Source organism: Nocardia sp. CA-120079, assembly GCF_050955745.1.
Lineage (GTDB): Bacteria > Actinomycetota > Actinomycetes > Mycobacteriales > Mycobacteriaceae > Nocardia.
On the sequence record NZ_CP192088.1, the window covers coordinates 2,866,554 to 2,921,108 of the forward strand.

The 54,555-nt window shown below is 66.1% G+C and carries 63 protein-coding genes and 1 pseudogene (2 of these 64 running past the window's edge); 36 read left to right on the forward strand and 28 right to left on the reverse strand.

The genetic code is table 11. From position 1 onward, the window contains the following. The 3 genes in view from ACQPYR_RS12870 to ACQPYR_RS12880 are tightly spaced (at most 21 nt apart) and all read right to left on the reverse strand, a layout consistent with a single transcriptional unit that may run on beyond the window. On the reverse strand, nt 1–834 hold the 5' portion of the coding sequence (locus tag ACQPYR_RS12870) for an NAD(P)-dependent oxidoreductase (protein ID WP_433631572.1). It extends 57 nt beyond the left edge of the window; the window shows 834 of its 891 coding nt (coding positions 1–834); the start codon lies at nt 832–834; the stop codon falls past the left edge of the window. Further along, nucleotides 827–1,222: a 4-carboxymuconolactone decarboxylase gene (pcaC, locus tag ACQPYR_RS12875; protein ID WP_433631575.1), complete on the reverse strand. Its 396-nt coding sequence runs from the start codon at nt 1,220–1,222 to the stop codon at nt 827–829. Before pcaC ends, ACQPYR_RS12870 begins: the two co-directional genes overlap by 8 nt. A 21-nt stretch (nt 1,223–1,243) precedes the next feature. Then, complete coding sequence (locus tag ACQPYR_RS12880) at nt 1,244–2,077, reverse strand: SDR family oxidoreductase (RefSeq protein ID WP_433631578.1); 834 nt, start codon at nt 2,075–2,077, stop codon at nt 1,244–1,246. Between the two features lie 87 nt (nt 2,078–2,164). Between ACQPYR_RS12880 and ACQPYR_RS12885 the strand changes: the two genes are divergently transcribed. The 5 genes and pseudogenes from ACQPYR_RS12885 (at nt 2,165) to ACQPYR_RS12905 (ending at nt 7,496) form a co-directional block, all read left to right on the forward strand. Further along, on the forward strand, nt 2,165–3,742 hold the full coding sequence (locus tag ACQPYR_RS12885; protein ID WP_433631581.1) for a methylmalonyl-CoA mutase family protein: 1,578 nt from the start codon (nt 2,165–2,167) through the stop codon (nt 3,740–3,742). Continuing rightward, a pseudogene (locus ACQPYR_RS12890) lies at nt 3,742–4,119 on the forward strand (cobalamin B12-binding domain-containing protein); the annotation flags it as partial. The gene ACQPYR_RS12885 and the pseudogene ACQPYR_RS12890, both read left to right, overlap by 1 nt. Before the next feature lie 199 nt (nt 4,120–4,318). Beyond that, nucleotides 4,319–5,275: an LLM class F420-dependent oxidoreductase gene (locus tag ACQPYR_RS12895; RefSeq protein ID WP_433631584.1), complete on the forward strand. Its 957-nt coding sequence runs from the start codon at nt 4,319–4,321 to the stop codon at nt 5,273–5,275. A 195-nt stretch (nt 5,276–5,470) separates the two neighbouring features. Beyond that, nucleotides 5,471–6,517, forward strand: coding sequence for a CaiB/BaiF CoA transferase family protein (locus ACQPYR_RS12900; protein WP_433635114.1), 1,047 nt, complete (start codon nt 5,471–5,473; stop codon nt 6,515–6,517). Between the two features lie 166 nt (nt 6,518–6,683). Beyond that, a complete protein-coding gene (locus ACQPYR_RS12905; protein ID WP_433631587.1) occupies nt 6,684–7,496 on the forward strand; it encodes an alpha/beta fold hydrolase in 813 nt (270 codons plus the stop codon). Between the two features lie 85 nt (nt 7,497–7,581). Here ACQPYR_RS12905 and ACQPYR_RS12910 read toward each other — a convergent pair whose 3' ends face one another. Then, nucleotides 7,582–8,646 (reverse strand): 2Fe-2S iron-sulfur cluster-binding protein, encoded by a 1,065-nt coding sequence (locus ACQPYR_RS12910; protein ID WP_433631590.1) that lies wholly within the window; start codon nt 8,644–8,646, stop codon nt 7,582–7,584. Between the two features lie 76 nt (nt 8,647–8,722). On the opposite strand from ACQPYR_RS12910, the gene ACQPYR_RS12915 reads away from it, so the two are divergent. The 4 genes from ACQPYR_RS12915 to ACQPYR_RS12930 are packed head-to-tail and all read left to right on the forward strand — an operon-like array spanning nt 8,723 to nt 12,892. Beyond that, complete coding sequence (locus ACQPYR_RS12915) at nt 8,723–10,171, forward strand: class I adenylate-forming enzyme family protein (protein WP_433631593.1); 1,449 nt, start codon at nt 8,723–8,725, stop codon at nt 10,169–10,171. Continuing rightward, the gene (locus ACQPYR_RS12920) at nt 10,149–11,051 is read left to right on the forward strand and encodes an acyl-CoA dehydrogenase family protein (protein WP_433631596.1); all 903 of its coding nucleotides are present in this window, start codon (nt 10,149–10,151) and stop codon (nt 11,049–11,051) included. Before ACQPYR_RS12915 ends, ACQPYR_RS12920 begins: the two co-directional genes overlap by 23 nt. Continuing rightward, nucleotides 11,038–12,126, forward strand: coding sequence for an acyl-CoA dehydrogenase family protein (locus tag ACQPYR_RS12925; RefSeq protein WP_433631599.1), 1,089 nt, complete (start codon nt 11,038–11,040; stop codon nt 12,124–12,126). The genes ACQPYR_RS12920 and ACQPYR_RS12925 overlap by 14 nt, the downstream gene beginning before the upstream one ends. Before the next feature lies 1 nt (nt 12,127). After that, on the forward strand, nt 12,128–12,892 hold the full coding sequence (locus tag ACQPYR_RS12930; RefSeq protein WP_433631602.1) for an enoyl-CoA hydratase/isomerase family protein: 765 nt from the start codon (nt 12,128–12,130) through the stop codon (nt 12,890–12,892). 21 nt (nt 12,893–12,913) lie between these two features. On the opposite strand, the gene ACQPYR_RS12935 is transcribed toward ACQPYR_RS12930, so the two are convergent. From ACQPYR_RS12935 to ACQPYR_RS12950, 4 genes are all read right to left on the reverse strand, one after another. Continuing rightward, nucleotides 12,914–13,972 (reverse strand): threonine aldolase family protein, encoded by a 1,059-nt coding sequence (locus ACQPYR_RS12935; protein ID WP_433631605.1) that lies wholly within the window; start codon nt 13,970–13,972, stop codon nt 12,914–12,916. Continuing rightward, nucleotides 13,969–14,364, reverse strand: a complete 396-nt coding sequence (locus ACQPYR_RS12940) for an ectoine synthase (RefSeq protein ID WP_433631608.1) — start codon at nt 14,362–14,364, stop codon at nt 13,969–13,971. The genes ACQPYR_RS12935 and ACQPYR_RS12940 overlap by 4 nt, the downstream gene beginning before the upstream one ends. Nucleotides 14,365–14,695: 331 nt before the next feature. After that, nucleotides 14,696–15,097 (reverse strand): SgcJ/EcaC family oxidoreductase, encoded by a 402-nt coding sequence (locus tag ACQPYR_RS12945; RefSeq protein ID WP_433631610.1) that lies wholly within the window; start codon nt 15,095–15,097, stop codon nt 14,696–14,698. A gap of 223 nt (nt 15,098–15,320) precedes the next feature. Continuing rightward, complete coding sequence (locus ACQPYR_RS12950; protein WP_433631613.1) at nt 15,321–16,529, reverse strand: erythromycin esterase family protein; 1,209 nt, start codon at nt 16,527–16,529, stop codon at nt 15,321–15,323. Between the two features lie 110 nt (nt 16,530–16,639). On the opposite strand from ACQPYR_RS12950, the gene ACQPYR_RS12955 reads away from it, so the two are divergent. After that, nucleotides 16,640–17,335: a TioE family transcriptional regulator gene (locus ACQPYR_RS12955; RefSeq protein WP_433631615.1), complete on the forward strand. Its 696-nt coding sequence runs from the start codon at nt 16,640–16,642 to the stop codon at nt 17,333–17,335. Between the two features lie 253 nt (nt 17,336–17,588). Here the strand turns inward: ACQPYR_RS12955 and ACQPYR_RS12960 are convergent, their stop codons facing one another. Next, on the reverse strand, nt 17,589–18,008 hold the full coding sequence (locus ACQPYR_RS12960; RefSeq protein WP_433631618.1) for a group I truncated hemoglobin: 420 nt from the start codon (nt 18,006–18,008) through the stop codon (nt 17,589–17,591). A gap of 298 nt (nt 18,009–18,306) precedes the next feature. Between ACQPYR_RS12960 and ACQPYR_RS12965 the strand changes: the two genes are divergently transcribed. Continuing rightward, complete coding sequence (locus ACQPYR_RS12965) at nt 18,307–18,567, forward strand: 2Fe-2S iron-sulfur cluster-binding protein (RefSeq protein WP_433635115.1); 261 nt, start codon at nt 18,307–18,309, stop codon at nt 18,565–18,567. 77 nt (nt 18,568–18,644) lie between these two features. On the opposite strand, the gene ACQPYR_RS12970 is transcribed toward ACQPYR_RS12965, so the two are convergent. Both ACQPYR_RS12970 and ACQPYR_RS12975 read right to left on the reverse strand, forming a co-directional pair. After that, the gene (locus ACQPYR_RS12970; protein WP_433631621.1) at nt 18,645–19,394 is read right to left on the reverse strand and encodes an SDR family NAD(P)-dependent oxidoreductase; all 750 of its coding nucleotides are present in this window, start codon (nt 19,392–19,394) and stop codon (nt 18,645–18,647) included. 20 nt (nt 19,395–19,414) lie between these two features. Beyond that, nucleotides 19,415–20,179 carry an SDR family NAD(P)-dependent oxidoreductase gene (locus ACQPYR_RS12975; protein ID WP_433631624.1) on the reverse strand — a complete coding sequence of 255 codons (765 nt, stop codon included), beginning with the start codon at nt 20,177–20,179 and terminating at the stop codon, nt 19,415–19,417. A gap of 53 nt (nt 20,180–20,232) precedes the next feature. Between ACQPYR_RS12975 and ACQPYR_RS12980 the strand changes: the two genes are divergently transcribed. The 6 genes from ACQPYR_RS12980 to ACQPYR_RS13005 are packed head-to-tail and all read left to right on the forward strand — an operon-like array spanning nt 20,233 to nt 26,166. Then, nucleotides 20,233–21,660, forward strand: coding sequence for a class I adenylate-forming enzyme family protein (locus ACQPYR_RS12980; protein ID WP_433631627.1), 1,428 nt, complete (start codon nt 20,233–20,235; stop codon nt 21,658–21,660). Further along, a complete protein-coding gene (locus tag ACQPYR_RS12985; RefSeq protein WP_433631630.1) occupies nt 21,653–22,798 on the forward strand; it encodes a thiolase family protein in 1,146 nt (381 codons plus the stop codon). Before ACQPYR_RS12980 ends, ACQPYR_RS12985 begins: the two co-directional genes overlap by 8 nt. Nucleotides 22,799–22,801: 3 nt before the next feature. Further along, entirely contained in the window at nt 22,802–23,716 is a 915-nt protein-coding gene (locus ACQPYR_RS12990) for an ArgK/MeaB family GTPase (protein WP_433631632.1), read from the forward strand. 11 nt (nt 23,717–23,727) lie between these two features. Continuing rightward, nucleotides 23,728–24,144 (forward strand): Zn-ribbon domain-containing OB-fold protein, encoded by a 417-nt coding sequence (locus tag ACQPYR_RS12995; RefSeq protein ID WP_433631635.1) that lies wholly within the window; start codon nt 23,728–23,730, stop codon nt 24,142–24,144. 30 nt (nt 24,145–24,174) lie between these two features. Beyond that, complete coding sequence (locus tag ACQPYR_RS13000) at nt 24,175–25,317, forward strand: thiolase family protein (RefSeq protein ID WP_433631638.1); 1,143 nt, start codon at nt 24,175–24,177, stop codon at nt 25,315–25,317. Between the two features lie 42 nt (nt 25,318–25,359). After that, a complete protein-coding gene (locus ACQPYR_RS13005; protein ID WP_433631641.1) occupies nt 25,360–26,166 on the forward strand; it encodes an SDR family NAD(P)-dependent oxidoreductase in 807 nt (268 codons plus the stop codon). Nucleotides 26,167–26,430: 264 nt separating this feature from the next. On the opposite strand, the gene ACQPYR_RS13010 is transcribed toward ACQPYR_RS13005, so the two are convergent. From ACQPYR_RS13010 to ACQPYR_RS13020, 3 genes are read right to left on the reverse strand one after another with little or no spacing between them, the layout of a single operon-like run. After that, a complete protein-coding gene (locus ACQPYR_RS13010) occupies nt 26,431–27,495 on the reverse strand; it encodes an NAD(P)H-dependent amine dehydrogenase family protein (RefSeq protein WP_433631644.1) in 1,065 nt (354 codons plus the stop codon). 19 nt (nt 27,496–27,514) lie between these two features. Next, nucleotides 27,515–28,333, reverse strand: a complete 819-nt coding sequence (locus ACQPYR_RS13015; protein ID WP_433631646.1) for an acyl-CoA thioesterase — start codon at nt 28,331–28,333, stop codon at nt 27,515–27,517. 45 nt (nt 28,334–28,378) lie between these two features. Continuing rightward, on the reverse strand, nt 28,379–29,032 hold the full coding sequence (locus tag ACQPYR_RS13020; protein WP_397048751.1) for a TetR/AcrR family transcriptional regulator: 654 nt from the start codon (nt 29,030–29,032) through the stop codon (nt 28,379–28,381). Between the two features lie 177 nt (nt 29,033–29,209). On the opposite strand from ACQPYR_RS13020, the gene ACQPYR_RS13025 reads away from it, so the two are divergent. From ACQPYR_RS13025 to ACQPYR_RS13045, 5 genes are all read left to right on the forward strand, one after another. Beyond that, complete coding sequence (locus tag ACQPYR_RS13025; protein ID WP_433631649.1) at nt 29,210–30,208, forward strand: acyl-CoA dehydrogenase family protein; 999 nt, start codon at nt 29,210–29,212, stop codon at nt 30,206–30,208. Continuing rightward, the gene (locus tag ACQPYR_RS13030) at nt 30,192–31,367 is read left to right on the forward strand and encodes an acyl-CoA dehydrogenase family protein (protein ID WP_433631652.1); all 1,176 of its coding nucleotides are present in this window, start codon (nt 30,192–30,194) and stop codon (nt 31,365–31,367) included. Before ACQPYR_RS13025 ends, ACQPYR_RS13030 begins: the two co-directional genes overlap by 17 nt. 11 nt (nt 31,368–31,378) lie before the next feature. Beyond that, nucleotides 31,379–32,161 carry an enoyl-CoA hydratase gene (locus ACQPYR_RS13035; RefSeq protein ID WP_433631654.1) on the forward strand — a complete coding sequence of 261 codons (783 nt, stop codon included), beginning with the start codon at nt 31,379–31,381 and terminating at the stop codon, nt 32,159–32,161. 195 nt (nt 32,162–32,356) lie between these two features. Beyond that, nucleotides 32,357–33,712 carry a cytochrome P450 gene (locus ACQPYR_RS13040; protein WP_433631657.1) on the forward strand — a complete coding sequence of 452 codons (1,356 nt, stop codon included), beginning with the start codon at nt 32,357–32,359 and terminating at the stop codon, nt 33,710–33,712. Between the two features lie 91 nt (nt 33,713–33,803). Beyond that, complete coding sequence (locus ACQPYR_RS13045) at nt 33,804–34,028, forward strand: hypothetical protein (RefSeq protein WP_433631659.1); 225 nt, start codon at nt 33,804–33,806, stop codon at nt 34,026–34,028. Nucleotides 34,029–34,179: 151 nt separating this feature from the next. Here ACQPYR_RS13045 and ACQPYR_RS13050 read toward each other — a convergent pair whose 3' ends face one another. The 4 genes from ACQPYR_RS13050 to ACQPYR_RS13065 are packed head-to-tail and all read right to left on the reverse strand — an operon-like array spanning nt 34,180 to nt 35,800. Next, nucleotides 34,180–34,959, reverse strand: coding sequence for a polysaccharide lyase family 7 protein (locus ACQPYR_RS13050; protein WP_433631662.1), 780 nt, complete (start codon nt 34,957–34,959; stop codon nt 34,180–34,182). Further along, a complete protein-coding gene (locus ACQPYR_RS13055) occupies nt 34,956–35,132 on the reverse strand; it encodes a hypothetical protein (protein WP_433631664.1) in 177 nt (58 codons plus the stop codon). Before ACQPYR_RS13055 ends, ACQPYR_RS13050 begins: the two co-directional genes overlap by 4 nt. Before the next feature lie 42 nt (nt 35,133–35,174). Beyond that, nucleotides 35,175–35,513, reverse strand: a complete 339-nt coding sequence (locus ACQPYR_RS13060; RefSeq protein WP_433631667.1) for a hypothetical protein — start codon at nt 35,511–35,513, stop codon at nt 35,175–35,177. After that, nucleotides 35,510–35,800, reverse strand: coding sequence for a hypothetical protein (locus ACQPYR_RS13065; RefSeq protein ID WP_433631669.1), 291 nt, complete (start codon nt 35,798–35,800; stop codon nt 35,510–35,512). The genes ACQPYR_RS13060 and ACQPYR_RS13065 overlap by 4 nt, the downstream gene beginning before the upstream one ends. Nucleotides 35,801–36,014: 214 nt before the next feature. Between ACQPYR_RS13065 and ACQPYR_RS13070 the strand changes: the two genes are divergently transcribed. The 3 genes from ACQPYR_RS13070 to ACQPYR_RS13080 are packed head-to-tail and all read left to right on the forward strand — an operon-like array spanning nt 36,015 to nt 37,697. Further along, on the forward strand, nt 36,015–36,353 hold the full coding sequence (locus tag ACQPYR_RS13070; protein WP_433631672.1) for a hypothetical protein: 339 nt from the start codon (nt 36,015–36,017) through the stop codon (nt 36,351–36,353). A 43-nt stretch (nt 36,354–36,396) separates the two neighbouring features. Continuing rightward, nucleotides 36,397–36,855 carry a DUF6879 family protein gene (locus ACQPYR_RS13075; RefSeq protein ID WP_433635116.1) on the forward strand — a complete coding sequence of 153 codons (459 nt, stop codon included), beginning with the start codon at nt 36,397–36,399 and terminating at the stop codon, nt 36,853–36,855. After that, on the forward strand, nt 36,852–37,697 hold the full coding sequence (locus tag ACQPYR_RS13080; protein WP_433631674.1) for a helix-turn-helix domain-containing protein: 846 nt from the start codon (nt 36,852–36,854) through the stop codon (nt 37,695–37,697). Before ACQPYR_RS13075 ends, ACQPYR_RS13080 begins: the two co-directional genes overlap by 4 nt. Nucleotides 37,698–37,707: 10 nt before the next feature. On the opposite strand, the gene ACQPYR_RS13085 is transcribed toward ACQPYR_RS13080, so the two are convergent. The 9 genes from ACQPYR_RS13085 to ACQPYR_RS13125 form a co-directional block, all read right to left on the reverse strand. Continuing rightward, nucleotides 37,708–38,004, reverse strand: coding sequence for a hypothetical protein (locus ACQPYR_RS13085; protein ID WP_433631677.1), 297 nt, complete (start codon nt 38,002–38,004; stop codon nt 37,708–37,710). Between the two features lie 30 nt (nt 38,005–38,034). Next, nucleotides 38,035–38,769, reverse strand: coding sequence for an acyl-CoA dehydrogenase family protein (locus ACQPYR_RS13090; RefSeq protein WP_433635117.1), 735 nt, complete (start codon nt 38,767–38,769; stop codon nt 38,035–38,037). Between the two features lie 66 nt (nt 38,770–38,835). Beyond that, entirely contained in the window at nt 38,836–39,924 is a 1,089-nt protein-coding gene (locus ACQPYR_RS13095; RefSeq protein ID WP_433635118.1) for an acyl-CoA dehydrogenase family protein, read from the reverse strand. Nucleotides 39,925–39,926: 2 nt separating this feature from the next. Continuing rightward, nucleotides 39,927–40,343: a nuclear transport factor 2 family protein gene (locus ACQPYR_RS13100; RefSeq protein WP_040700292.1), complete on the reverse strand. Its 417-nt coding sequence runs from the start codon at nt 40,341–40,343 to the stop codon at nt 39,927–39,929. Beyond that, nucleotides 40,330–41,547, reverse strand: a complete 1,218-nt coding sequence (locus tag ACQPYR_RS13105; RefSeq protein WP_433631681.1) for an amidohydrolase family protein — start codon at nt 41,545–41,547, stop codon at nt 40,330–40,332. The genes ACQPYR_RS13100 and ACQPYR_RS13105 overlap by 14 nt, the downstream gene beginning before the upstream one ends. 3 nt (nt 41,548–41,550) lie before the next feature. Continuing rightward, entirely contained in the window at nt 41,551–41,892 is a 342-nt protein-coding gene (locus ACQPYR_RS13110; RefSeq protein ID WP_433631683.1) for a hypothetical protein, read from the reverse strand. Further along, entirely contained in the window at nt 41,876–43,144 is a 1,269-nt protein-coding gene (locus tag ACQPYR_RS13115; RefSeq protein WP_433631685.1) for an aromatic ring-hydroxylating oxygenase subunit alpha, read from the reverse strand. Before ACQPYR_RS13115 ends, ACQPYR_RS13110 begins: the two co-directional genes overlap by 17 nt. Nucleotides 43,145–43,149: 5 nt before the next feature. Continuing rightward, on the reverse strand, nt 43,150–43,680 hold the full coding sequence (locus ACQPYR_RS13120; protein WP_433631687.1) for a carboxymuconolactone decarboxylase family protein: 531 nt from the start codon (nt 43,678–43,680) through the stop codon (nt 43,150–43,152). 71 nt (nt 43,681–43,751) lie between these two features. Further along, complete coding sequence (locus tag ACQPYR_RS13125; protein WP_433631689.1) at nt 43,752–44,222, reverse strand: pyridoxamine 5'-phosphate oxidase family protein; 471 nt, start codon at nt 44,220–44,222, stop codon at nt 43,752–43,754. Nucleotides 44,223–44,361: 139 nt separating this feature from the next. Between ACQPYR_RS13125 and ACQPYR_RS13130 the strand changes: the two genes are divergently transcribed. From ACQPYR_RS13130 to ACQPYR_RS13180, 11 genes are all read left to right on the forward strand, one after another. After that, the gene (locus ACQPYR_RS13130) at nt 44,362–44,670 is read left to right on the forward strand and encodes a hypothetical protein (RefSeq protein WP_433631692.1); all 309 of its coding nucleotides are present in this window, start codon (nt 44,362–44,364) and stop codon (nt 44,668–44,670) included. A gap of 40 nt (nt 44,671–44,710) precedes the next feature. Further along, nucleotides 44,711–45,877: an acyl-CoA dehydrogenase family protein gene (locus tag ACQPYR_RS13135; RefSeq protein ID WP_433631695.1), complete on the forward strand. Its 1,167-nt coding sequence runs from the start codon at nt 44,711–44,713 to the stop codon at nt 45,875–45,877. Nucleotides 45,878–45,897: 20 nt separating this feature from the next. After that, entirely contained in the window at nt 45,898–46,665 is a 768-nt protein-coding gene (locus tag ACQPYR_RS13140) for an SDR family NAD(P)-dependent oxidoreductase (protein WP_433631698.1), read from the forward strand. Further along, on the forward strand, nt 46,665–47,900 hold the full coding sequence (locus tag ACQPYR_RS13145) for a CaiB/BaiF CoA transferase family protein (RefSeq protein ID WP_433631701.1): 1,236 nt from the start codon (nt 46,665–46,667) through the stop codon (nt 47,898–47,900). Before ACQPYR_RS13140 ends, ACQPYR_RS13145 begins: the two co-directional genes overlap by 1 nt. Next, entirely contained in the window at nt 47,894–48,727 is an 834-nt protein-coding gene (locus ACQPYR_RS13150) for an enoyl-CoA hydratase/isomerase family protein (RefSeq protein WP_433631704.1), read from the forward strand. The genes ACQPYR_RS13145 and ACQPYR_RS13150 overlap by 7 nt, the downstream gene beginning before the upstream one ends. After that, a complete protein-coding gene (locus tag ACQPYR_RS13155) occupies nt 48,720–49,865 on the forward strand; it encodes a thiolase family protein (RefSeq protein WP_433631707.1) in 1,146 nt (381 codons plus the stop codon). The genes ACQPYR_RS13150 and ACQPYR_RS13155 overlap by 8 nt, the downstream gene beginning before the upstream one ends. A 10-nt stretch (nt 49,866–49,875) precedes the next feature. After that, on the forward strand, nt 49,876–51,024 hold the full coding sequence (locus tag ACQPYR_RS13160) for an acyl-CoA dehydrogenase family protein (protein WP_433631710.1): 1,149 nt from the start codon (nt 49,876–49,878) through the stop codon (nt 51,022–51,024). Nucleotides 51,025–51,117: 93 nt separating this feature from the next. Further along, nucleotides 51,118–51,738 carry a TetR/AcrR family transcriptional regulator gene (locus ACQPYR_RS13165; RefSeq protein ID WP_433631713.1) on the forward strand — a complete coding sequence of 207 codons (621 nt, stop codon included), beginning with the start codon at nt 51,118–51,120 and terminating at the stop codon, nt 51,736–51,738. A 41-nt stretch (nt 51,739–51,779) separates the two neighbouring features. Next, nucleotides 51,780–52,241 (forward strand): hypothetical protein, encoded by a 462-nt coding sequence (locus tag ACQPYR_RS13170; RefSeq protein WP_433631715.1) that lies wholly within the window; start codon nt 51,780–51,782, stop codon nt 52,239–52,241. 172 nt (nt 52,242–52,413) lie between these two features. Next, the gene (locus tag ACQPYR_RS13175) at nt 52,414–53,292 is read left to right on the forward strand and encodes a hypothetical protein (RefSeq protein ID WP_433631718.1); all 879 of its coding nucleotides are present in this window, start codon (nt 52,414–52,416) and stop codon (nt 53,290–53,292) included. Between the two features lie 27 nt (nt 53,293–53,319). Then, on the forward strand, nt 53,320–53,571 hold the full coding sequence (locus ACQPYR_RS13180; protein WP_433631720.1) for a hypothetical protein: 252 nt from the start codon (nt 53,320–53,322) through the stop codon (nt 53,569–53,571). A 163-nt stretch (nt 53,572–53,734) separates the two neighbouring features. Here the strand turns inward: ACQPYR_RS13180 and ACQPYR_RS13185 are convergent, their stop codons facing one another. Continuing rightward, on the reverse strand, nt 53,735–54,555 hold the 3' portion of the coding sequence (locus ACQPYR_RS13185) for an NADPH:quinone oxidoreductase family protein (RefSeq protein WP_433631723.1). Its footprint extends 148 nt past the window's final position; the window shows 821 of its 969 coding nt (coding positions 149–969); its start codon lies beyond the right edge, outside the window; the stop codon is at nt 53,735–53,737.

Genomic DNA, 54,555 nt, shown 5'->3' on the forward strand with positions numbered 1-54,555 from the left:
CGGACCGAGGTCGGCCGCGGCGCGCGTCCACAGCTCGACGGCGCGTTCGCCGAGTGCGGCCGGTATGCCGAGCGAGGCCGCCAGGTCGGTGGCGATGCGCATGTCCTTGAGCATGAGTGCGAGCGCGAATCCGGAGTCGAAGGTTTCCGGCAGAATCGCCTGCGGGAACTTGAGTTCGGTTGCGGCACTGCGGCCGCTGGCGGCATTGATGGTCTCGACGATCACGGCGGGGTCCAGGCCGAAACGGCGCCCGGCCGCGACCCCCTCGGCGGCGGCGAGGAGGTTGACCGCGGCGAGCAGATTATTGATCGCCTTGACGGCATGACCGGCCCCCGATGCACCTATGCGCCGCACCTTGCCCAACGGTGCCAGCACCGAATCAATTTGGGCGACAGTGTCTTCCGGACCCCCGACCATGATCGTCAGGGTACCGTCCGCCGCCCCGCGCGCGCCGCCGGACACCGGTGCGTCGATCAGCGTGATCCGACGCGCGGCCAGTGCGGTGGCCAGCCGCCGCGTCGACTCCGGTTCGGATGAGCTCATATCGATCACGATCGCGTCCGAGCCCAGGGCGGCCAGCAGCTGCTCTTCACCGAGTACGGATTCGACGACGGCAGAGCTGGGCAGCATGAGAATCAGGTGGGTGGCACCGGCGGCTGCTGCGGCGGCGGTGGTCGCGACCCGTCCGCCGACCGCGGTCAAGCCGTCACGGGCGTGCTCGGCCGGGTCGAATCCGACGACGTCGAAACCCGCTGCCACCAACCGCCGCGACATGTGCGCGCCCATGGTGCCGAGGCCGAGAAAGGCGATGTGTCCGGTAGCGCGTTCAGGCATCGGCGTACTCCTGCAGGATCGGTCCGGCGATTCGGAAGGCTTCGACTCCGGCCGGGACACCGGCGTAGACCGTCGCGTGCAGCAGCACCTCCCGGATCTCGTCCGGGGTGACGCCGTTGGTCAATGCGGCGCGCACATGAGTGGCGAATTCCGTGGCACGGTTGAGCGAAGTCAGCATTGCCAGGGTGATCATCGACCGGGCCCGGCGGTCCAGGCCGGGGCGGGTCCACACCGCGCCCCAACAGTATTCGGTGACCAGATCCTGCAGCGGCTCGGAGAAGTCGGTGGCGGCGGCCAGCGCCCGGTCGACGTAGTCGGCGCCGACTACCTCGCGGCGGACCTGTAATCCGGCCTCGTAGCGCGGCCGTGGTTCGGGATCGATTGTCATATCCGGCAATCCTTTCGGCGATCAGTCGAGGAACAGGTCCGGTGTCGGGTGCGCGCCGCCGCCGTAGCGGGACAGGTCCTCGATGCCGCCGAATCGCGTCAACGCCTCGGCATCGATGAAACAGTTTCCGGTGATCTCCCGCGCGGGCTGGGACACGATCTCGATCGCGGCATCGGCCATGATCTCCGGACTGCGCGCGGCCGCGAGCTGATTCGTGCCGTCGTCGAGGTTGGCCACCGCGGAGGTGGCGATGAAGGTCTCGGGCCACAGGCAGTTGAATGCTATTGCGGCGTTGGCGTATTCGACGGCCCAGCCCTGCGACAGCAGGGTCATTCCGTACTTCGACAGCGTGTAGACCGGGTGCGCGCCGAGCCAGCGCGGGTTCATATTCACCGGCGGCGCGATGGTCAGCACATGCGGGTTGGCCGAATTGCGTAGGTGCGGCACGCAGGACTGGGTCAGCAGGAAGGTGCCGCGGATATTGATGTCCATCATCAGATCGAACTTCTTGGGCGACAACCGCTCGGTCGGGTCGGTCGCGATGGCACTGGCGTTATTGACGCAGATATCTATCCCGCCGAAGCGTTCCAGCGCGGTGCCCACCACCCGCTGCACATCCTCCTCACGGCGCACATCACCAACCACGGCGGCCGCCTTGCCGCCCGCGGCCTCGATTTCGGCGGCCGCGGTGTAGACGGTGCCGGGCAGCCGTGGATGCGGTTCGGCCGTCTTGGCCAGCAGCACCACGTTGGCGCCCCGGCGGGCGGCGGCGACCGCGATGGCCAGTCCGATACCGCGGCTGGCGCCGGAAATCACCATGGTGCGGTCGGTCAACGGTCGGTGCTGCTCGGGCATCGTGCTCCTCGGGAAAACGGATTGTGAGAACTCACTCGCTTCAGATGGTATTGGCATTCTCTTTTTTGGCAAGTAGCGTATTCACTGATGAACGACCAAGTGCAGACCTCGTCCGGTATCCCGCTCGAGCCGGTCTACGGACCGGAAGACCGGCGTGCCGATCCGCCCCAGCCGGGCGCATATCCCTTCACGCGTGGCAACTTCGCCTCCGGCTACCGGGGTCGGTTGTGGACGTTTCGGCAGTACTCGGGCTTCGGCACCGCGGAGGAATCCAACCAGCGCTACCGGTATCTGCTCGGACAGGGCGGCACCGGACTGTCGGTGGCATTGGATCTGCCGACGCAGTGCGGCTACGACTCCGACGATCCCGAGGTGAGCGAAGAAGTCGGCCGGGTCGGCGTCGCCGTCGACACGCTCGCCGACGCCGAAGTGCTCTTCGACGGCATCCCGCTGGACAAGATCAGCACCAGCTTCACCATCAACGGCACCGCGGCGATCCTTTTGGCGTTCTATGTGGCGGCCGCGGAGAAAAAGGGCGTACCGCGGGAAAAGCTCACGGGCACCATCCAGAACGACATCCTCAAGGAATACGCCTCGCGCGGCACCTGGATCTGGCCGCCGGAACCGTCGCTGCGGTTGATCGCCGACACCATCGAGTTCTGCGCGGCCGAGGCGCCGCGATTCAACGCGATCTCGGTGGCGGGCGCGCACTTCCGCGACGCCGGGGCGACCGCGGTGCAGGAGATGGCCTTCACCCTCGCCGACGGCGTGACCTACTGCGACACCGTGGTGGAACGCGGCCGGATGACGATCGATCAGTTCGCGCCGCAGATCTCGTTCTTCTTCTACACCCACGGCGACTTTTTCGAGGAGATCGCGAAATACCGCGCGGGCCGGCGTCGTTGGGCCACCCTGGTGCGGGAGCGCTACGGCGCGAGCACGGATAAGGCATCGATGTTCCGGTTCGGCTGTGTCGCAGGCGGCGCGTCGCTGTACGCGCCGCAGGCCCAGAACAATCTGGTGCGGGTCGCCTACGAATCGATGGCTTCGGTGCTCGGCGGGGTGCAGTCGATGTTCACCGCGGCCTGGGACGAACCGTTCGCGCTGCCGAGCGAGGAGTCGGCGACGCTGGCGCTGCGCACCCAGCAGATCCTCGCCTACGAGACCGGTGTGACCCGGGTGGCCGATCCGCTCGGCGGCTCCTACTTCGTCGAGGCGCTCACCGACGCCACCGAGGCCCGCATCGTCGAGATCATGACCGATCTGGAGCAGCACGGCGGCATGGTGCGCTGCATCGAGGACGGATATCTGCAAGGTCTGATCGCCGACGAGGCCTACCGGCTGCATCAGGAGGTCGAATCGGGCGAGCGTCCGGTGGTCGGGGTGAACCGATTCGTCTCCGACGAGCCCGCACCCGATATCGGCACCTACGAACTCGATGCCAAGGGCCGGGAATTGCAGCTCGAGCGCCTGGCTCGGGTGAAGGCCGAACGAGATCCCGCTGCGGTGCGTGCCTGTCTCACCGCTTTGTCGCATGCCGCCGAAGGAGACGGAAACCTGATGCACAATCTTATCGACTGCGCCAACGCGTACTGCACGGTCGGCGAGATGACCGCCGCACTGAAGTCGGTATGGGGCGAATTCCAGCAGCCGGTGGTGTTCTGATGCCCGCACGCGTACTCGTCGCCAAGCCGGGGTTGGACGGTCACGACCGCGGCGCCAAGATCGTCGCCCGCACCCTGCGCGATGCCGGGTTCGAGGTCATCTACACCGGCATCCGTCAGCGCGTGGAGGACATCGTGTCGATCGCGTTGCAGGAAGACGTCGCCGTGGTCGGTTTGAGCATCCTGTCCGGCGCGCATGTGTCGATGACGACGCGCGTCGTGGATGCGCTGCGGGCCGCCGGCGCCGGGGATATCGCGGTGGTGGTCGGCGGCACCATCCCGCAGGCGGATGTGCCGCGACTGGTGGAAGCCGGTGCGGCCGCGGTCTTTCCGACCGGTACCGCACTCGAGACGCTGGTCACCGAGATTCGCGCACTGTGCTCACCCACCCCGTCGGCTCCGCCGACTGCCGTCCCCGAGTGCTCACCCACCCCGTCGGCTCCGCCGACTGCCGTCCCCGAGTGCTCACCCACCCCGTCGGCTCCGCCGACTGCCGTCCCCGAGACCGAAACCGCGACACCGTCGTGATCCTGGACGGCAGCCGTCGTCTGAAAGAGCTTGGAAACTGGAGGAATTCGTGCGAATCGGAGTGATGATCGGGCCGGAGAAGGGGGACTCCGCCCGCAAGCTCAGCAGGATGCTCGACGATATCGAATGGGCCGAATCCGCGGGACTGGACACCGCGTGGATTCCGCAGATACCCACCGATTTCGACGCGCTGATCACCATCGCGCTGATGGGTATGAAGACCACCCGCATCGAATTGGGCACCGCGGTCGTGCCATTGCAGGCACAACACCCGATCGCCCTTGCCCGCCAAGCGCTTTCGGCGCAGGCCGCGGCCGGTGGTCGGCTCGCGCTCGGTGTCGGCCCCTCGCACCACTGGATCGTGCAGGACATGCTCGGGCTGCCCTATACGAAACCGGCGGCCTACACCCGCGACTACCTGGACGTATTGAACGCCGGTCTGCGCGGACCCGGCCAGGTCGATATCGAAAACGACACCTTCACCGTGCACAATCCGCTCGACCTCGGCCCGGTAGCGCCGGTGCCGGTGCTGATCGCCGCACTCGGACCGGTCATGTTGCGTATTGCGGGGGAACAGGCCGACGGCACCATTCTGTGGATGGCCGACGAGCGCGCGGTGGCCGATCATGTCGTCCCGAAAATCACCAAGGCCGCCGCCGATGCCGGGCGGCCCGCCCCACGCATTATCGCCGGGCTGCCGGTGTGCCTGTGCGCGCCGTCGGAGGTCGACGAGGCCAAGGCGCGGGCCAACCGGATTCTCGGCGAAGCCGAGGTCTCGCCCAACTACCAGCGGCTGCTGGAACAGGGTTCGGCCCGCGATATCGGTGATATCTGCGTCGCGGGCGACGAGCGCGCGATCGCGGCGGGACTGCGGCGCTTCGCCGACGCCGGCGCCACGGACCTGTCGGTGCGGCTGCTGCCGATCGGCGACACCCGCGACGAACTCATCGCCTCCAAGCGCCGCACCCGGGAGATGATCGCCGAACTGGCGAAGGAATTGCGGTGAGCGAGCGCAGGCGAGGCGCGGTCGTGAGCGAGCGTCAGCGAGTGAGCCATCGAGACAGTGCACATCGGCGCACGACGGAGCCGAGCGCCAGCGAGGTGCAGTCGTGAGCGAGCGTCAGCGAGTGAGCCATCGACACAGTGCGCAACGGCGCACGACGGAGCCGAGCGCCAGCGAGGTGCAGTCGTGAGCCGAACGATGTCCGGCGAGGCCGCGGGGCCGTTGGCGGGGATCCGGGTACTCGAGGTCGGCACCATGCTCGCCGGTCCCTACGCCACGATGATGCTCGCCGATCTCGGCGCCGAGGTGACCAAGATCGAACCGCTGAACGGGGAGATCTCGCGGCAGGTCGGCGACTCCTATTTCGCCAGCCTCAATCGCGGCAAGCGCAGTATCCGACTCGAATTGGCCAGCCCCACCGGCCAGCGTCGGCTGGCCGAACTCGTCGCGGAATCGCATGCGCTACTGGTGAATTTGAAGCCGTCGGCCATTCGGCGGCTCGGCCTGACCTATGAGTCGCTGCGGCAATTCAACGAGCGGCTCGTGTGTGTGGCGATCACGGGCTTCGGCTTGGACGGCGGTGACGACCCCGCCTTCGACTACGTGATCCAGGCGGCGACGGGCATCGCCGCGATGACGGGCGATCCACAGGGGCCGCCCACGTTGCCCGGGTATTCGTCGGCGGACAACTCGACCGGCCTCACCGCCGCGCTCGGGCTGCTCGCCCAGATCGTCTCCGGCCGCGGCGGGCAGGTGGACGTCTCGCTGTACGAGGTGATGCTCTCGCAGCTGAACTATCATGCCTCGGCCCATCTCAACGACGGCAGACAACCGCAACGCCGGAAGTTCGGTGCACATTCGTATTACGTTCCAGCACAGCTCTTTCCGACCGCCGAAGGCCATCTCGCGCTGTTCATAACCCACGACGGCTTCTGGAAGGTCTTCGCCGCCGAGGCCGGCGTCGACGGATTCGAGACGATGGCCGAGCGGGCCGCCCATCGCGACGAGGTGCTCTCCGCGGTGACCGCGGCCCTGGCCACCGACACCGCCTCCGGCTGGGAATCTCGCCTGCGCCCGCTCGGCATCCCGGCCGCCGCGGTCCGCACCTTGCCCGAGGCCCTGGCCGCCACCCCCGAAATCATTGTCACCGTAGGCGATTACCGGCTGATCGGCAGTCCGATCCGGATAGCCGGATACCAGCCGCAATACGGTCCGCCGCCGGTGCTCGGCGAGCACGAGGAGTAGCGGCCGGGTTCGGGCCGGATTTACCGAAGTTGTCTTGAATCGGCCAGAGACCGCGACTCGGATCCGAGGTCGCCACAGCTGTTTTCACCACGAACCCGGCCCGCGCGTTCAGCACACACTGGCGCAATTGACCGTACGAGTCGAGATCCGTTATTAGGGTGTCGCTATGGAGTGCGACGTCAACGGCGTTTCCGTGCATTACCTCGAATACGGTAGTGGGACTCCGATCTTGATAATGCACGGTTCGGGGGTGGATCATCGCGAGATGGTCGCGACGATGGAGCCGATCTTCGGTGACCTGCCTGATTATCGGCGGATTTATCTGGATCTGCCGGGTATGGGGCGCACCCCGGCGCCGGGAACGATCAATAGCTCCGACGATGTGGTCGCGCTCGTCCTCGGCGTGATCGACATTGTGGTCGGCGATCGGGACTTATTGGTTATCGGTCATTCCGCCGGCGGCTATTTCGCCAGGGCGGTCGCGAACAGGCGCCGCGGTCAGGTGAGCGGGCTGACCGTCATCTGCCCCCTCATCGAAAACCCGCGCGACATACCCGCACACCAGGTGGTGCGCACCGCTGGAAACCTCGACGACGTTCTGAGCCCGGACGACCGCACCGAATTCGAGGCCTACTTCGTGGTGCACACACCCGCCATGCGAGAGCGGTTCCAGCACTATGTGGCGCCCGCCGTCCCCCTGGCCGACCAAACCGCGATGGCGCGGATCGGCGAACGCTGGCGGCTGAGTTCGGGCCCCGAGGACGGACCGCCGTACCCCAACCCGACCCTCATCATCGCCGGGCGCCAGGACTCCGCAGTGGGATACGCAGGCCAATGGGATCTGATCGAGCACTATCCCCACGCCACGTTCGCGGTGCTGGACCGCGCCGGGCATGCGCTGCCGCACGAGCAGGGCGACCTCGTCAAGGCGCTCGTCATCGAATGGCTTCGGCGCGTCGAGGAGCATCGCCCGGCGTAATACGGCCGAATGCCCGCACCAGCTGTCGACGCCGACCCAGGCGGCTCCGCGATCGCATAGTCAGCCAGCGATCGTCGGGTATCGATCACTCGTAGTCGACGGTGATGGAGTCCGTGTCCGGTACGGCCTGGCAGGTGAGGACATAACCTTCGGCGAGTTCGTCGTCGGTCAGCGCGTCGTTGCGGCGCAGCGTGGCGTGCCCCTTCGTCACCTTGGCCATGCAGGTGGCGCAATTGCCTGCCTCGCAGGAGAACGGGGGTGTGAGACCGGCGCGGCGGGCGCTGTCGAGCAGTGTTTCGCCGTCCTTGCGCGGAACCGACTTCTTTTTGCCGTCGAGGATGATCGTGACAGTGTTGTCGGTGGTCGCGACCGGGGTGGTGACCGTGCGGGTTTCGGCGATCGCGACCGAAGTTGTGTCCGTATGGGTTTCGACGGCCGCGGGGGTAGCGGGCAGCGCCGGGGCCGGCGCGCCGAATCGTTCGCTGAACACCAGACCCGGTCCGGGCAGGGCCTTCTCGATCATCTCCATGAAGGCCTCGGGTCCGCAGATGTAGCTGTCGCCGCCGCCGTCCGCACCGACGAAATCGCGGATCGCGTCGGGGGTCAGGAAGCCGCCGTCGGCGTCGAGGTGGCGGATCACCTCGAGCCGCCCCGGGTAGCGGCCGACCAGTTCCGCGAGTACCGCCTCGAAGATCACCGACTCCCGATCGCGGTCCGCGCACAGCAGCCGAACTTTCCTGGCGGTGCTCGCTAGCGCGCTCTTGGCCAGCGACAGGATCGGCGTGATGCCGCTGCCGCCGCTGAAACCGAGCAGCGGTGCTTCGGTGGGGCGCAGACAGAATCGACCCGCAGCCCTGGTCAGCTCCAGTTCGTCGCCCTCGACCACGTTGTCGTGCAGCCAGTTCGAGACCTGTCCGCCGGGCACCCGCTTGACCGTGGTCATCAATTCGCGGTCGGTTTCCGGCGCACTCGACATCGAGTAGGAGCGGAACAGGTCCTTGCCGTCCACGTGGACTCGAAACGTGCAGAACTGCCCGGATTGATAAGCGATCGGCCCGTCGTGCGGGTCGAGCACATAGGTGCGCGCGTCGGCGCTCTCTTTAACGATCCGCGTTACGGTCGCGCGCTGGAATAACGGGGGTCTCGCCATGAACTGCCTCCTCCTGGTATTAAGATTCTAATACAAGGAGAATTATATTCTCTCCGACGAGACGGGATCTTCTCATATGGGGTCGAACGACAGCCGCCGCGGTGCCGGCCCTGCCGCGACCGCGCGCGCCGAACCGGTCGCCCTCGCGTTCGAGGACCGCGGGTACACGTACCGACAGCTGGATCGGCTGGCTGGAGGTCTGGCCGTGGAGTTGGTGGCGCGAGGTGTGCGCATCGGGCATCGCGTCGCGCTGATGTCGACGAACCGGCCGGAATTCGTGGTCGCCGTGCTGGCGACCTGGCTACTGGGCGCGACACCCGTGCTGATCAGTCCGGCTTGGAAGCGTGCCGAGGTCGAACATGCCCTGGCGCTGACCGAACCGGCGTACGCACTCGGCGATGTGCCCGTATTGGCCGAGCTGCTGCCGACCCGCCACCTCGACGATCCGATCGCACCGCTGACACACACCTTCGGACGACCCGATCCGGAATCCGACGCGGTGCTCGTATTCAGTTCGGGCACTACCGGATTGCCGAAGGCGGTGCGGCACACCCACGCCTCGCTCGCCGCGTCGGTGCGGCACTGGACCCGGGTCCTGGAGCTGAACTCCTACGACCGCTTGCAGATCGTCACGCCGCCCTCGCACATCCTGGGGCTGCTCAATATCGTCACCGTGCTGGAGGCGGGCGCCTGGATGCGGCTGCACCGGCGCTTCGACCTGGAACGGATGCTGCGATGCATCGCCGAGGATCGGATCACGATCGAGATGGCCGTCGCGCCCATCGCTCTGGCGCTGGCCGCGCATCCCGAACTCGAGTCCTATGACCTGTCCTCGCTGCGATACATCATGTGGGGCGCAACGCCGGTCACCGCGGCCGTCGCCGAAACCGTCACCGCCCGAACCGGTGTCGGCTGGCTGCCCGCGTACGGAACCACCGAACTGCCGGTCATCGCGTGCAGTCCGATCGGGAACACGCGGTACGACAGCGTCGGAAAAGCGGCGCCGGGCGTGCAACTGCGGGTGGTGTCGACGACCGGAGAAACGTTGAGCCCCGGCGAGATCGGTGAAATCCAAGCGCGGTCGCCGTCGCTCATGGCCGGATATCTACCGGCTGACGCAACGGCGGAAGCCTTCGACGACGGCTGGTACCGGACCGGCGATATCGGCCGCATCGGTGCCGACGGCTGGGTCCAGCTGACCGACCGATCCAAGGAAATGATCAAGGTCCGCGGCTTCCAGGTGGCCCCCGCCGAAATCGAGGCAGTGCTGCACGGGCATCCCGCGGTGGGCGACTGCGCGGTGTTCGGCATCGCCGACCCCGCCGATGGGGAAGCGATCGTCGCAGCCGTCGCCCGCACCGCGGCGGTCACCGACGACGAACTCATCGCACTGGTCGGCGACCGGCTGGCCGGATACAAGCGACCGCGCCATGTGGTGTTCGTCCCCGAAATCCCGCGCCTGCCCTCCGGCAAGGTGTTGCGCCGAATTCTCAAGGAGCAGTATGGACGTTCGTCTCACGAATGAACAGCGACAATTGCGCGACGCCGCCGCTAAATTGGCCGATGACCTCGGCCCCGGCTCGGTACTCGACCTCGACGACGCGGCGCGGTCGACCCGGCTGGAGAAGGTGGTCGACCAAACCGGCTGGCGGGCACTGCGTTCGGACGGCGCCTCCGGAGTCGAGGTGGCGATCGTGGCCGAGGAGTTCGGGCGCGGACTGGTCGATGTGCCGTTCCTGGGACCGGTGCTGGCCGATGATCTGTGCGGCCCGGGCGATGACGGTCAGCGTTGGACCGTCGCGGTTACCGACCGGGCGATCGACGCGCACGGCGCCGATCGAGCATTGGTGATCGATGATGGGCAGCTGCTCGTCGGCGGGGTCGGTGCCGAACTCCCCGGTGCGGATCTCACCAGGGTCGAGGCGGAGCTTACCGGTCGACCGGACTTCCTCGGCGAACTGTCCGCCGATCAGGTGGCCCAGTGGCAGGCCTTGGCGCTGGTGGTCACCACCGCCGATCTGGTCGGAGTCGCCCGCGGCGCGCAGTCTCTCGCCGTCGAATACGCGAAAGTCCGTGCGCAGTACGGCAATACGATCGGCTCGTATCAAGCGGTCGCGCATCTGCTCGCCGAGAGCCAGGCGCTGATCGAGGGATCGATCAGCGTCGCGCGGCACGCGGCCTGGGCGGTCGACGAATTGCCGCACGCCGAGTCGATGCGGGCGGCGCGGATCGCGAAGCTGTACTGCGCGCGGGCCGCGCGGACGGTATGCGAGACCGCGATTCAAGTGCACGGCGGCATCGGCAATACCTGGGAGTGCCTCGCGCACGTATACCTGCGCCGGGCCCTGACCTCGACCGAATTGTTCCCTGTCAGCCTGGAGGAGATCGACCTTGGACTTTCGTGACGCACCGCAGGAGGCCGAATTCCGGGACCGGCTGCGCACCTGGCTGGCCGAGGTGGCCGGGACCTTTCCGACCTCCGGTGACGAATACTGGGCGCGGCAGGGTGAATGGCATCAGGCGCTCTACGCGGCCGGATTCTTCGGCCTGTCCTGGCCGCGAGAATTCGGCGGCCACGACCTTTCACCGGTCTACGACGTCATCCTGGACGAGGAGTTGGCGATCGCGGGTGCGCCGCCACGGCCCAGTCTCGGCTACCTGGTCGCAGGCCTCGGACGGCACGCGAGCAAGGAACTGCAGCAACGGTTCCTGCCCGGCATGATCAACGGCACCGAGCGCTGGTGCCAGGGCTTCAGCGAGCCGGGAGCGGGTTCGGATCTGGCCGCGCTGACGACCACCGCGACACGTGCGGGCGACCACTACGTCATCAATGGCCACAAGATCTGGACCAGCTATTCCGATGTCGCAGACTGGTGCCTGGTCTTGGCGCGTACCGATCCGGATGCGCCACGACACAAAGGCATTTCGGCATTCATCATCTCGATGAAGCAGCCCGGTGTGGCGCAGCGGCCACTGCAGATGATCAGCGGGGTTACCCGGGAATTCGGTCAGGTGGAATTCGACGGTGCGATCGTGCCCGCGGATCAGCTGGTCGGTGCACCCGGAGAGGGCTGGAAGCTGGCGATGACCGTCGTCGGACACGAACGTGAGCCCTCCACCCTGGGATTCGCGGCTCGATACGGAAAACTGGTGCGCCAGTTGGCCGCTCGTGTCGAGGGCAAGGCACCCGAGGAACTCGCCTGGGCAGCGGTGCAGACCGAGATGCTGCGCCTGCACGTGCGGCGCAGACTCTCCGAACAGCTCGACGGCGTCACCCACGGGCCGGACGGATCGCTGGACAAGCTGCTCATGACCTGGGTCGACCAGGCGGTCGGCCATGCGGCGCTGGCCGTCGCCGGCACCCGCGATCCGGAACTGCTCGGGTCCTACTTCTACAGCCGTGCACAGAGCGTCATGGGCGGCACCTCGCAGATACAGAAGAACATCATCGCCGCCCGCATCCTGGGATTGGGAGTTTGAAATGTACGACATGCCAGCCGAAATCGATGTCCGCGCCGAGGGACCGGTCCGGATCATCACGCTGAACCGGCCCGATGCCCTCAACGCTGTCAACGATCCGCTGCATCACGGGCTGGCCCGTTTGTGGTCCCGGCTCAGCGCGGACCCGCAGGCGCGGGTAGCGGTGCTGACCGGCGCGGGCCGGGCCTTCTCCGCGGGTGGCGATTTCACCTACCTGGAAGAACTCAGCCGCGATAGCGAGCTGCGCGCCAAGACAATTGCCGACGGCCGTGACATCGTGCTCGGCATGGCCCGGTGCCGGATCCCGGTGATCGCCGCGGTCAACGGTCCGGCAGTCGGCCTCGGCTGCAGCCTTGTCGCATTGAGCGACATGGTCTACATCGCCGAAACCGCGTATCTGGCCGACCCGCACGTGCAGGTCGGATTGGTCGCCGCTGACGGCGGTCCGCTCACCTGGCCCCTGCACACCAGCATGCTGCTGGCCAAGGAATACGCGATCACCGGCGCGCGGATCCCCGCGGCCCGGGCACGCGAGATGGGTTTGGCCAACCACGTCGTCGAAGATCCGGTCGCCGAAGCGCTGGCGTGCGCCCAGCGGATGCTGGAACTTCCACAGCAAGCGGTGGAGAGCACCAAGCGCGTGCTCAACCTGCAACTGGAGCATGCCGTGCTGGCCACACTCGACTACGCTTTGGCGGCCGAGGATCTGACATTCCAGAGCGAGGACTTCCGGGCCAACATCGCCAGGCTCACCGCAAAGCGCTGAGGTTCGCGCAAGGCCTCCGGTTCAAGCGGTCATCTCCCGGGTGATGGCGGCTGCGAAGGCGTCCACGTCGGCCTCGGTGGTGTCGAACGAGCACATCCAACGGACCTCGCCGGTGCGTTCGTCCCAGGTGTGGAAGCGGAAGAGTTTCTGCAGCCGCTCGGTGACCTCCCGAGGCAGTACGGCGAAGACGGCGTTCGCCTGGACCGGCCGTACGATCTCGACGCCGGGCACCCCGGCGACCGCTGTGGCCAGCCGGGCCGCCATCGCATTGGCGTGCCGGGCGTTGCGCAGCCAGAGGTCGCCCTCCAGCAGTGCGACGAACTGCGCCGACACGTACCGCATCTTGGAGGCCAACTGCAGCCCGGCTTTACGCAGATACGTCACGCCGCGTACCGCGTCCGGGTTCAGCACCAAGATCGCCTCGCCGAGCATCAGGCCGTTCTTGGTGCCGCCGAACGACAGCACGTCAACCCCGACGTCAGTGGTGAACGCACGCAACGGCATATCGAGCGCGGCGGCCGCGTTCGCCAGCCGAGCGCCGTCCACGTGCAGCAGCATGTCGCGGTCGCGCGCCAGCGCGCCGATGGCCGCGATCTCGCCGGGTGTGTAGAGGGTGCCGAACTCGGTGCTCTGGGTAATGGAGACAACCTTGGGCTGGGCGTGGTGCTGATCGCCGAACCCCCACGCGTACCGGTCGAGCAGCTCCGGCGTCAGCTTGCCATCCGGGGTGGGCACCGGGATGAGCTTGAGCCCGGCCACTTTCTCGGGTGCGCCGCACTCGTCCAGGTTGATGTGCGCGGACTCCGGGCAGACCACCGCACTCCATCGGTCGCACATCGCCTGCAGCCCAACCACATTGGCGCCGCTGCCGTTGAAGACCGGATAAACATCGGCGCGCTCGCCGAAATGGTCCTTGATCAGCTCGCGCAGGCGGGCGGTGTGGACGTCATCGCCATAGGCCGGCTGGTGGCCCTCGTTGGCGGCGGCCAGCGCCGCCAAGATGTCCGGGTGCACGGAGGCGTTGTTGTCACTGGCGAAACCGCGTAGCGGTTCGTCTCCGTGGGCAGCGGTGTCGCTCACTGATCCTCTTCTGTCAGCAGTGGGAAGGCGCCGTTCTCGTCGTGGACCTCACGGCCGGTGAGGGGTGGGTTGAACACGCAGACCGCACGGAACTCGGTGTGGGCGTGCAGGGTGTGATGCTGGTGCGCGTCGACCAGGTACATCATGCCGGGCTCGAGGCGGTGCTTTTCACCGGTCTCGTCGTCGACCAGTTCGCCCCGGCCCTCGATGACATAGACGGCCTCGATGTGGTTGGCGTACCACATCTCGAGCTCGGTGCCCGCGTCTACCACGGTGTCGTTCAAGGAGAAGCCGACCTTCTCCTCGGCGAGCACCAGGCGACGGCTGGTCCACTTGGGGCCCTTCACTTCTCGCTCGGTGCCGATGATCTCTCTCAGTGAACGGACGATCATGGAGTACGTTCCTTTTGTGTCGTGCGTTTCCTGCGAACACTTACAGCATCGCTGCTGGCACAGCATCGCCGACAGTGGCAGGAATGCCCCCCTTCATTAAGATCGCGCCATGCGAGACGAATAGTACGGCTCACGCCTGCACACTACCGACGACAGCGACACCGGCAATTTCCCTTGACAGCCCTGAGCGGGAATCCCTTTGGCGGCGGCTCGACCTGCAGTTCGCGCGATGAGGCTTGGTGCAGGCGACAACGCCGACAGCACCAAGCTCGTCTATAGCACTACCGCCGCCGAGGTCACCCGCTCACCTGACCGCCGAATGACGTTTGCATTACTGGGCCGGGCAGTTGTGGTAGGCGGTAAGCAGCCAGCGGTTGTCTCGGCGGATCAGGGTCCAGGTGGCCATGACCCAGCGGTCGGCGGGAGCTTCGGTTTCACCTGCCATGAGGACGGCGCTGCGGCTGACCACGATGGCGGTGTCGGAGGTGGGGAAACGGACGAGTTGGGGTTCGTCCAGGGTTTTCGAGCCACGCAGCGGGCCCTCGAAGCCCGCGGCCATCCGATCTCGGACGGCGTCGCGGCCGGAGTTGAAGACCCCGCGCAGGATGGAGGTCGCGTCGGGATCGTAGTCGGCGACGAAGGCGTCGGCATCATTGTCGGCCCAGGCGCGGTAAAGGTTGTTCAGGACATCGAGGACAGCCTCGCGGTCGGCGTGCACTGCGGTGTCGGTCATGGTTCTTCTCCTCAGGTCGTGGCCGCGCTCAGCGGCTCACGAGTACCTACCAGCGGACCATGCCCGATTCATCGCTCACTCCAGCACTCCTGTTAGGCGACCCTCGAGAATGTATTGATGGCGGTAGACGTCGAGAGCGCCCCTCTCACAATGCATTCTCGAAGGCGATCGGTTGGCGGACCGTGCACACATTGGGGGTGGCGGATTTTCTTCGGGGTGGCTGTTACCAGTACTGATGGCGGTTTCCGTCGGTGTCGGCTATGAAGATGACCGCGTCGGCGCCGTCCAATTCTGCTGGGGTGAGCGGGATGTGGCCGGGCAGGATCGGTTCGCCAGGGCCGATCGACGGGGGAAGCGCGGCGCGCAGGGCCGGTGTCGGGAACAGGGCGCGGCGGGTGGTCGCATTGGCCAACACGCCCTGGAGGGTGTCCGGATCGCTGTCGGGTTTGGCGTCGGTTGCCAGGAACGCGTAGCGCTCGCCGAGGGTGAGCGCTACGAGTGCTCCAGCGTTTCCCCAGCTCACCTTGTCCTCGCCGTCCGACTGCGTGCGTTGCAGGTGGAGGTTGTGCGCGAACACCAGGCTCGGTCCGCGTCGCTGCTCCTGCGCGACGATCGCGAGCAGGTTCTCGGCCATCATCTCGGTGCGCAGGCTGACCAGGGTCGCGATGCGATCAGGGGCTGGACTCGCCATGGCCGCGTGATAGCGCAGCAGGCTCTGGGCGGTGCGCGCGTGCGCGACGGCGTGGGCGTAGCCGGTCGCGTCGGCGCGGTGCAGGTCGGGTGCCGCGCGGCGCAGCGTGCTGGCGAGGTCGTCGGCGACGATGCGCAGGGCGCGGGCGCGGTCGGAGTCGCCGATGGAGGCTGCCGGATCGAACATGGCCGCCGGATTCGACCAGTCCGTGTCCTCGCCGAGTAGCGCATCGAGTTCGTGGACTGATTCGGGCCGCAGGGCCGCGGGCAGGTACTCGATCACCGAGGACAGTGCGCGTCGCGGGCTCGGCGCACCCGAGTACTCCGTCGGCGCGTCGAAGCCGTAGAAGCGAACCCGATCCTGCGGCGCCCGGCCGGCATTGTGTGCGCGGAGCCATTCGACGAGTTCGCGGTTCCCCGGCACGGCGCCGAACCCGTGGCTGAACCCGGTCGCGAGCACCGCGTCGATCTCCGCCATTGCCCCGGCAATGTAGTCATCGACAATTGACGCGGCGAAGACATCGGTTTCCAACACGATCGACCGGTACCCCCGCTCGACTAGGTGGCCGAGGATTTCGTTGCGCAGCAACGGGAACGCCTCGATCCCGTGGGTCGGCTCGCCGAGGGCGAGCAGGGCCGGCGGCTCGGGCCGCGCGGCGAGCAGCCCGTCGAGGACACGGCCCAGGTCGGCCGCGTCGTCGAGTTGGCGGCCGATCCCACGCAGTGATGCGGCAGTAGACATGAACGCCCCTTCCAGAAGTAACTATCCTCGACGGTATCGTTGAAGATTCGGGTGAAACTTCTGAGACGTCTACCTGCAGTTCATAGATGAAAGCCTCAATCGGAGGTCAAGTGCGTCCCATCGACCTCGCCAGAGCACACGGGTTGTCCGCACAGGCGATCCGCAACTACGACGACGCCGGCATCCTCCCGCCGACCGAGCGCAGCGAGAGCGGCTACCGGCACTACACGCCCCTGCACGCGCAAGCCCTGCGCGCCTTTCTCGCGTTACGCGGCGGCCACGGGCACCAGCAGGCAATGGAGATCATGCGCGCGACCAACCGGGGCGACACCGAGTCCGCCTACCGGCTCATCGATGCCACGCACGTCGCGCTGCTCACCGAACGCAATACCCGCACCGAGGTCGCGACGGCACTCGACAGCCTGTCCACTACGACGCCGCCCGCCGTCAACGGCCGACGGCTGACCGTGGGCGAACTCGCGCGCCGGCTCGGCGTGCACCCGGCGACGTTGCGCACCTGGGAGACCGAGGGCATCCTGCGCCCCGAACGTGACCGGGCAACGGGCTACCGCGAATACGGACCGGATTGCGTGCGCGATGCCGAGATCGCACGACAACTGCGTCGAGGTGGGTACCTGCTGCACCAGGTCGCGCAGTTCATCGAGTCGCTGCGCGAGGCGGGCGGCGCGGACGCGTTGAGTGCTTTCCTCGACTCCTGGCAGGACCGGCTCACCACGCGCAGCCGCAACCTGCTCGGCGGCGCGGCCCAGCTCGACGCCTACCTCGCGCTGCTCGATCCTCCGTAGTGGGGCAGCCGACAAATCAGTGATGGCCGGCGGCTTCGATTGCGGTTCGACCTGACATCAGCACGGTCGGCGGTGACGCCGCGTGATATTCGCCGATGCCTACGTGCCGTGGGCGCTCGTCGCCGGTGCCTCCGACGGGGTCGGTGCCGCATTCGCCAACAGACCGTCCAGATGATGACAAGCCATCCGAGCACCCATGGGCGAGCGCGACCCCATGCACTGAGACGAAACGGCGGCAGGGGCAGCGCGGCGACTAGGAGGCCGAGCCGGATGCGATGTCGTCGGCCAGCGGGGCAATGGCTCCGATGATCTGTTCCACCAGCGCCGTTGGCACCCCGGCGGCGGTCAGCGCATCGGTCAGGTGTCCGGCCACGAGGCCGAAATGGTGCATCGTGATGCCACGGCCTTGGTGGACCTGCTTCATCGGGGCACCGGTGTAGGGGCCGGGGCCGCCGAGCGCAGCGGAGAAGAACTCGACCTGACGCCCCTTCAACCGAGACATGTTCGTACCGGTGAAGAACGACGCAAGCTGGTCGTCGGCGAGGACGCGGGCATAGAAGTCCTCTACTACCGCCTCGAGCGCCTCCTGCCCCCCGATCTGCTCGTAGATTGTGTCGGTCTCGGCTACCGTGGCCGCCCCGGACTTGGACTTGATCCATGACGTGATACTCATGCATTCAGGACAGCACCGGTCCATTTCTATCCCGTTAGTCGGCTGTCGCAGCCCGTTTTCTCTTCGTGGCCACGATATTTCATGGAACTCACAGCAGGATGCCGCGCCCGTGAGCAATGTTTCGAACGTGCCTCGTCCTACGGAAGCGTGCAGACGCGCCATGCCCACTCAGACACTGCCAGGCCAGCTACCCGACTGTGCCTCATGCTCGCCGAGCATTGGTGGCGGAACGTATTGCGGCTGGTATCCGGCTATCCGGATCGGACTGCCGATCAACCGGAAATCGCCTACGGTGACGATGGTTTCGGGGTTGGCGGCCAGCGCTTCGGGCAAGGTGGCACGGCGGCCGCAGGGATGCCGAGAGGGCGCAGGCGGGATTCCCAGTTGGATGCGGTGTCGGCGGCCAGGCAACTGCGCCACCTGCATGGCCAAGGTGACGAAAGGACACGCCACCCTGCGCCGCAACGACGCACTCACCAACGACGAACTCGCCGAAGGCTATGTCCTCACCTGCCAGGCCATACCGGACACGGACTCCATCACCGTCGACTACGAGTGATCGATACGGCACGCGTGCCGCCGACACTCGCCCGCAAGGCCCCGAAGACCATAGTTCTCTTCGGGGCCTCGCACCGATCATCCCCGCGGAATCAGCACTTCCGAACGTTGCACCGTGCCGGTGATACCGGCGGCATCCTGGCCCGCGAGCAGCACCGCGGCGCGGGCGATCGTCTCCGGCGGCTCGACCATGTCCGCTGGAATTTTCTGGCCACCGCCTCCGGCCTGCCAGCCTTCGGTCAGTACGACCCGAGTCGGGCTCAGGCAGTTGACCGCGATGTTGTCGTCCTTCAGTTCCGCGGCCAGACCGAGGTAGAGGCGTTCGACGGCGGCCTTGGATACCCAGTAGGCATTGGCGCCGCGGATCATATCCACGCCGGTGGTGGTGATCGCGATGAGCGAGCCGCCGCCGCGGGCTTTCAGATGCGGGATGACGGCCTTGGTCGCGAGGAAGACGCCGTTCAGGTTGACGTTCATGCACAACTGCCAGCGCTTGAGCGGTGTGGTCTCGATCGGACCCAACCACATCACGCCCGCATTGGCGACCAGGATATCGATACCGCCGAATTCCGAAACGGTTGCGGCCACGGCATTTTCGACCGACTCCTCGCTGGTGACATCGCACGCCACCGGCATTGCCGTTCCGCCCGCGGCGGTGATCCGGTCGGCGACCGAACCTATGGTGCCCGGCAGCTTGCCCTCGGTTTCCGAGCGCGCGGCGACGGCCACCGCCGCACCCGCTCCGGCCAACCCGGCGGCTATCGCCGCGCCGATGCCGCGACTGGCACCGGCGACGAATGCGACCTTGCCGCTGAGTGTTCCGCCCACGCCGGGATACGGTTGCCCGTTCATTTCGGTGGGAAGCGCAGCGCGCCGTCGAGCCGGATGACCTCGCCGTTGAGGTAGTCGTTCTCGATGATCGACTGGGCCAACTGTGCGTATTCCACCGAGCGCCCCATCCGCTTGGGGAAGGGCACCTGCGGGCCCCAGTAGCCCTCCAGTTGGTCGGCGGCCTTGCCGTAGGCGGGCGTGTTGACCGTACCGGGCGCGATGGTGACCACCCGGATGCCGAGCGGGGACAGGTCGCGGGCCGCCACCAGGGTCATACCGATGACGCCGCCCTTGGCCGCCGAATAGGGGAGTTGGCCGATCTGGCCCTCGTATCCCGCGATCGAGGCGGTGTTGACGATCACACCCCGGGCGCCCTCGTCCAGCGCCTCGGTCTTGGCGATGGCCGCGGCCGACAGGCGCAGCACATTGAATACAGCGGTCAGATAGAACTCGATGGTGGTGCGGAAACCGTCGAGTGCCAGCGGCGAGCCGTCCTTGCCGACGAGGCGGCCGCCGGTGGCCGGGCCACCATGGGTGTCGACCGAAATGCGCAGCGGTCCAAGGGATTCCGCCTCGGTAATGGCCGCGAGCACCGACTCCTCACTGGTCGCGTCGGTGTGCACGTAGCGGATGCCGAGTTCTTTCTCGAGTTCCTTGCCCTTGTCGTCGGCGACATCGGCGACCACCACCTTCGCTCCGGCGGCGTGCAGGCGACGCACGGTGGCCTCGCCGAGTCCGCCGGTGCCGCCGACGACGATGGCAGCGCTCCCACTGATCTGCATATCGCAATCCTCTCTTGCAACTAACACTCTCCTATGGAGAGAATAATGTTCTCATGAACATCAGCATGATCCTAGACATGGCCGCATCGGCGGGCGATCGGACCGTGATCACGGTCGGCGATCGCTCGCTGACCGCCGCCGCCCTGCTCGGCAATGCGCGTCGCGCGGCCGTCCGCTTCCAGCGGCACCCCGCGGTGCTGTATCTGGGCGCGAACCACCTGGCCTATCCGGTCGCGCTCTTCGGTACGGCGCTGGCCGGGGTGCCATTCGTACCGCTGAACTATCGGCTCGGCGAACAGCAGTTGGCCATGCTCCTGGATCGTCATCCAGGGGCGCTGGTGCTGCGGCCCGAGGACCTCGACGGCCTGGTCGAGGAGGGCGCCGATGCGCCCGAACTCGAGGTGCCGTGGGATGGCAATGCGGTCGCCGCGATCATCTACACCAGCGGCACCACCTCCGAACCCAAGGCGGCGCTGTTACGGCATCGGCATCTGATGGCCTACTTGCTGAACACCGTGGAGTTCGGCGGTGCGCAGGAGACGGACGCGGCGCTGGTGTCGGTGCCGCCCTATCACATCGCGGGCCTGACGAATCTGCTGTCGAATCTCTACTCCGGTCGCCGGGTGGTTTACCTGGCGGCGTTCGACGCGTCCGGTTGGCTGGAAACCGTTCGGCGCGAACGGATCACCCACGCCATGCTGGTGCCGACCATGTTGGCGCGCATCGTCGCGGCCGTCGACGGAGCCGATGCGGGAGTGCCGACGCTGGCCAGTCTCGCCTATGGCGGCTCGCGTACGCCGCGCCCGGTGCTCGAGCACGCGCTGCGGGTGTTCCCGGACACCGGCTTCGTCAATGCGTACGGACTCACCGAGACCGCGTCCTCGATCGCGGTACTCGGACCCGACGATCACCGTGCGGCCTTCGCCTCGGATGATCCGGCCGTCCGTGATCGGCTCGGCTCGGTGGGGCAGCCGCTGCCCGGGATCGAGATCCAGATCCGCGCCGAGTCCGGCGAGCCCGCCGGGGTGGGGGAGGTCGGGTTGGTATTCGTGCGCGGCGAGCAGATCTCCGGTGAATACGGCGGCCGCAGCGCACTGGATGCCGAAGGCTGGTTCCCCACCCGGGATCTGGGCCGCCTGGACGCCGAGGGCTATCTGTTCATCGAAGGCCGCGCCGACGACACCATCATCCGCGGCGGCGAGAATATCGCGCCCGCCGAGATCGAGGACGTGCTGCTGGAATATCCGGGCATCACCGAGGCCGCGGTGATCGGGGTACCGGATCCGGAGTGGGGGCAGCGACTGGTCGCGGTGCTTGTCGGCGCGGGCGAGCCGGACGAGATCAAACAGTGGGTCCGCACGCGACTGCGGTCGTCGAAGACGCCCGACACCATCGTGTTCCGCCGCGAACTACCCAAGACCGAAACCGGAAAACTGCTGCGCCGCAACCTCGTCACCGAAATGGAGAACACCAATGCCTGAAGCTGTCATCGTGTCCGCCCTGCGCGCTCCGATCGGAACCGCCCGCAAGGGCACGCTGCGCGATACCAATGCCTTCGACCTGGCTAAGCACGTGGTGGCTGCGGCCGCCGAGGGACTCGACCCAGCCCGCATCGATGATGTCGTCCTCGGCGAGGGCCGCTACGGCGGCGGCGTGCTGGCCCGGCACGCGGCGATCACCGCCGGACTGACCAATGTCGCCGGTGTGGCGCACAACCGGCATTGCGCCGCGGGCATGGCCGCCGTGCAGACCGCGGCCGCCGGCATCCGGGCCGGAATGGACGAACTCGTCATCGCCGGTGGCGTGAACTCCGAATCCACCGCGCCGCGTGTGCGTTTCCGGGTCGGCGAGGACGAATGGATCGACCCGTGGGTCGCGCCGAGCCATCCGGACCGGCCGGACGCGCCTTGCCTCGATATGTCGATCACGGTCGGCTGGAACACCGCGGTGGCGTCCGGCATCTCGCGTGCGGAGATGGATGCGTGGGCGTTGCGCTCGCACCGCAATGCCATTGCCGCCATCGACGAGGGCCGTTTCAAGGAGGAGATCGTGCCGATCGACACTCCACACGGACTGTTCGCGGTCGATGAGCACCCGCGCCGGGACACCAGTCTGGAAAAGCTGGCCGGACTGAAGGTGCTGCACCCGGAGATCGAGGGCTTCAGCATCACCGCGGGCAATGCGTCGGGCTCCAATGACGGCGCCGCGGCCTTGGCCATTGCCAGTGACCGGCTCGGATTGCCCGCCCTCGGCATCATCCGCGGGTGGGCCTCGGTCGGCGTCGATCCGCACGACACCGGGCTGGCGCCGATCGAGGCGATCACCAAGGCCGTTGCCAGGGCCGGTATATCGCTGTCGCAGGTGAGTCTTTACGAGATCAACGAGGCGTTCGCCTCGGTGCCGATCGCGGCGACCAAGGCGCTCGATATCGATCCGGATCGGGTGAACTTCAGCGGCAGCGGGTGCTCGCTCGGCCATCCGGTCGCCGCCACCGGAGCCAGGATGATCGTCACGCTGGTGCACGAATTGCGGCGTCGCGGTGGCGGTTTCGGAATCGCGGCACTGTGCGCCGGTGGCGGGATGGGATCGGCCACCGTCGTCGAGGTTCCGGCTCCCTAGCGCGTGGACACTATTGCGGAGCTCATCGCCGCCGCGCGGGCCGGATCGGTGCGGGCCGCGGGGCGGCTGCTGAGCGCGGTCGAGGGACCACAGCGCGACGAGGTGCTCGCGCTGCTCGATGCCGTCCCGGTTCGGGTCATCGGGGTCACCGGCCCGCCGGGCGCGGGTAAATCGACCACGATCGCGGCGCTGGTCGCCGCCTACCGCGAAAAGGGTCTGCGGGTGGCGGTGCTGGCGGTCGATCCGTCCTCGCCGTACAGCGGTGGCGCGCTGCTGGGTGATCGAATTCGGATGGCGCAGCACATCAATGATCCCGATGTGCTGATCCGGTCGGTCGCCACGCGCGGTCATCTGGGTGGTCTCGCGGCCGCGGTGCCCGCCGCCATCCGATTGCTCGGCGCGCTCGGCCACGAGCTGATCCTGCTCGAAACCGTCGGCGTCGGGCAGTCCGAGATCGAGATCGCCGCGATCGCCGACCCCACCCTGGTGATTCTGAATCCCGGTGCGGGAGACGCGATTCAGGCCGCGAAGGCGGGTCTGCTCGAGGTCGCCGACATCCTGGTCGTCAACAAGGCCGACCGAGAGGGCGCCGACCAGACCGTGCGGGATCTGCATCAGGAGTCCGCCGCCCCGATCCTCACCCTGGTCGCGGCAAAGGGCGTCGGGATCGCGGAGTTGGTGGCCGCGATCGACGCACACCATCGCAGCGACACCCTCGACCGGCGCACCGCGCGGGCCCGCGCGCAAATCCTGTCCCTGGCGCAGACCCGTTTGCGGGGCGATCCGGCGTTGGCGGCATTGGCGGACTCGGTCGCGGCCGGACGGTTGGACGCGTACACCGCCGCGGAGCGACTACTCACTGTTCGCATTTCGTCGGAAATAGCGTATACATTTTATGAGAATGACATTTCCACCTGATGGAGGACGGCATGGCAAAGGCCCTAGCGCCCGATGTCTCGACCTGGCCGGCGGAGAATCCGCAGTTGATCGGTAGCCGCTGCGCCGCATGCAGCGCGGTCACGTGGCCCCAACAACCACGCTGCCCGCGGTGCAGCGGCCCGGACATGTCCGAACGGCTGCTGCCCCGACGCGGCACGCTCGTGGCCTGGACCACCCAGGGCTTCGTCCCCAAACTGCCGTACGCGGGCAAGGAGACGGCCGAAAGCTTCGAGCCGTTCGGGATCGGACTGATCCAGTTGGGTGATGACGTGCGGGTGGAGGCCCGGCTGACCGTGGCCGAACCGGCCGAGCTGCGCTTCGGGATGGACGTCGAGCTGGCCTTCGTCCCCCTTTATGTCGACGACGACGGGAACGAAGTCGTCACGGTCGCTTTCGCACCGGCCTGATCAGCGACTACGGCTACCGAGGAGATTTGAATGAACGACGTTGCCATCATCGGCGTCGGCCTGCACCCGTTCGGCCGCTTCGCCAAGTCGGCCATCGAAATGGGCGCCGACGCAATCCAATTGGCGTTGACCGACGCCGGTGTCGAATGGAAGGATATCCAGTTCGGTTTCGGCGGCAGTTATGAGGTAAGCAATCCCGATGCCGTGACCCGCCTGGTCGGGCTGACCGGAATTCCATTCACCAATGTGTTCAATGCCTGTGCCACCGCGGCCAGTTCGATCGAGCAGACCGCGGAGGCGATCCGGTCCGGACGTTACGACATCGGCATCGCGGTCGGCATGGACAAACACCCGCGCGGTGCGTTCACCGACGATCCGGCCAAGCTCGGGCTGCCCGCGTGGTACGCGGAGAACGGACAGTTCGTCACCACCCAGTTCTTCGGGATCAAGGCGAACCGCTACATCCACGAGCACGGCATCTCCCAGCGCACCCTGGCCAAGGTCGCCGCCAAGAATCTCCGCAATGGCGCGCTCAATCCGAATGCCTTCCGGCGCAAGCCGATTGCCGAAGACGAGATCCTGAACTCGACGATGCTGAACTATCCGTTGACGCAGTACATGTTCTGCTCGCCGGACGAGGGGGCCGCGGCCGTGATCATGTGTCGCGGGGATATCGCACACCGCTACACCAGCACCCCGGTATACCTGCGCTCGAGCGCGATCCGTACGCGCCGTTACGGCGCGTACGAGGTACACAGCACCTGGGCGGCCATCGATGAGGACGTCTCACCGACGGTGTACGCCTCCCGGGCCGCGTTCGAGGCGGCCGGGATCGGACCCGAGGACGTCGATGTGATCCAGCTTCAGGACACCGACGCGGGCGCGGAGATCATCCATATGGCCGAGAACGGTTTCTGCGCCGACGGCGACCAGGAGAAGCTGCTCGCCGAGGGGGCGACGGAGATCGGCGGGCGCCTGCCGGTGAACACCGATGGCGGGCTCCTCGCCAACGGCGAACCCATCGGGGCCTCCGGCATCCGGCAGGTCTATGAACTGGTGGTGCAACTGCGCGGCCAGGCTGGCGAGCGGCAGGTGCCGGGTAATCCCCGTGTCGGTTACGCCCAGGTCTATGGGGCGCCCGGTACGGCGGCGGCATCGGTTCTCAGCCTCTGACGGCATTTCGACCCACCATCCATCCGCGAGGAGGAGTATTCGATGCTGATACGCGAGGGACAGGTCGCCGTGATCACCGGGGGTGTGAGCGGCATCGGCTACGGCCTGGCCGAGGCGCTCGCCGCGCGCGGGGTACGGCTCGTCATCTCCGACATCCGCGAGGACGGCTTGACCGCGGCGGCGGCAGCATTGCGCGACGCCGAGGTCACGGCCGTGGTGGCCGATGTGAGCGACGAGGCATCGGTGCGCGCGCTGGCCGAGCGCACCATGGCCGCCTACGGCCGGGTGGATCTGGTCTGCAACAACGCCGGGGTGGTGTGCTCGGCCGCGCCGCTGTGGGACCAGGACGCGCGCACCTGGCAGCGGATGATCGGGGTCAAGATTCTCGGCGTCGTCCACGGCGTCAAGGCATTTGCGCCGCTGCTCATCGAGCAGGGCACCGGCCATTTCCTCAACACCGCCTCCTCCGGCGGCCTCGCCCCGCTGCCCGGCCGCACCCCCTACACCGGCACCATGCACGCGGTGGTCGGTCTCACCGAGACGCTCGACCTCGAGTTGAAGCAGGTAGCGCCCGCGCTGGGCGCAACCGTGCTCTGCCCGGGGCTGGTCGACACCCCGCTCGGTCAGAACTCGGCCGCGCTGGGTGCGATCGAACTACCGACGGGCGCGACACCCTCGATGCGCAGTCTCGCTGCCGCCCGCGGCGCAATCCTGTCCCCGCGCGAGGTCGCCGAGGCCGCACTCGCCGCGATCGAAGCGGGCCGCGTCCATGTGGCTCCCGGCGACGGCGTAGCCACGCGCGCGCGGGCGCGGGTAGACACCCTGCTGGCGGATATCACTGTCGCCTGACCGCGAATTACACACTGCTGCAACAGGTAGGTATCCTGCGGGCCAACGGCTCAGTCGGCGCACGGCCGTGATGTGCGAGCCTTGCCGTCGCGTGGTCGCGAATCAGTCGCTGCGGCAATAGATATGCGTAGGTCGATAACGGTTTCAGCGCCCGTGCACGGCCGCGATGTGCGAGCCTTGCTGTCACGTGGTCGCGAATCAGTCGCTGCGGCAACAGATATCGCGTCTGTCAACACTGTTCGGCCGAGTTCGGTTGCGACGCGCTCAGCCGAGTGTGGTTGCGATATGCGGTAAGTCGAGCGTCGACCGAATCCCGGGATCGGCCGCACACACCGCCGGAATCGCATTGACCGCACGGTTGGCGGTATAGGCCGGGGATACGGCGGCCATGTGTTCCAGGGGAATCGGGAACCGCAGATCCACTTCCAGCGGCGCGTCGCCGACCACCGATATGTGCCATCCGGTATCGCGCAGGTCCCAATCGGCCTCGATATCGGTGGTGCAATACCAATTGGCGCGGAAGCTCAGCACCGGTTCGCCCGCCACCAGACCGGAGACCGTAGTGCGTTGAGCCGCAACGGTTCCCTGCTCGATCGTGCCCGCCGCGATGCGGGTGGTCGCACGCGCCGTCGCCACGGAACCGTGTGCCTCGATCGAATCCAGCGGGCAGCCGAGTGCGTCGCCGACCAATCGCAGTGACGGGCCGAAACTCGCGGCCAGATGCTCCGCGCGAGCCGCGTTGGAATCACCCCGTGGCCGCCCGAAACCCATGACGTCGAACAGCATGGCGGGCGAATCGCGTTGCGACAGATCCGCGTACTCGTCGATCATCAGCCGGTCCAGTCGGCGCTGGATCGAGGACAGCACCAGCGGCACCGCCTCGGTGATGAAACCCGGACTGCTGCCGGTGCTGTGGATCGAGGTGCCCCCGAGCGTGCAGGCTTGCTGAATGCGTTGACGCAGTTGGGGATCCATGCTCGGTGGGTGGTGGAACAGGCCACATGTCGTCACCACGTTGGTGCCCGATGCCAGCAGGCGGATCACCACCTCCGCGTCGAACACGAGCGGCATATAGAGCACACAGTCGGCGTCGAGCTCGATGATCTGCTCGATGTCATCGGTGGCCAGCACACCGGTGGCGGGAATATCGCAGAACTCGCCCGCGTCGCGCCCCACCTTGTCCGCGCTGTGCACGAACAGGCCGACCAACTCCATCTTCGGATGCTCGACTACACCGCGCAGTGCCCGCGCGCCGATGGTCCCGGTGGCCCATTGCACCACCCGGTGCGATCGGTGCTCGGATGCGTCGGAGGATCGCTTGATCACCATTCGATTCACGACCACTGGTTCACCCGACCTCGGATGGGAAGCGCACCATGGCTTCTTGCGCGTAGGAGGCGACCAACCGGCCGTTCTCGGTCAGCACGTCGCCGCGGCCGAAACAGCGGCTGCCCGCCATGAGCGGACTGTGCTGGCGCAGTAACAGCCACTCGTCGGTGCGCAACGGTCGGTGGAACCACACGCTGTGCGAGGTCACCGCCGAATGGAATGCGGTGCCGTTGCCGCGCTGACACGCACCTTCGATCGGCCGCAGTGCGGTGCCGATGAGGTTGAGATCGGTGGCGTAGGAGACGATCGCCGGGGCCAGCCGTGGATCCACGTCCGGTGTGCGCATCCAGAACTCGAATTCCGGTGCGGCGGAAGCGGTGTCGTCGAGATCAACTGCGGATCGGGTCTCCCAGGGCAGCAGGTCCCACCTCACCTTGTGCTCGGCGCTCAGGAGCGCGGGAGCGGCGGGCACGCTCTGGTGTTGCGGTCCCTCCGCCTCCGCGTGCAGCGACACCGATGCGGTGGCCACGACCCCGTAGCTCTGCTCGGCGACGATGGTCACGGTGGCGAAGGAGCGGCCTTCGTGATGTCGGCGCACCCGATAGCGGATCGGCTCGTCGGTCCTGCCCTCGCGGGCGAACAGCGCGTGCAGCGACTTGACCGATTTCTCCGGGCAGGTCAGATCGGCCGCGCGGATGAACTGGCCGAGCAATTGCCCGCCGAAGACGCGGTAGTACTCGAGCTGCTGGTTGCGTCCCTCGAAGACGGATTCGTCGTCGAGGGACGGCCGAGCGGTCAGGTCGAGACAGCCGAGAAGATCATTCCAGAGGTCGGGCATGCCCCCGAGTGTAAGTGAAACTCTCCTCGATTGAGAATATTATTCTCAATCCTTGGTGAAGCCGTGCGCGCAGAAGTTCCAGACCTCGGTCGCGGTGATCGGGTGCACGGTCTCCTCGTCGGTGCCGCCGGTGGACTGGGCGATGAACATGACCGTCTGCATGACCATCGCCGCGGTTCGCCGCGGATTCGCGTCCGAGCGCAGCTGATCGGCCTGTTTTGCCTGCTCCATGAGCTCGGTGAACAGTGCGAGCAGCGGTGCGTGCGCGACCTTGACCTGCGCCGGATGCGTGACGAGCAGTTGTGGCGCGAAATCGGTGAACAGCGGGCGCTGTGCGGCCGGATCGGGCCGGGACAACTCGAACAGCAGCTCGACGGTTACCTGCAACCGCTCCAGCGGATCGGCCTTGGCGTCGGCGGCGGCATGCAGTTGGTCGGCGGTGCGCACGAGTGCGTCTTCGAAGAGGGCGAGCAGCAGCTCGTGCTTGCCGTCGAACTGCAGATAGAAACTCCGCAGCGACTGGCGCGAACGATCGACGACTTCTTGCACGGTGAAGTCGGTGCTGCCCTTCTCGGTGATGATGGCCTGCGCTGCGTCGAGGAAGCGCTGAACGCGCTGTTCGGCCCGCAATTTCGCGGTCCGCAACGAGCGCTCGACGGCGCGCTGCTTCCAGGCGGGCTCTTCGCTCGGGCTGGTCACCGGCGCTCCGGTCCTCGGTCATGTAGAGAGAACATGGATGCACTGTACCGGAGAACGGGGTGTCTCCGTGTTGGCTGGACACTATGTCAGCGAACAAATGCGAGACTCTTACTTTCCGAACTGGAGAATGATATTCTCGGGTCTGGAGTGTGTCGGAGTGGCAAGGAGGCAGGCCGGATGCTTTTGGAGTTCGACTCCGATCAACTGCTGTGGCAGCAAACCGTCCGCGAGGTGGTCGCCAAGCAGTGTCCGCCGACCCTGATCCGCGAGGTCGCCGATAAGGGCGCGGATTCGGAGGGGCTGTGGCGTACCTATGCGGAGCTGGGATGGATGGAGCTGACCGACCCGGCCGACGCGGTGGAACTGGGGATCGTGCTCGAGGAGCTGGGGCGGGCCACCGACCCGACCCCGTATCTGGCCACCATGACCCAATTCGCGCCGCTCGCACCGGATTTCGTGCGCCAGGGTGAACCGGGCGCCGCGGTTTACGACGGTGTGTCGGCGGTGCGCGACCGGGATGGCTGGCTGCTGAGCGGCACCGCGCGTCATGTGCTCGACGGCGATCGAGCGCGGCAACTGGCGGTCGTGACCGAGGCCGGTGTCTTCGTGGTGCCCGCCGACGACGTCATCGTGCGACGTGCGGCTGTGTTCGATCCGGTGCTGCATCTCGCCGAAGTGAGTTTTGTCGAGGTGCGGGTTCCGGACGATCGCTACCTGCGCGTCGATTCGCAGCCCGCGCGCCACTCGGCCACGACCGGAATGGCGCTGACCATGGTCGGCGCGTGTCGACGGGTACTGGACATGGTGCTCGAGCATGTACGCAGCCGACAGCAGTTCGGCGTGCCGATCGGCTCGTTCCAAGCGGTCAAACACAAGGCCGCCGATATGCACATCGCGATCGAAAGAGCCCGCGCCCTGGCGTATTTCGCGGCGATGACGATCCGGGAGAACGATCCGCGGCGGCGCCTGGCCGCGTCGATGGCCAAGGCCGCGGCCGGCGAATGCCAGTCGCAGGTGTTCGGCCGCGGCATGCAGTTGTTCGGCGCCATGAGCTTCACCTGGGAAAACGACCTGCAGTTCGCGCTCAAGCGGGCCAAAGCCGGTGAGCTGTTGCTCGGCGGCGCGGCAGAGCACCGGGCGCTGATCGCCGAGGAGTACCGTGCGACTGACTTTTGATACCGAGGTCGAGGAGTTCCGGGCCGAATTCATCGCCTTCCTCACCGAATTCATGCCCGACGAGGCGGTCGCGGCCCAGGATCGGCCGATTTCCAGTGCGGAGGTCCCGCCGTGGGCGCGGGAATGGCAGCGGCTGCAGTTCGACCACGGCTGGTTGCTGCCCGGCAACCCACCGGAATTCGGCGGCCGCAATGCCGGGATCCTGCAGCAGTATGTGCATTTGGAGGAGCTGTCCAAGCGGCGCATCTATCACAGCTTCAATCCGCAGGGGCTCGGCATCATCGCCGCCTCGCTACTCTCGTTCGGCAGCGCGGAGCAGAAGAAGCATTGGGCGGCAAGGATTTTGCGAGCCGAGATCACCGCGGCGCTGGGCATGAGCGAACCGGGTGCTGGTTCGGATCTGGCCGGGCTGCGCACCCGGGCCGTGCGCGACGGCGATCATTTCGTGGTAAACGGGCAGAAGGTCTGGACCTCCGGCGCACACGACGCCGACGTGCTGCTCACCTTCGTGCGCACCGATCCGGATGCGCCCAAGCACAAGGGCATCAGCGTGCTGTTGATCCCCACCGATACTCCCGGCGTGACCCGGCGCCCGTTCGCTTCCATCTGCGGACCGAACGATCTGGACTTCAACGAGGTGTTTTTCGAGGACGTCCGGGTGCCCGCGGAAAATCTGGTCGGCCCGCTGCACGGCGGCTGGGGCGTGGCCAACGGTTCGCTCGGACATGAGCGCACGCTGCTGTGGCTCAGTTTCGCCGACCGGCTGCAGGAGCTGATCGAGGACTTCCACCCGCGCACCGTGCTCGACCGCGACCGTTACGCGACGCTGGTCATGGATGCTCAGGCGCTGCGGTTGCTCGGGTCGGCGGCGCTGGCGCGTGAGGCGCGAGGCCAGCAAGATGTGGCCGCGCTATCGGTGCTGAAACTGCTCGGGTCGGAGGCGGTGCAGAACGGTTCGGAACAGGCGCTGTCCGCACAGGGCCCCGACGGCCTGATCCATCCGGCAATGACCGCGCCGTTCAACCCGCTGAACAATGACAATTTCATCAGCAGCTGGTTCGAACGGTACGTCCGCAGCTTCGCCGGAACCATCGCCGGCGGCACCTCCGAAATTCAGCGCAATATCGTCGCCGAGCGGGTGCTCGGACTGCCCAGGTAGCGGAGTTCGCAATGCATATTCTGTACGCCGTCGCCGATAAGATTGCGACCATCACCCTGAATCGTCCCGAGGTCGCGAACGCCCAGAACGGTGCATTACTGGACGAACTCGATGCGGCCTGGGCTCGGGCGGCGGCCGACGACGACGTATCGGTGATCGTCCTGCGGGCCGAAGGCAAGCATTTCTCCTCCGGTCATGATCTGCGCTCGGGCGGGCCGCTACCGGACAAGATCACCCTGGACATGATCTACAACGTCGAATCGCGCCGCTATCTGGAGTATTCGCTGCGCTGGCGGAATGTGCCGAAACCATCCATCGCCGCAGTACAGGGGCGCTGCATTTCCGGTGGCCTGCTGCTGTGTTGGCCGTGCGATCTGATCGTCGCCGCCGAGGACGCGCTCTTCTCCGATCCGGTCGTGCTGATGGGCATCGGCGGCGTCGAATATCACGGGCACACTTGGGAATTGGGTCCCCGCAAGGCCAAGGAGATCCTGTTCACGGGACGCCCGGTCACCGCGCGCGAGGCCGAACAGGTCGGCATGGTGAACAAGGTGGTGCCTCGTGCCGAGTTGGATGCGCAGACCACCGAGCTTGCCACACTGATCGCCAAGATGCCGCCGTTCGGGTTGCGTCAGGCCAAGCGTGCGGTGAATCAAACGCTGGACATACAGGGCTTCTACGCCGCCATCCAATCGGTCTTCGATGTGCACCAGACCGGGCACGGCAATGCGCTCAGCCATGCCGGGCTGCCGATTCTGGCGCATCTGGACGAGATGAAGCAAAAGATGCAGTAGTCGACCGCGGCGCGTGCACGCGACGGCGACGCTGGAGCTGATTCTGGTTGTGGCGCAACGGTTACGACAGCGCCACCTTCGTGTGCGATGAGAACGCCAGCGGCTTTGCCAGCTGGAACCTGTTGCGGGAGTTGGCCTCCAGTCACAACCACTGAAAATCAGCCGGATCCCGAAAGATCGGTTCTACTTATTGTCATGTCTTCCACCTCCACAGTCAGCGGCCTGCCCCCGATGGTCGCCGGTCGCCTCCGCAATACCAAACGTTTTGTCGTCGACCCGATCTCGTTCCTCTCCGACTCCATGACCCACCACGGCGACGTCTTTCGGTTCCAACTGATCAACGGGAGCATGGTCGGGATCACCCATCCCCACCACATCAAGTACGTCTTGCAGGAACGCATGGCGAACTTCACCCGCGAGACCCAGATGTACGACATCATCGAGCCGTTCGTGGGGCGAGGGCTGGCGACCATCGCCGACCACAACCGGTGGAGACGCAACCGGCGCCTCGTCCAACCGGCCTTCCACCACAAGAAGATCAGTGCGCTGAGCGAGATCATGGTGGCCGAGATCGACTCCATGTGTGACGAATGGGCCGAACACGCCCGCGCCGGACGGACGGTCGATATCGGTGAGCAGATGAGCCACCTCACGCTGCGGATCGTGGTGCGGGCGCTGTTCGGATTGGATCCCAACGGCCCGGAGGTCACCGGCTTCGCCCGCGCGACGCAGAAGGTGAACGCCGAGTTGGGGAAGTTCGTGCGAATGCCCTTGGTTCCCTTGAAGTTTCCGACGGCCAGCCATCGCCGTTTCTGGCGCGGGATCGCCGAAATGGATGCCATCGTCTACAAGGTGATCGACGACTTGCGCGACTCCGGCAGCGGGGGGCTGCTGTCTATGCTCATCAACTCCACGGACGCCGATACCAACGAGAAACTCACGGACCTGGAACTGCGTGACGAGGTCGTCACCATGCTCTTCGCCGGTCACGAGACCAGCTCCTCGGCATTGACGTCGGCCATACTGCTGTTGCAACTGCATCCGGAGGTGCGCCAGCGGCTGCGCGATGACGTTGACACCGTCTTGACCGGCAGGCATGCCACCCTGGCCGACCTGCCCACGCTGCCCTACAGCAAGCAGGTACTCGAGGAGGTGTTGCGGCTCAAACCGCCGGCATGGATGGGGCAGCGGCGCGCCGCCGAGGACGATGAGGTCGGGGGCTACCACATCCCGGCAGGCACGCCGCTGATGTACAGCTTCTACCACGCGCACCGAAACCCCGAGTGTTGGGACCGGCCCGACACCTTCGACCCGGAGCGCTTCGCCGCCGACGCGGTCGCCGGCCGTGACCGGCACTTGTGGCTGCCCTTCGGCGCGGGCGGACACCTCTGCATCGGCAACGCATTCGCGATGATGGAGATGCAGCTGGCGCTCTCGACCATAGTCAGCCGGTTCGAGCTGACCATCGACAACCCGAACCTCACACCGATCTCCGCGCTGACCCTCAACACCAAGTTCCCGGCTATCGCGACGGTGACCGAACGGCAATAGCCTTGTGAACAGTTGGTTGGAAGCAACCGAATCACCAAGCAGGAAAAGGGTTACACGGCAGGCGGAGAAAGGATCACGGCTGTTCGACGTCATGGGTTTCGGGCGGCCACCGGGTGATTCCAACGCGGCTCGCGCGGAGCATCTGGCCGCGAGTTTCGGCCCGTCACTGCGATTGGTCGGCGACGCACTCGGCTGCCCGCTGGATTCGATCGAGGCACACGGTTCCGTGGCGACGGCGCGTGCGACCACCCGCATCGCGGCGGGCACGATCGAGCAGGGAACGGACTTACCTCACATCGTGACGACGCTCGCCTGAGTACATCGCTTCCGTGCTCGGCTGAGCTGTCGGCCCCACGCGGATATCTGTGGCCGTAGCGACTAACTCGCGCTGGGCGACGGTCATGCCCGCACATTGCGCCTTTCCGGGCGACGGTCGTGTCGGCACCCTGATTCGCCGCCGCGTGCGGCTAATTTGCCGACAGGGCCGTGAAGATCACTCGACCGCCGTCGTCAGGTCCGGTCGATGTGCTGGCCTGCTGGTAATCGCCTGCCTGGAAACGTCCCTCTGTGCCCACGAATGCCGTGGGAACGGTGACGGTTTCGGTCTTGGTGATGCCGTTGTAGGTGACGCTGATATCCACGGTGTGGCCGATGTTCGCGCAGATGGTGTAGGAGAAAGGCGAATTCAGCGCGATACCCGAAATAATCTGCTGCCGACCAGCTTTCGTGGAGCCGTCGACCGAGGTACGCCAGGTGGTGAAGACTCGGCCGGACTCGTAGCGCAGCAGCAGATAGGGCACAGGACCCGGTTCGTGGATCTGACCGATGACGATATCCGGTGTAGCGATGGGCAATTGGGTGACGGCCACGGTGGCAGCCAGAGTGTGTCCAGCGCCGCCGATGGTGAAGGGCGAGGCGTTCACGAGTTCGGTGCGCGGATGCCCGGAATGTGCGGTCTCGGCGCCGGCTGCCGGTGCCCAGAACTCCAGCCCGCCGGTGGAGGTGCGGGTCAGCCACGGGGCATCGACAGCGGCCGGGTGCAGGACCGCCGCGGTGCCGGACAACTCGCCGGCGGAATTCACCGGCAGCGTCAAATCCCAGCCGGACAGCGATACGTCACCCCCGACGTCCTGGCGCGTGGACGCCGCGGATACCAGGTGCGCGGAATCTGTGGATACCGGATGCGAGCAGGCCACCACGGGCGCAGTCGCGAGTACAACAGTCATCAGAGAGGTGGTGAACTTCATCTGTCCTCCTCGAAGACCGGCGCCGAGTCGCTGGGGTTCTCGAAGTTGCGTAGCTCGATCAAACCACCGTAGTGATCGCGCACGCCGTGAGGGCGGCTCTGGTGATCTTCACTTGTTCCCTCCATGTCGTTGTTGTTGCCGTCCGGGCCTGGATCCTCTACTCGTGCCACCATGTTGGGTCAACTCCCTTCCGGCGTCGTTGCTGTGGAGCTGGTCTATGTGCCGTCCACATCGACGAACCGGAACGGCGCGTGTGGCGCGTATGTCGCCTGGGGTGAGATGGTGTTGATCTCGCAGACTCGGACGAGATCATCCGGCACTGCGCCGCCGAGGTACTCGAGGTCGGGGGTGATCACCGCGTCCACATCCATGCGCTGGACCACGTTCAGCAACCGACTCAGCGGGTCGTCGGTATGTGCGCTGAACGTCACGGTTTTGGCGAGGTTGTAGCCGTACCGCTTTGCGAGACTGCGAATCTGGATTTCATCCCAAGTCTGTGAGATTCCGGATACGTCGGTGCGCAGGTATCCGATCGCGGTTGGTTTCGCCCTCACTGACCTGCCCCGTTCGTGCTCGTGGTGGCAGCGCCGTTGCGTGGCAGGAATTCTCGGTATGGCCGTGCGTTGATCAGTGACCGCCCGCGGTCGGTGATCCGCCATCCAACCGGCACTGTGCGTGAACCATGGGCGAGACCGGAATCGGCGAGCCCCTGTAGCGCTGCACGCGTAGCGGCGTCGGCGCGACCAGCGTGGCCGCACAGTTCGCGCACGGTCAGCGATTGCGCGGCCTCCAGAATCGCCAGTGCGGCCAGCGCTTTGGCCTGTGGTTCAGTGAGCGCCATCTCACCCTCCGTCGTCGATGGTGAGGCAGCTCGGGGCCAGGACGACTGACACCGGCTCCGAGCGCCCATATCGGACGATAAGAATCCGGCCACCACGTCGGCACGAGTTTGCAAAAACTTGGAAAAATTCGCGATTGGTGAATCGATTTCTTGCACACGGTGGATGATTGGAACGTGCGGAACCTCCGCGCGTTTCACAACTAAGGGGGCCGACATGCGGCTGACATTCCTTGGCAAGGGCGGGTCCGGAGATCGCGACTGCCCGACCCTGTATGCCACCGACCAGGACAGTTTCCTTGTCCAGGGATGGCGGACCGACCAGGCTGGCACCATCGAAATCCCGCACCTGCTACCAGGATTCGCCGATCCGGATACGTTCATCGGTGCGACGATGACCGATACCGGGCGCGGCACCTTCTGCCTGTCGGGGCGTCCCGTCACCGACGATGAAACACTCGGTCGGCTCACTCTGGCTGTCGATGAGACCGCGATCGAGGTGCCGAAGCTAGAGAGGACGTTCTACGGTGCTGCTAGTCCACGGACCCGCCGCTGATGACCTGTTCCGCGAGTGTCGGCACCAGGCGTTTCACCTCGAGGTGCGCGACTCCTACTCGGTGGCCTCGGAATCGGAAGGCCTGAGACGGTTCCTTGCGGGCGAGCTTGACCCGACCGACTACGGCCAACGGCCGTGGGCGCAATTCATGCGGGAGACAGTGGGCCGGGGCGTCACAGTGCGTAGGGTGCGTGTCGTGACCGTTCCGCACTCCGACTATCAACGGTGGTTGCTGTCGATCACGGTGAGCAATGTCGCCGCTGGCGAAGATATCCGGTATGTCCCGCGCCACCATGCCGGGGACGTTCCGTCGGATGACTGGTGGCTATTCGACGACGAGCTCGTCGCGTTCAATCTTGTCGACCAGGACGGGCGGCCCGTGGGGATGGCCGTTACTTCCGACCTGGAGATTGTCGACCGGTGCCGGGGTGTGCGAGACCGGCTATGGGCGCTGGCAACGCCGTACGCCGACTATCTCGACTCCGTCGACACTCTCAGGTGACGAACGCCGCCCAAGATGCTCGGGACGCCCTCGGCCAACGATTGCGCGAGATCCGGCGTAGGGCAGGGCTTTCCGGGCGTCAGCTCGCCGCGCTGGCAGGCTGGCACGAATCGAAGATATCCAAGCTCGAATACGGCAAGCTGCGCGCCTCTGATGCCGACGTTCGCGCCTACTGCGCCCATGCGGGTGCCGAGGATGAACTCGCGGACCTGCTCGCCACCCTGCACAACATCGACGCCGCCTACATGGAAATGCGGCGCCTGCTCAGCACTGGGACCGGCCGCGGCCAAGATGAACTGGTCAAGCTGGCCGAGAGGACCCAGCTGACGCGTATCTATCAGAACGTCCTGATCCCAGGAATTTTGCAGACTCCCGAGTATGCGCGAGCGATCCTCGAACGGTCTATCGCGCGGCACCGACTCCCGGACGATATCGACGCAGGCATTGCCAAGCGCATGGAACGTCAGCAATTCCTTTACCACGGCGACCGCCGGTTTCACGTCCTGTTGGCCGAGCAGACGCTACTGACCACCGTCGGCGACGATTCGGTGATGATCGGCCAGTTCGATCGCCTGCTCGTCGCCGCCGGCCTCCCGCGTGTCACGTTCGGCATCGTCCCGGCCACCGCCGAGATTCCTCAGCAGACAACCAATTTCGTGATGTTCGACGACCGCATGACCACCGTGGAAACCATCACAGCCGAGCTGACCATCACCCAGCCACGCGAGATCGCGACCTATGGGCGCACGTTCGATATGCTCGCCGAATTGTCCGTCACCGGTGACATCGCCCGCGCGTTGATCCTTGCCGCAGTCGATCGCAGACGAATGGCTTCTCAGTAGCGCGGCACTATCACGGCCGCGTGTCGGATACGACGGTAATCACCGACGTAACCTGGTCCAGTTCGCGCGGTATCGCACCGCCGAAATGGGTCAGGCCGGGGGCGATCACCGCGTCCGCGTTCATCTTCCGGGCCAGGGCGACCAGTTGTGCCACCGGGTTGTCGGTCTTGGCGCTGAAGGCGACGGTTTTGGTGAGGTTGTAGCCGAGACGCCCGGCTAGGCTCCGGATCTGGGTTTCGTCCCATCCCTGCCGTATTCCGGATACATCGCTGCGGAGATAGCCGATCGCGGTTGGAGCGAATTTCATGGCGGGCGCCTCGGAGTTTGCGGTTTGGATCTACAGGTGAACCAGGCGCGGTGCCGCGCCCGCGGTGCGGATACGGGTGCCGGCCTCGCGGGTGAGTTCCCGTGTGCTGCCGAGCAATCCGTCCAGGATCAGGACGCGGCGGATATGCCGCTGTAGGTCATGTTCGGCGGTGAAGCCGATACCGCCGAGTGTCTGCTGACAATGTCGAGCCGCGGTCAGTGCCGCGCGTCCGGCGGCGGCCTTGGCCAGCAGCGCGCCGAAATCGTCGTCGGCCGCCGTCAGGGTGGCCTCGGCGCCTTCGATGGCGACCAGCGTCTCGGCGAGGCGGTGCCGGATCGCCTGGAACGACGCCACGGGACGGCCGAATTGCTTGCGGTCCAAGGCATGTCGGCGGGCCAGCGACAGCATGGCGCGGCTGCTGCCGAGCAGCCAGCAGGCCAGCGCATGACGACCGGCCGCCACCCCGACAGCGGTTCCGGTCGCTACCGGGTGCAGGGGAAGTTCCTCGTCCACCGTGGTGCCGGGCCGATCGGCACGTTCCCAGACGACCCACGACCCGCCCGCGAACGGCAGCGGATGCGTGGCGCCGAGCGACGTACCGGCGGCGTGGGCGATGACATCGTTGAGCAGTGGCGCGTGCGCCCCGGTCTCGCCGAGCAGGCGGAACACCAGAGGTATTGCCACCTCGGGCATTTCGGTGAGCAGGTCGGGCCAACCGAGGTCGGTCAGCGCCTGATCGAGTTGCTGACCCGATGTCGCCGTCATCGTCTTGCGTAGCGTGTCGGTGAGCAGTTCGAGCTCGGCGGTATCGGTGTCGATGCTGGTCACGGCTTACTCCTTGCCCAGGTCGAGCAGACGGCGCGCGATGATATTGCGCTGGATCTCGGCCGTGCCGCCGTAGATGGTGGCCGCGCGCGAATAGAGGAATTCGGTGCGCAATTCCGGATCGGTCAGCTCCACCGAGCCGGGCAGCACGTCGCGCATGGTGTCGAACAGTTGCTGTTCGGCACCGGCCAGTAGCACCTTGTCGATCGAGGTTTCCGGTCCGAGGTGCTCGCCGTCCGCCAACCGCTGCTGGGTCAGCCGGGAGCGGCAGCGCAACGTATGCAACGCCAGATACGCGGCACCGAGGTCGGCGTCGTCGGCCACCGTTGCCGCGGTCGCCAAGCGGTCGAGCCGGGTGAACAGATAGGCGCCGCGGTGCCAGAAGCAGGTGGAGCGCTCGTGCGGGAGCAGATCCATCGCGACCCGCCAGCCATCGCCGGGCCGCCCGAGCATGCGGTCACCGGGTATCACGACATCGTCGAAATACACCTCGGCGAATTCGTCGACGCCGTGCATGGTGCGCAGCGGGCGCACCGTGATGCCGGGGGAGTCCATATCGAGGAAGAACGCGGTGATCCCGTCGTGTCCGGGGCCCGTGCGGGTCAGCACGACGCAGCGCGCCGAGTACTGGGCCAGACTGGTCCACACCTTCTGGCCGTTGACCACCCAATCATCGCCGCGGGCAACGGCTTTCGTCGTCAACGAGGCGAGATCGCTGCCCGAACCCGGCTCCGAGAAACCCTGGCACCACTGCTCGCGGCCCGAGAGCAGCAACGGCACCATTTCCGCCGCCAGCTCCGGGCGGGCATACGAAATCATCGTGGGCGCAAGCACTTCGACCATCGAATAGAGTCCCGGCTCGGCCAGGTCGCGGGTGGCGACCTCCTCACCGAGAATCGCGCGGAGCATGGCGGGCCCGCCGAGACCGCCGATCTCGGCGGGCCAGCCGTAGCGCATCCAGTCCGCGTCATAGAGGCCCCGACGCACGCGGGCCAACTGCGCGACCTGACCGTCCAGCGAATGATCCGGTCCGGGGGACAGATCGTGCTCGTCCAGCCACGCCCGCACACCGGACCGGAATTCGGACACGTCCATGGTCATCCGCGGGTGTTCTCGAAGGCGTGTGGGATGCCCGAATCGTGTACGCCGCTGCGGCGGATGAAGGTCATCCGGCGCGTCTTCAGCCGCCATCCCGCTTCGGTTCGCACGATGCTGTCGGTGTAGTAGCCGATACGCATATCGTGGGTGCTGTGGTCGATGAAGCACAGCGGCTGGGTCCCCGCCGCGGTGTCACCGTCGATATCGAGAACCGGTGTGCCCGTGAGGAACAGCCCCTTCGGCGCGGCCGCGACCAGCTCCGGGAACAGGTCGAGGGTATAGGTGTCGCCGAATGCGCTGTAGGTGCCGTCGGGGGTGAATACGGCGAGCAGGCCATCGATATCGCCCTTGGTGATCGTCACCGCGTAGCGGGCCAGCAGCTGCTGGATCTCCAGCAGATCATCATTTCTGGACATGGACCTTGCCGCCTTTCATGACGAACCGCACGTTCTGGGTGACGGTGATGTCGCGCACCGGATCTCCCGGCACGGCGATGATGTCGGCCAGCTGCCCCTCGGCCAGTCGGCCGCGGTCGGTGACACCGATCAGTTCGGCCCCGCGCACGGTGGCCGCCCGCAGGACGTCGATCGGACTCATGCCGCGTTCGACCAGTGCCACCAATTCATCGGCATTGCGGCCGTGCGGGATCGCCGGCGCGTCCGTGCCGACCGCGATCTTCACTCCGGCGTCGTAGGCGGCCTTGACCGAGGTGCGGGCCTTCGGGAACATCTCGGCGGCCTTGGCCTGCAGTGCCGGATCCGCCTTCGACACATCCATCGCATCGGCGAGCCGGGTGGTCGGCACCAACCAGGTGCCTGCCGCGAGCATCATCTCGATGGCTTCGTCGTCGATGAGGAAGCCGTGCTCGATGCAGTCGATTCCGGCGTCGACGGCATGTTTGACCGCCTCCGCCCCGTGCGTGTGGGCGGCGACCTTGAGCCCGCGCCGATGCGCCTCGTCGACGATCGCGCGCAGCTCCTCGTCCGAATAGTGTTGCGCCCCAGGTGCTCCGGTGAGCGACATGACGCCACCGGAGACGCAGATCTTGATCAGCTGCGCGCCGTGCTTGATCTGGTACCGCACCGCCTTGCGCACCTCGTCGACGCCATTGGCGATGCCCTCCTCGAGGGTCAGCTTCAGCACGTCGGGCGCGAAGGCGGAGAACATGGTCGGATCCAGGTGGCCACCGGTGGGTGTGATCGCGTGTCCGGCCGGGACGATCCGCGGACCCTCGATCCAGCCCGCGTCGATCGCCTTGCCGAGCGCCACATCCAGCAGATAGCCGCCGGTCTTCACGAACAGTCCGAGGTTGCGCACGGTGGTGAAACCGGCCCGTAGCGTGCGGCGGGCGTTGCCCACCGCACGCAGCATGCGCAGTGCCGGATCGTCTTTCACACTGGAGGCCAGGCCGGTCTCGCCGCGCCCGCCCATGAGGAGGTTGACCTCCATATCCATCAGGCCGGGCAGCAGCACCACATCACCGAGATCGATGACCTCGTCGGCGTCGTCCGCGGTCGCGCCGACGCCGATGATCCGATCGCCGTCGATGCGAACGATGCCGGGTCGGATTATCTCGCCGGTGTCGATATCGAGTAGACCGGCCGCCTTCAGTGTCAGCATGGGCTAGACCACCGGCTCCTTGATCACGTCGAGGTAGGCGGCACCGGAGTCGGGCACCCGCGGCTGCTTCCACACCTCGATCGGGAACGACACCATCACCAGCGACTGCAGCAGGTGGAACAGGTGCCGGGCGTCATCGGGCAGTTCGGACCACTCGAACTTGTCGCAGTAGTCCAGCGCCGCCTGCAGGCGCGGGAAGGTGGTGTCGTACAGGTCCTGCATCTCCTCCATCGAGGAGGCGAGCCGCTTGGCGTAACGCTCGGGTTCGGTGGCCAGGATCCAGTCCGAAAACCGCTCCAGGTCGGCGAATTCGGCGGGCAGCGCCTTCTCAGTTGTTTCGGGCATCGCGGTACTCCTTCACGATCTTCTGAACGGTGAGGTGCAGGTGGCGCAGCAGCACCTCCTGGTCGTTGAGCGGGAATTCGGTGATCACACCGGTCTCGAGCATGGTCTGGGTCGCCTCGAGGGTGTTGGCGTCCTGCAGCGCGTATTCCTTGAAAGTGACCGCCGCCAGCTCCTTGCCGAGACGTTCACGCGCGGTCTTCGACGGCACGAAGTACAGATTCGCCTCGAAGATGTGCTTGTTCACCGCGGTCGGCCAGTAGTGGTAGGTCAGGTACCAACCCGGCGCCCAGATGAGGATGCCGAAGTTGGGGAAGACCTCGAATTCGTCGATGCCCCAGGCCTTGTGGCCTGCGGGGTTGACACCGGACGGCAGCGGATCCAGGCCCTCGATATCGGGACGGTCCCACGGACCGAACAGGCCGCTGCGCAGCTCCCGCTCGATCGGCTTGACCATATTGATGTCCTTGGGCGGGGCCATACCGCCCCACGAGGACACCATCGAATGCGGGGTCCAGCACTCGTAGTGCAGTGCCTCGAAGCCGACATTGAGCAGCTTGTCGGCCTCGTCCTTGACCGCCTGCTTCATATGCAGCACCGGCGCGTGGTAGAACTCGGCGAAGGCATCGATGAACAGCTTCCAGTTGCTGCCGATCTCGGCCTTGTAGCTGTAGACCTCGGTCATCTCGTGGAAGGGGTAGCCCTCCAGGCCTTTTGCCCATGCGCCGAGGTATTCCTCCAGCGGCTGCGCGTTGTCGTCGAGGTTGATGAAGATGAAGCCTTCCCACACCTCGCAACGCACGGCCTTGAGCCCGAACTTGCTCTTGTCGAGGTCGAAGAATTCCTTCTCCTGCTGCACGAAGGTGGCCTCGCCCTCGAGGCTGTAGCGCCAGGCGTGGTATTTGCAGGTGAACTGCCTGCAGCTACCGGCGGTCTCCTCGCCCGGGAAGTCGTCCCAGACCAGTTTGTTGCCGCGGTGCCTGCAGATGTTGTAGTAGGCCCGCACCTGCTGATCGTGGTCCTTGACGATGATCATCGATGCGTTGACGCAGGCCAGCTCCCTGGTGAAATAGCTGCCGACACGGGGCAACCGCTCCACCCGGCCGACATTGAGCCAGCTCTTCTTGAAGATGGCTTCCTGCTCGTCCTTGTAGAACTGGGGATCGGTCGAGTCGGTGAAGTCGACCGTTTCGGTGCCGAGCTCGGGATAGTTCTCCGTCCAGCTGCCCGCCGTCGGTTTGGTGAAGTGTGGCAAGGGATTTACCTTTCAGGGTCGGGCTGTACGCCGAAGGTGTTGAGCGCGATGGCCAGCAGGATGTAGCCGCCGACCGTGAAAACCAGGTCCATGCGCTGCTTTTCATCGAGTCGTTCGGCAAGTGCCGCCCAGGTCTGGTCGGACAGTTCGGATTTGTCGTCGAGTTCGTCGACGGCGGTGAGGACGAGGCGGTCGAAGTCGTCGGCGGCCTCCCCGCGGGTGACGGCCTCGATCTCGTCGAGGGTCAGTCCGGCATCCTGGCCGAACTGCAGATGATGGGCCCACTCGTAGGCACAGCCGCGCCGGTGGGCGACCCGCAGGATCGTCAACTCGCGCACCCGGGGCGGCAGTGTGGACCGGAACAGCAGATAGACGCTGAATCCGAGATAGGCCTCGGTCAGGTCCGGGTGCCGGGCCAGCGGTCCCATGGCGGGGCCTGCCCCTTCCGCGTTGCGGATCGCGCGCGGCAGTAGCCCCTTGAAGGCGTGGCGGGTCCGGTCGTCCCATTCGTCCGCGGGCAACGGCGGCAGACGCATTCCTGTCCTCCTTTCGTGAGAATTAGATTCTCCAAAACTGAACACTAGATTTCCATGGACGGATGCGATAGTCAACGTCGGCGTTGTAACCGGGCGAAATCCCAGCTGACGACGTGTTCCGGCGTCAGACGCAGCCAGCCGTGGCGACCGTCGTAGCGAAACGGCTGCCCGCCCATGTACTTGTCGGCGAACAGCCGCTCCGGTTCGGTGAGTTCCTCGACCGGTGTGCCGGTGCGCGGCGTTTCGCCGACCACTTCGACGCGTCCGCGCAGTTCGACGCCGCGCAGCTGCAGGAAGTCGGTCCCGCCGTCGTCGACGATCGCGCTGATTCGTGGATCGCGGGTGATATCGGTCCACCGCTGGCTGCGCACCAGCGAGTTGAGCCACAGGGCGGTGCCGTCCCAGGCGAACCACAGTGGGCTCGTATGTGGGTGTCCGCCGGGGCCGAGGGTGGCGACCCGGCAGATCGGCTGGCTCTGCAGGAAGGCGTCTCGTTCGGCGGCGGTCATCGCGATCGCCCGTGCTCGTCGCTGCTCAGTCATGCTCATCTTCCGATCAGATGTTGATTCTCCAAAGAAGAGAATATAGTTTTCTAATAGCGAGAGCGCGACGAAATGCGTGTTCCGTCGGTCCTTCGATGCGATCGCTTCGGGGATCGCCTGAGCGGAAAGGAGATTCACCATGACGGCGCCGATTCGTCCAGGTGAACAGTTCGCCAGCACCGTATGCGGCACGCGGGTGGTGGTGGTCCGGGCGCCCGCCGACGCTCGGCCCGAAATCGCGTGCGGTGGCGCGCCCATGGTGCCCGCGGCGTCGGCCCCGCCCGCGAAATCGGCTGGGGCGGATGCGGTCACGCTGATCGGGAAGCGCTATGTCGACGCGGCGGAAACCGTCGAGTTGCTGTGCACCAGTTCCGGTACCGGCGAGCTGACCTGCGATGGGGCCGCGATGACCTTGAAGGCCGCCAAAGCGCTGCCTGCCTCCGACTGAAAGGGGTTGCCCCGTGCGCGACGACACGAACGTCGGAGGCATGAGTTTCGAACTCACCGAGGATCAGCAACTGATCCGCAGCACGGTCGCCGAACTCTGCCGCAAGTTCGACGACCAGTACTGGATGGAAAAGGACCAGGCGCACGAATTCCCGACGGAGTTCTACAACGCCATCGCCGAGGGCGGCTGGCTGGGCATCACGATCCCGGAGGAATACGGCGGGCACGGGTTGGGCATCACCGAGGCCACACTGCTGGCCGAGGAGGTGTCACGATCGGGCGGCGGTATGAACGCCGCGAGCTCGATTCATATGTCGATCTTCGGCATGCATCCGGTGATCGTGCACGGGTCCGCCGCGTTGAAACAGCGGACGCTGCCGCGCATCGCCAGCGGTGATCTGCACGTCTGCTTCGGCGTCACCGAACCCGGTGCGGGCCTGGACACAACCCACATCACCACCTTCGCGCGCCGCGATGGCGACCACTATGTCGTCAACGGACGCAAGGTATGGATTTCCAAGGCGATGGAGTCGGAGAAGATCCTGCTGCTGACCCGCACCCAGCGCTACGACGAGGTCACCAAGAAGACCGACGGCATGACGCTGTTCCTCACCGACCTCGATCGCGCGCACGTCGATATCCGGCCGATCACGAAGATGGGCCGCAATGCCGTCACCTCCAACGAGGTGTTCATCGACGGACTGCGTATTCCCGTCGAGGATCGAGTGGGGGAGGAGGGCAAGGGATTCAGCTATCTGCTCGACGGCCTGAATCCCGAGCGCATGCTGATCGCCGCCGAGGCACTCGGGCTGGGACGGGTCGCACTCGACCGCGCCACGAAATATGCCAAGGAGCGCGTGGTATTCGGCAGGCCGATCGGCATGAACCAGGGCATCCAATTCCCACTGGCCGATTCACTGGCTCACCTGGATGCCGCGGAATTGGTGCTGCGCAAGGCGACCTGGCTCTACGACAACGGGAAATCGTGCGGACGCGAGGCGAATACCGCCAAATATCTGTGCGCCGACGCGGGATTCACCGCGGCAGACCGGGCGCTGCAGACCCACGGCGGTATGGGTTACGCCGAGGAATACAACGTATCCCGCTATTTCCGGGAGTCCCGCGTCATGCGGATCGCCCCGATCAGCCAGGAAATGATTCTGAACTACCTGGGCTCCCACACGCTGGGCCTACCCAGAAGCTATTAGCAGAGGCAGGAAATTACCGAATGGCAGCCAAGAACGGACTTTTCGAGCTGACCGGGCGGGCCGCAATGGTCACCGGCGCGGCAGGCGGCATCGGCTCCGCGGTGGCACAGGCCCTGGCCGCGCAGGGCGCGGCGGTACTGGTCACCGACGTCGATGCGGAGGCCGCCGCGGCCGTCGCCGAGAAGATCATCGGAAACGGTGGTAGCGCGGCGAGTTTTGCCCTCGACGTGTCCGACCGGGCGGCCGCCGACGCCGCCGCGGCCAAGGCGGCCGAATTGGCCGGCGGCACACTGCATATCGTGGTGAACAACGCCGGGGTCACCGATCCGCACATGTTCGCCGATACCGATGTCGACTCGATGCGGCGCCTGTTCGAGATCCACACGCTGGGCACCTTCAACTGCTCGCAGGCGGCCTTGCCGTACCTGCCGACCGATGGCACCGGGCGCATCATCAACGTCACCTCGTCGGCCGGGCTGGTCGGCACGCTGGGGCAGGTCAACTACTCCGCGGCCAAGGCGGCCATCATCGGCATCACCAAATCCCTTGCTCGCGAATTGGCGCGCAAGAACATCCTGGTGAACGCGCTGGCGCCGCTGGCGGCCACGCCGATGACCGAGACCATTCGCACCGGCGACAAGTTCGCGGCGCAGATGCTGAACCGAATTCCGTTGCGGCGCTGGGCCGATCCCGCTGAGGTGGCCGGCGCGTTCGTCTTCCTCGCCTCCGATGCCGCCTCGTTCGTCACCGGGCAGGTGCTGCCGGTGGACGGCGGCATGGTGATGTGATGCCGGATACGGCGCAGGGACCATTGGCGGGTATCACGGTCGTCGCCCTGGAACAGGCGGTGTCGGCGCCGATGTGCACCCGCACACTCGCCGATTTCGGCGCCCGCGTGATCAAGATCGAAAATCCGGACGGCGGCGACTTCGCCCGGTACTACGACGATGTCGTCGAGGGGCAGGCGGCGCACTTCGTCTGGGTCAACCGCGGCAAGGAATCGGTGACCCTCGACCTGAAAACGCCTGCGGGCGTGGCGATCCTGCATCGCCTGCTGGATCGGGCCGAGGTACTGGTATCGAATCTTGCGCCCGGTGCGGCCGACCGGCTCGGTCTCGCACCGGCGGACCTGGCCGAGCGGCACCCGGATCTGATCGCGGTATCGATCGACGGATTCGGCTCGGGTGGGCCGCTGTCGCACAAGCGCGCCTACGACCTGCTGGTGCAGGCCGAATCGGGGGTGTGCGCGGTCACCGGATATCCGGATGCCCCGGCGAAACCGGGCCCACCGATGGCCGATGTCATCACGGGCCAGTATGCGGCGCTGTCGATTCTGGCCTCGCTGTGCGGACGACAGCGCCGGGGATCGGATGCGGGCGCGACGATCGCGGTCAGCCTGTTCGACACCATGGCCGATGTGATGGGCTATCACCTCACCTATGCCAGGCACTCCGGAATCGATATGCAACCGCTGGGCATGAGCTCGGCGGCGGTCGCGCCCTACGGCGCCTACCGCACCGCGGACGGACAGACCGTGGTGCTCGGCACCACCAATGATCGGGAGTGGCAGCGGCTGGCCCGCGACATCATCGACCGCCCCGACCTGGCCGACGACGAGGGCCTGCGCACCAATCCGGAACGCTGTAAGCGGCGCGACATTCTCGACGAGGCCATCGGATCCTGGTGCGCCCGACACGATCTCGCACGGATTCAAGAACTCGCCGACGCCGCCGGGATCGGCAACTCGCGCTACAACCTGCCCAGCGAGGTCATCGCCCACCCGCAGCTGTCGGCCCGCGATCGGTGGCGCAACATCGACACCCCGTCCGGCCCGATTCCGTCGCTGCTGCCACCGGCCATTGTCGACGGTTTCGATCCGCCCATGGGCGCGGTTCCCGGTCTCGGCGAGCACACCGACGCGGTGCTGGCCGAAATCGGCTGCGGCGGTGAGGATATCGCCGAACTCCGCGAGGCAGGTGCAATCGGTGCGGCATATCGGCAGCCGGCGGAGCGGGCATGCTGAGGTCGCTGCTGACCGAGGATCGTGACGGCGTACGAACCTTGACCCTGAATCGGCCTGATCGCAAGAACGCGATCGATGCCGAGCTGTGGCAGGCGCTGGCGGATGCGCTGCGGGCCGCCGCGGCCGATCGCACCGTGCGAGCGCTGGTGCTCACCGGGGCCGGTGGCGCTTTCTGTTCCGGCGCCGACATATCGGTGCCCGATAACGGGCATCCGGTCTATCGCATGCGGGCATTGACCGATGTGGCGCTGCTGCTGCACGAGCTGCCGATGCCGACGGTCGCGAAGGTCAGCGGCGTTGCCGTCGGCGCCGGATGGAATCTGGCGCTGGGCTGCGATCTGGTGGTCGCCACGCCCGAATCCCGTTTCTCGCAGATCTTCGCCCGCCGCGGCCTTTCGCTGGATCTGGGCGGCTCGTGGCTGCTACCGAAACTGGTCGGGCTGCAACAGGCCAAGCGGTTGGCATTGCTGGGCGAAATGATCGACGCCGAACAGGCGCGGGAACTGAACCTGGTGACCTGGGTGGCTCCCGAGGACGAAATCGACTCCTACGTCACCGATCTCGCCGCGCGGCTGGCGGCGGGCCCGCCGGTGGCGCTGGCACAAACCAAGGCACTGCTCAACACGGGTGCCGATCACACCCTGCGCGAAGCGCTCGCCGGGGAGGCCGCCGCGCAGGGCCTCAATTTCGCCACCTCGGACGCCCCGGAGGCATTCGCGGCCTTCGCCGAGAAACGAGAACCGCAGTTCGACGGTCGCTGGACCGTGCACAGACCACCGGTCCGCGGCGCGGGCCGGTCCGAAAACGGGAGTACAGCAGATGCGTGAGGTAGTCATCGCCGGAGCGGTGCGGACCGCGATCGGCAAACGCAATGGCGGACTGTCGGGTACGCATCCCGCCGATCTGTCGGCGATCGTGCTCAATGCGCTGGCGGGCCGCACCGGCATCGACCCGGCGGTCATCGACGACGTCATCTGGGGCTGTGTCTCCCAGGTCGGCGACCAGTCCAGCAATATCGGGCGCTACGCGGTGCTCGCCGCGGGCTGGCCGGAAACCATTCCGGGCACCACGGTGAACCGGGCCTGCGGATCCAGCCAGCAGGCGCTGGATTTCGCCGCGCAGGCGGTGGCGTCCGGTGCGCAGGAGGTCGTGGTCGCGGGCGGTGTCGAGGTGATGAGCCGGGTGCCGCTGGGCGCCGCGCGCGCCGACGGCATGCCCTACGGCCCGAAAGCTCTTGCCCGCTACGACAATTTCGCGTTCAACCAGGGCATCTCCGCCGAATTGATCGCGCAGAAATGGGGTTTCGACCGCGCCCGGCTCGATGAGTTCTCGGTGCTGTCGCACGAACGGGCCGCCGCCGCTCAGGACCGCGGCGCATTCGAGGAGCAGATCGTCGCCGTCGCAACCGATTCCGGGACGGTGAGCGCCGACGAGGGCATCCGGCCGGGCAGCACGGTCGAGAAACTGGCCGGGCTCAAACCCGCCTTCCAGGCCGATGGTGTTATCCATGCCGGTAATTCGTCGCAGATCTCCGACGGCGCCGCGGCGCTGTTGGTGACGACCGCGGAAAAGGCGCGCGAGTTGGGGCTGACGCCGCTGGTGCGGTATCGGGCCGGTGCGGTCACCGGCGCCGACCCGGTACTCATGCTGACCGGTCCGATTCCGGCCACCGAGCAGGTATTGCGCAAGGCCGGTATCGATCTGTCCGAGGTCGGCGTCTTCGAGGTGAACGAGGCATTCGCCCCGATCCCGTTGGCGTGGTTGGCCGAAACCGGTGCCGACCCGGACCTGCTCAATCCGCTGGGCGGCGCGATCGCCCTCGGCCACCCGCTCGGCGGTTCCGGCGCCGTGCTGATGACGCGGATGATCCACCACATGCGCGACAACGGAATTCGCTACGGCCTGCAGACAATGTGCGAGGGCGGCGGCACCGCCAACGCCACCGTCGTCGAACTCGTGCACTGAAGGAGCGAGCGTGCGCCGAGATATTTTCACCCCGGACCACGAGGCATTCCGGCAGCTGGCCCGCGAATTCATCGATAAGGAGGTGGTGCCGCACTACCCGGACTGGGAGCGGGCCGGTCAGATGCCGCGCGAAATCTTCGAGCGGATGGGCGAACTCGGCTTGCTCGGCACCGCGATCCCCGAGGAATACGGGGGCGGCGGCATGCGGGACTACCGGTTCAATGCCGTGCTGCAGGAGGAGGCCTACCGCGCGCTCGTCACGCTCAGTACCGTCCGCACCCAGATCGACGTGATCCTGCCCTATTTCTTGGAATACGCCGATGTCGAACAGCGCGAGCGCTGGTTTCCGGGTCTGGCCTGCGGCAAACTGCTGACCGCGATCGCCATGACCGAGCCGGGCACCGGCTCCGATCTGGCCGGTGTGCGCACCACCGCGGTTCGCGATGGCGAGGAGTACATCCTCAACGGCGCCAAGACCTTCATCACCGGTGGTCTACTCGCGGATCTGGTGATCGTGGTGGCCCGCACGTCATCCGATCCGGATAACCGGCGCGCGGGCCTGAGCCTGATCGTGGTGGAAAGCGGCCGAACCGGATTCACCAAGGGTCGGGTCCTGGACAAGCTGGGCTGCAAGGTGCAGGACACGGTGGAACTGGCATTCGACAATGTGCGCGTGCCGGTCACGAACCGGCTCGGCGCGGAGGGGCAGGCGTTCGCCTATCTCGGTCACAACCTCGCCCAGGAGCGAATAACGGTCGCCGTCGGATCGGTGGCGCAGGCCAGGTCCGCGATCACCGCCACCATCGAATATGTGCGGCAGCGCAAGGTTTTCGGCCAGCCGGTGGCGGCCTACCAGAACACGAAATTCGAGCTGGCCGCGCTGTCGACGGAGGTGGAGGCGGCCCAGACCATGGTCGATCGCGCGGTGCTGGAATTGGTCGAGGGGCAGCTCTCGGGCGCCGATGCCGCGCGGGTCAAGCTGTTCTGCACCGAGGTGCAGGCGCGGGTGGTCGATCGCTGCCTGCAACTGTTCGGCGGCTACGGCTACATGACGGAATATCCGATCGCCCGGCTCTACGCCGATGCGCGTGTCGCCCGCATCTATGCCGGTACCAGTGAGGTGATGAAAATGATCATAGCCAAATCTCTCGGCCTGTGATCCAGCGCAAAAATTGGGCCACCTGAGACCCTTGTCACAGTCTCGAAACCAACCTACTGTGTCTTAAGTAGGTTGATCGAACGAAGGAGTTCGGTGTCCGATCCCGAAGCCACTGCCCCTCGGCCATATGAGACGTTGCTCGCCAAAGGCGAGTACCGCAAGCTGCAGATTCTCGCCGTCGCGCAGCGACTGCTCACGCGCAACGGCTGGCGTAATACGACGCTGGCGCAGATCGCGCGGGAGGCCGGAGTCAGTACGGCCGGGGTGCTGCATCACTTCGAGTCCAAGGAACAGCTGCTGCATGCGGTAATCGAGGCGCGCGACACCGATGACGAACTCCATTCCGACCGCCGTCGCGATCTGATCGAGCAGCTCGAAAACGTCGTCGACCGATTCCGGCGTTCACCGGATCTGGTCGGCATGTTCACCGTGCTGCTCGTGGAGAATCTCGACCCGGACGCGCCGCTGCACGATCGCCTACTCGGTCGGTACCGAAACGCCGTCGCGACCGTCGCCGGCGGCATCCGCCGCGGCCAGCGCGCAGGCCGCTACCGCACCGATCTGGACCCTGCCGTCAAGGCTGTGGAGATAGTCGCCTTTCTCAACGGGATGGAAACCTCATGGCTGCTCGACCCCTCGATACCACTGAACCGGGTATTCACGGAGTACGTCCGCTCGCTCGAGCGCGAGCTCATGCCCGCAAGCACCCTCTGAGATATCGGCTGGCGGTCATCGCCCCCGATATCGCCGATGTGGTGCGGTACTCGGGAGGTTGGCTATTCGACCGGGCGATGGCCGGGTGGGAGGTGACGGTCTGCGTGGGCGACGTCGCCGATATCCGACCGCTGCGGATCCTCGGGGCAACCGTGCTCGATCTGGAGTCCTCGATGGCATCGCTATCGGATGCGGGTGTGTGGCCGAACGGAATGGCGATCGCCGCAGAGCTTTTCGAATCCGATCCGCGAGTCCGCCAGGGGGTCCTGAAGAATATCGAGGATCGGTCGTTCGAAGTGACGGTGTGGGGTGCTGCCTGTCCGAGTGAACTCGATTGCCGCACCGAGGGAGTGCAGCATCGGCTCAGCGTTGCGGCGCGAGCGTTCAAGGCACGGGCACTGGCGGCGCTGGGACAGCCCGTCGACCTGCTCGAGGATGTGGAGATGTTCCGCTGCAGTGAAACCCAGGATCACCTGGCGGCCGATCTGCTTCCCGTTGGGTGAGTGACCTTCTGAAATGTGTGGATCTGCCGGGTGGCTGCGCGGTGGCGTCCCGTGGAATCGCCAAGGGCGCCACACGGGACGACACCCGGTGAGTCCCAAGCTATTCCGGCGATTCTGGACCGATATCGCTTAATCGAACATATTTGCGATTCATTCGAGTACGGTCGCGCGCATGGTCAGCTCCCAGCATGAGGCTATGCACCACCTCTTCCGACAGGATCCGGGCGTATTCGCCCGTACGATCCGCGATCTGGGACTGCCGTTTTCGGATCCGATCGATGTCGCGCTGCTGCCGACCGATCTCACCGAGATCGACCCGTTGGAGCGTCGCGTCGATACCCTACTGCGGATAGAGACTGCGGAAGGAGCCTTCCTGCTGCTCGTCGAAGCCCAGGGGCACGAGGACAAGAAGAAGCCAAGCTCCTGGGCGTACTACTTGGCGCACCTGCACGCCAAATACCGGCTGCACCCTGTGCTGCTGGTCGTCTGCCAGGACACTTCCACGGCAACTTGGGCCCGTGGGCCACTCACCATCGGCCCACCGCAATGGACCAGCCTCACCGTTCACCCACTGGTATTCGGCCCGGACAATGTTCCCGTGGTAATCGACCTGGACGCCGCCGTCAAAGATATTCCGCTCGCGACGCTCTCGGCTATCACACACGCCGACGACGATTCCGTCATCGGTGACATAATGAGCACGCTGGCCACCGCACTGCGCAGCATCGATAAACCCGATCGCGTGATCTTTGCCGAACTAACCGCACTCGGATTGGGCAAAGGCCCGGCCGGACAGACCTGGAGGCAGTTGATGACCGTGGATACTTCGTTCTTCCGTTCGGAGTTCTGGGAGGAAACGCGTGCGCAGACCCGTGCGGAGACCCGTGCGGAGACCCGTGCCGCAGACATCGTTGAGATCTTGGAAGTCCGTGAGATTGCAGTACCGGACGACGTACGCACAAGGATCGTCACCTGCACGGACGTCGACCAACTGGCTACCTGGTTAAGGCGCGCTGCCAAGGCGGACTCCATCGACGACCTCTTCGCGTAGGACGCACTACTGCACAGGGGGTTGTTGATGGCGGTGCCCACGTGGTTCTTTCGTTCTGAGTGGTGGCAGGCAATCCGTGCTGCGGGCCGTGCTGAAGGCCGCGCGAAAGCTGAGGTCAAAATTTGGGCCGTATCCATCTTGCGGATCTTGGAACTGCGTGAGTTTCCGGTACCCGACGATGTGCGTGCCCGTATTACTACTTGCACAGACCTTGACCAGATGACCACCTGGTTCGAGCGCGCCGTCGAGGCCGACACTCTCGATGAGTTCATCGCGTAAGGTGCATCGCCCACCGTACGGCGGCTTCGGCGCAGATCTTGCCCACGTTGATCCGGTCGCGGTTGTTTGCGCGTCGCGGCACTCGCTTCGCTACGTGCCGATCGCGTCGTCGACCTGGCCAATGTGGCTCGGGTTGGTGGTCAACAGGTTTCGTCGCGTCGGGCTATGCCTTCGGATCGAGCAGGATTTTGCCGATGACCTGCCCATCGGCGACGCGCCGTAGTGCGGTGGCAGCCTCGGTGAACGGATACACCGCGCTGATATGCGGAAGTACCCGGCCGGTGGTCAACAGCTCCCGCAGTTCATCCTCGTTGCGGCGGAATTCGGCCGGGTCCAGGTCTTGGAATTGGAAACCCAGCACGTGAATTCCCTTGACCAGCACCAGATTCAGCGGAATCCGCGGAATCTCGCCGGAGGCGAAGCCGACGGTGACGAACCGCCCGCCGCGGCGCAGCGACCGCAGCGCGGGCTCGGATAGTCGCCCGCCGACCGGGTCGACGACGGCATGGGCGCCTTCGGGCAGTGCTTGCTTCAGCGCCGCGCGCAGGTCACCACTGGTGTGGTCGATCAGTCCGGTGGCACCGTGCGCGGCTGCGGCGCCGAGCTTTTCGGCGGAGGACGCGACGGCGGTGACCTCGGCGCCCAGATGCACCCCGAGTTGCACCGCCGCAAGTCCGACTCCGCCACCGGCCCCGAGTACGAGCAGCCGGTCCCCGGGCTGCACCCGGGCCACCGAACGCAGTGTGTGATACGCCGTCCGATATGCGACGCCGAACGCGGCCGCACGGTGGTCGTCGACTCCGTCGGGGATGCGGCCGAGTCCCGCGGCGGGCACGGTGACTTCTTCCGCGAACGCCCCGACGATCCCGGTGCCGGTGACCCGGTCGCCGATGGCGAATTCGGTGACGTCGTCGGCGGTTTCGGTGACCGCACCGGCGAATTCGCTGCCGGGCACGAACGGTGTCGGCACCTTGATCTGATATT

Coding starts and splice junctions, on each gene's coding strand:
- pcaC (WP_433631575.1), bottom strand. CDS start 1,222: ATGACAATCGATCCCGAACCACGGCCGCGCTACGAGGCCGGATTACAG.
- ACQPYR_RS12880 (WP_433631578.1), bottom strand. CDS start 2,077: ATGCCCGAGCAGCACCGACCGTTGACCGACCGCACCATGGTGATTTCC.
- ACQPYR_RS12885 (WP_433631581.1), top strand. CDS start 2,165: ATGAACGACCAAGTGCAGACCTCGTCCGGTATCCCGCTCGAGCCGGTC.
- ACQPYR_RS12900 (WP_433635114.1), top strand. CDS start 5,471: ATGTCCGGCGAGGCCGCGGGGCCGTTGGCGGGGATCCGGGTACTCGAG.
- ACQPYR_RS12905 (WP_433631587.1), top strand. CDS start 6,684: ATGGAGTGCGACGTCAACGGCGTTTCCGTGCATTACCTCGAATACGGT.
- ACQPYR_RS12910 (WP_433631590.1), bottom strand. CDS start 8,646: ATGGCGAGACCCCCGTTATTCCAGCGCGCGACCGTAACGCGGATCGTT.
- ACQPYR_RS12915 (WP_433631593.1), top strand. CDS start 8,723: ATGGGGTCGAACGACAGCCGCCGCGGTGCCGGCCCTGCCGCGACCGCG.
- ACQPYR_RS12920 (WP_433631596.1), top strand. CDS start 10,149: ATGGACGTTCGTCTCACGAATGAACAGCGACAATTGCGCGACGCCGCC.
- ACQPYR_RS12930 (WP_433631602.1), top strand. CDS start 12,128: ATGTACGACATGCCAGCCGAAATCGATGTCCGCGCCGAGGGACCGGTC.
- ACQPYR_RS12940 (WP_433631608.1), bottom strand. CDS start 14,364: ATGATCGTCCGTTCACTGAGAGAGATCATCGGCACCGAGCGAGAAGTG.
- ACQPYR_RS12945 (WP_433631610.1), bottom strand. CDS start 15,097: ATGACCGACACCGCAGTGCACGCCGACCGCGAGGCTGTCCTCGATGTC.
- ACQPYR_RS12950 (WP_433631613.1), bottom strand. CDS start 16,529: ATGTCTACTGCCGCATCACTGCGTGGGATCGGCCGCCAACTCGACGAC.
- ACQPYR_RS12960 (WP_433631618.1), bottom strand. CDS start 18,008: ATGAGTATCACGTCATGGATCAAGTCCAAGTCCGGGGCGGCCACGGTA.
- ACQPYR_RS12965 (WP_433635115.1), top strand. CDS start 18,307: ATGGTTTCGGGGTTGGCGGCCAGCGCTTCGGGCAAGGTGGCACGGCGG.
- ACQPYR_RS12975 (WP_433631624.1), bottom strand. CDS start 20,179: ATGCAGATCAGTGGGAGCGCTGCCATCGTCGTCGGCGGCACCGGCGGA.
- ACQPYR_RS12980 (WP_433631627.1), top strand. CDS start 20,233: ATGAACATCAGCATGATCCTAGACATGGCCGCATCGGCGGGCGATCGG.
- ACQPYR_RS12985 (WP_433631630.1), top strand. CDS start 21,653: ATGCCTGAAGCTGTCATCGTGTCCGCCCTGCGCGCTCCGATCGGAACC.
- ACQPYR_RS12995 (WP_433631635.1), top strand. CDS start 23,728: ATGGCAAAGGCCCTAGCGCCCGATGTCTCGACCTGGCCGGCGGAGAAT.
- ACQPYR_RS13000 (WP_433631638.1), top strand. CDS start 24,175: ATGAACGACGTTGCCATCATCGGCGTCGGCCTGCACCCGTTCGGCCGC.
- ACQPYR_RS13005 (WP_433631641.1), top strand. CDS start 25,360: ATGCTGATACGCGAGGGACAGGTCGCCGTGATCACCGGGGGTGTGAGC.
- ACQPYR_RS13010 (WP_433631644.1), bottom strand. CDS start 27,495: ATGGTGATCAAGCGATCCTCCGACGCATCCGAGCACCGATCGCACCGG.
- ACQPYR_RS13015 (WP_433631646.1), bottom strand. CDS start 28,333: ATGCCCGACCTCTGGAATGATCTTCTCGGCTGTCTCGACCTGACCGCT.
- ACQPYR_RS13025 (WP_433631649.1), top strand. CDS start 29,210: ATGCTTTTGGAGTTCGACTCCGATCAACTGCTGTGGCAGCAAACCGTC.
- ACQPYR_RS13035 (WP_433631654.1), top strand. CDS start 31,379: ATGCATATTCTGTACGCCGTCGCCGATAAGATTGCGACCATCACCCTG.
- ACQPYR_RS13040 (WP_433631657.1), top strand. CDS start 32,357: ATGTCTTCCACCTCCACAGTCAGCGGCCTGCCCCCGATGGTCGCCGGT.
- ACQPYR_RS13045 (WP_433631659.1), top strand. CDS start 33,804: ATGGGTTTCGGGCGGCCACCGGGTGATTCCAACGCGGCTCGCGCGGAG.
- ACQPYR_RS13050 (WP_433631662.1), bottom strand. CDS start 34,959: ATGAAGTTCACCACCTCTCTGATGACTGTTGTACTCGCGACTGCGCCC.
- ACQPYR_RS13055 (WP_433631664.1), bottom strand. CDS start 35,132: ATGGTGGCACGAGTAGAGGATCCAGGCCCGGACGGCAACAACAACGAC.
- ACQPYR_RS13065 (WP_433631669.1), bottom strand. CDS start 35,800: ATGGCGCTCACTGAACCACAGGCCAAAGCGCTGGCCGCACTGGCGATT.
- ACQPYR_RS13070 (WP_433631672.1), top strand. CDS start 36,015: ATGCGGCTGACATTCCTTGGCAAGGGCGGGTCCGGAGATCGCGACTGC.
- ACQPYR_RS13085 (WP_433631677.1), bottom strand. CDS start 38,004: ATGAAATTCGCTCCAACCGCGATCGGCTATCTCCGCAGCGATGTATCC.
- ACQPYR_RS13090 (WP_433635117.1), bottom strand. CDS start 38,769: ATGACGGCGACATCGGGTCAGCAACTCGATCAGGCGCTGACCGACCTC.
- ACQPYR_RS13095 (WP_433635118.1), bottom strand. CDS start 39,924: ATGGACGTGTCCGAATTCCGGTCCGGTGTGCGGGCGTGGCTGGACGAG.
- ACQPYR_RS13100 (WP_040700292.1), bottom strand. CDS start 40,343: ATGTCCAGAAATGATGATCTGCTGGAGATCCAGCAGCTGCTGGCCCGC.
- ACQPYR_RS13105 (WP_433631681.1), bottom strand. CDS start 41,547: ATGCTGACACTGAAGGCGGCCGGTCTACTCGATATCGACACCGGCGAG.
- ACQPYR_RS13110 (WP_433631683.1), bottom strand. CDS start 41,892: ATGCCCGAAACAACTGAGAAGGCGCTGCCCGCCGAATTCGCCGACCTG.
- ACQPYR_RS13120 (WP_433631687.1), bottom strand. CDS start 43,680: ATGCGTCTGCCGCCGTTGCCCGCGGACGAATGGGACGACCGGACCCGC.
- ACQPYR_RS13125 (WP_433631689.1), bottom strand. CDS start 44,222: ATGACTGAGCAGCGACGAGCACGGGCGATCGCGATGACCGCCGCCGAA.
- ACQPYR_RS13130 (WP_433631692.1), top strand. CDS start 44,362: ATGACGGCGCCGATTCGTCCAGGTGAACAGTTCGCCAGCACCGTATGC.
- ACQPYR_RS13135 (WP_433631695.1), top strand. CDS start 44,711: ATGAGTTTCGAACTCACCGAGGATCAGCAACTGATCCGCAGCACGGTC.
- ACQPYR_RS13140 (WP_433631698.1), top strand. CDS start 45,898: ATGGCAGCCAAGAACGGACTTTTCGAGCTGACCGGGCGGGCCGCAATG.
- ACQPYR_RS13145 (WP_433631701.1), top strand. CDS start 46,665: ATGCCGGATACGGCGCAGGGACCATTGGCGGGTATCACGGTCGTCGCC.
- ACQPYR_RS13150 (WP_433631704.1), top strand. CDS start 47,894: ATGCTGAGGTCGCTGCTGACCGAGGATCGTGACGGCGTACGAACCTTG.
- ACQPYR_RS13155 (WP_433631707.1), top strand. CDS start 48,720: ATGCGTGAGGTAGTCATCGCCGGAGCGGTGCGGACCGCGATCGGCAAA.
- ACQPYR_RS13175 (WP_433631718.1), top strand. CDS start 52,414: ATGGTCAGCTCCCAGCATGAGGCTATGCACCACCTCTTCCGACAGGAT.
- ACQPYR_RS13180 (WP_433631720.1), top strand. CDS start 53,320: ATGGCGGTGCCCACGTGGTTCTTTCGTTCTGAGTGGTGGCAGGCAATC.